The organism is Xenorhabdus kozodoii, from assembly GCF_002632875.1.
In the GTDB taxonomy this organism is placed as follows: domain Bacteria; phylum Pseudomonadota; class Gammaproteobacteria; order Enterobacterales; family Enterobacteriaceae; genus Xenorhabdus; species Xenorhabdus kozodoii.
In genome coordinates this window covers 1-56,407 of the sequence record NZ_NJCX01000010.1, presented here as the reverse complement: position 1 = coordinate 56,407, position 56,407 = coordinate 1, and the positions used below count along the sequence as shown (strand labels likewise).

Sequence of the window (56,407 nt, the reverse complement as noted above, 5' to 3'; positions counted from 1 at the left end):
TGGCTTTTTGGGTAATGTACGCGAAAAGTGAAATACCCAGACCGGCACGATATAGTGCCTGTTTTAGTGAGATAGGTTTATGACTCATGGTATGCCCCCTGACGTAATGCGAAGATCAAGGAGAACATATCAGCCAGCCGCTGAGTGCCGGATGCAATTAGGAATGTAAATTTTGGGCGAGTTTGGTTAGACTGTGTATAAGCCATAGCATTAGCTCCAATAATGTTGTGGTTAGACGCCTCGATAGTGTTACCGCACTTCGGGGCGTCGCTGTTTTTGTTCCTTGAATGACTCAAGGTGTCAGCCACTATGTTATTTTTAAGTGTCAGCCACGTCAATCCTTTTTCATGAAAATTTTTTGTGTATACTGTCAGCCACCAACTACTAATGGATACAGATATGGCAACGAAAGCAATAAATGCAAAGTCAAAAAAATTAGAAGCACGTGTACCGCATGAACTTGTTGACTCAATGGAAAAACTTAAAGAAGAGGGTGAAAGTACCGCACAATTCATAATTTCGGCTATGACAGGTGAAATTAAACGCCGCCAGCGGAAATCCAAAGCATCATCTGAGCAAGAATAATCAATTAACCCTCTTAAAGAGGGTTGTCTCTCAAATTGATGGCTGCTTAATCTTAAAGAACCTCTATATCTAGTACTTACCATTAATCCACTGATTCCCAAAAATTAAGCTGATTTTAGAGTGAGTTAGATCGCAACCAATTAAGGCAGTTAATTTTTCCATGATGTCATTCTTTAATTGGTACGTTTACGACTATATGGGTTATTTACGTTTTCTACTGTTGGCGGATTACGTACCCAATGCAGCAAATCACTGAGCAACCAAGCACAGGAATTGCGACCTAATGGCTTACGGGCAGGGAAACGGCCTTCATTTTCCAGTTTCCATGCTGACGTTCTGGAAATAGAGGTGATGTGATGGCGTTCCTTTTCACGTACAAGACGATCGTAAGGTTCGCCGTACTCGGAAAGGATATTGCGGCGTTCTTCAGGTGTAGGAATGCTGTATTGTATAGTCATGTTACCCTCACTGTTTAATTGTTTTTGTGAGGGTATTTTACTTAAAATAAATCATTACAAAAGAAAGCAATATTTGTTACGTATATACCACAATGATCACACTCATCATTAAACTCATTAATTCCCATTATTGAGCTATTTTTAATACAACGACATTCTCATAATTACCCGACAATACATCCAGTCGCTCACACCACATGTTTAAGGCGTCTAGCTTCTCTGGTAGGTATTGGCTCTTATTATATATCGCCATGACGCCCGGTAAAATATGGCCTAAAAGCTGATCTACAATATGTGGAGCTACTTTCATATCATTTAATTTTGTGGAAAAAGTTCGCCTTAAGTCATGCAAAGACCATTTTTCCACATGACCTAATTTTTTCCATATCTTTGTTCCATACTCTGATACTGTTTCAGTGCTTTTAAACGCACCTAATAGGTAATCATTTTTATGGTTTTGATAAATAATATTTTCTAAGAATAGTTTCATACATTCAGGTATCGGGCGAATAATTCTTTCACCTGTCTTGCTATTTTCCTTTGGAACAGCCCACAGCATGGAATCTAAATTCCATTCTGAACATTTAGATAATCTGATCTCTCGTGTTCGACAACCAAATACAACCAAAATTTTCAATAAATTATTATAATAAGGTAGGTAAATATCTTCATTGATGGATTTCCATAATTGACCAAGTTCATTATCTTCTAAATACCGCTGGCCTTTATTCTGTTTTTTTCCTATATCTTGAATTGTTAAATCATCTAATACATGGCTAATTGCATACCTTCTTACCCGGCAAAATTTCAGGGCTTGCTTGCACAATTGAAGCATGCCACCAGAAGCCACCGGAGCTTCTTTTTTCATTTTATCAAAGCATTGCAGCCAATATATTATTTCGCAGTCAGATAATGCCATTTCCCCAATGTGGGGATAAATATGCTTTCCTAATTGACGAATGAGGCTATCAATATTTACTCGGTTTTCTCTGCCATAGTGTTCTATCCAATATTCGATAGCGTCTTTTACAGTAACTGGTTTTAATGATTCCTGCATCGTTAAATTAAATTGCAGCTTTGGATCTTTACCAGAGGCCAACCAGTTACGGCATTTGTCCCGTGTTTCACGAGCTTGTTTGAGGGGCATATCAGGATAGCGTCCAATAGTAAGGCGATTTAGCTTCTTGCCATCAAGTCGGTAGGTAAAGACCCAACTAATACCACCAGCTTTAGATGCTTTTGCACTCAATCCAGCACCATCGGCAAAAAATTCAATCTTGTTCCTTTCCTTTCCGTGTAGGGTTTTAAGTTTTTTGTCACTGAGCTTGTTTAGTTCGGCAGCCATGATCACCCAATATATTTATACAAATGTTTATACGTAGTGTGTTGCAATAGTAGGAAAACGTCAATAAGCACTGGAACAATATACAGTTGATTGGATTGTTAATTATTTGATTTTTATATAAAAAAATAAACATCGACAAACACCGAAATATGAAACTAATATATATTAGGTGTATTCATTTCTGTTTTCATTTTGGTTAAGTTATGAAGATCCGCAGTATACCTGTTAGTATCAGTAAACGCATTTTCATATTGATTCCAAAATAAAAGCAGTGATAATTAACATTGATTCAATTGCTTATTAAATAGGCTTACTAACTATGGAAATTCGAGTATTTCGGCAAGATGACTTTGAAGCCGTTATCACACTCTGGGAACGTTGTGATTTGATCAACACGGGTGATGATCCAGAAATAGATATTGAGCGTAAACTCACCCATGACGCTGATTTATTTCTGGTTGCTGAAGTTGCAGGAGAAGTGGTTGGTACAGTTATGGGCGGTTATGATGGGCATCGTGGCCATGCCTATTATCTGGGCGTTCACCCTGAATTTAGAGGCAGGGGAATAGCCAATGCATTAATCTCTCGCCTTGAAAAAAAATTATTAGCCAGAGGTTGTCCTAATATTTTGATCATCGTTCCAGAAGAGAATGATGCAACAATCTGTATGTGTGAAAAGATGGAGTATGATTATTCGGAGCAGGAAAGTGTGATGTTTAGTAAGCGATTGATTATTGATTAAATATACCATATGAAATGGCTAAATAGAATTGTGCTATTTAGCCAGGATTTTTCCCAGTTATTACTTTTTTGATAAAGTATAAATGGAGTGAACCCATTTTCTGATATAGGGATTTTTTATCACAAGGAGGTTTTTTGGCATTGCGGGTTTTTTATTGTTAATGTAAAGCATTACTTTAATATTTCCATTCTTATCTTTAGATAGATAATAATGCTCAGGTATAGAGGATGTCGTCTTTCCTTTTAATACGATCAAATTAGAGGGTTGATGGTAATCAACATAATCATAATATTGATAAGAAATGTTCATCATGTTTCTCCTGATTGATATTATCTGACTAAATTTTAAAATAAGTACTTTCAGGTAAATAACAAATAATGGCTTAAAAATTATAATGTTATTTAATCATACAATTTATTTTATAAATAGATATGCAATACTTAATAAATGAAATCTTCTAAACGTGATTTTTATGTTTCTGTTGATGAATGGTTTGTTTATTCACAATGGAATGATTTTCTCAGAGTGTGGTCTGATAGAGAGCAAGTGACAATTTCAGAGAGCCAAGGGTAAGAAAACAGTGATGGATAAATTTTGTGTATTTAATTTCGGTTTTAAACAGAAGAGAGTGATGGCAGCCAGCAGTCTGGTAGGGTGCTCACTTTTATTGACGGCCTGTGCTGGAACATTAAGAGCGTCATGGCCTGCTTTATCGCCTTTTAATTGGTTTGGCAGTTCCTTGAACGTTTCTGAGCAGGGAATAGGCAAAATCAATAACCGGACGGATATGACTCAATCTGCGATCGACAAGGGATTGGAAGGTAAATATCGCCTGCGTAGTGGTATGGAAATGCAAGATGGCAAGTTAGTGAGCATCGTCCAAGGGATGGAAGATGGTCAGGTGAAACTGGAATTTCATGGTCTGGTCAACGGTAAAATTAATCGTATTGATGTATTGGATGACGAGGTGAAAACCGTTTGGGGGACAAAAATAGGCACACCTTTTTCCGCTCTTTATAACCAGGCTTTTGGGAAATGTCAGCGCTCTCAAAATGTGACTGTGCAACCTGTAGTCGTTTGCGCAGCGCCACAAAGCCTGCATGTCAGCTATGTTTTTACCGGAGATTGGAATGGTCCTGAAGGATTAATGCCTTCTGATGATGTTTTAAAGGATTGGAAAGTTTCGCGTATTATTTGGAAATCATGATATACCAATCCAACTTCAAGTTGCCGTTTGCAAGCCAATGAGAGTGCTTATATTTCCCCGCTACGCGGGGAGATATAAGACGCATCTTGAAAGACGACGGGTATAGAACCCTTAAAAAATTTTTATAGCAAGTCAATAATCTTTTAATCCGCCTGCCTGATGAATACAGGGTGCCAGCGTTCAAACCGCTTTAGGTCGTTAAAAAGTGGTTGGCACCTGTATTTTGATATTTTCAGCACCTTATCGCTTTTCATCATTTCTCATAAAAATTCGGTATATAAAACAGAGGCTAGTAAACTACCCTGTTATAAAGATTCTGGATACAGTAGAGAAATTGTTGTCAAATAGCGTGATGAGTAAGGTGTTAGATGAAAATAGTGGCAATAAAAAATAAATTATTAAGCGGTGTGATTAGCCTGTTGTTTTTTGCTTGTCTCAATGCTTATAGCGCTGGCGCCTTGGCTGTTGAGTTGTTGAATAGTTCTTACGATATTGGACGAGAACTGTTCTTGAGCCTGAATCCGAAATTTGAAAAACAATGGAATGAACAGAACCCGCAGGATAAATTGACCATCAAACAGTCCCATGCTGGCTCATCGAAACAGGCGTTGGCTATTTTGCATGGATTGCGTGCGGATGTTGTTACTTATAACCAGGTCACGGATATTCAGATCTTGCACGACCGTGGCAATCTTATTCCCGCCGACTGGCAGCAGCGTTTGCCGAATAACAGCTCTCCATACTATTCCACAATGGCTTTTCTGGTACGCAAAGGCAATCCCAAACATATCCAGAGTTGGGAAGATTTGGTACGAAGTGATGTGCAGTTGGTTTTCCCAAACCCCAAAACATCAGGTAACGGACGTTATACCTATTTGGCTGCATGGGGCGCTTTTCAGCAAAAAAATCCGCAGGCTCGCGAACTGATGTTGCGCTTTTTACAGAATGTAGCGGTGTTTGATACCGGAGGTCGTGGGGCAACCACTTCCTTTATTGAGCGGGGAATAGGGGATGTGCTGATTAGCTTCGAATCTGAGGTCAATAACATTCGCAAACAGTACGGTGAAGATAATTATCAGGTTATTGTGCCTCCGGTGAATATTTTGGCTGAATTCCCTGTGACCTGGGTGGATAAAAATGTTGAGAAAAACGGTACTGAGACGGTGGCCAAAGCGTATTTAAATTATCTGTATAGTCCGGCAGCCCAGCAAATCATGGCCAGTTTTAATTATCGGGTGATTGATCAAGATGTGATGAAAGCGCAGCAATCCCGTTTTCCTGCAACCAAACTATTTCGCCTCGAAGAACAATTCGGTAGTTGGTCACAAGTGATGAAAACTCACTTCAACACGGGCGGCACGCTTGAGCAGTTATTGAAAGAAGGGCGTCAATAATGTGGATATCCAGCAAACGTGTCTTGCCCGGATTTGGGCTGAGTTTAGGTTGTAGCCTGTTTTATGTCTGCCTTATTTTGTTGTTGCCATTAAGCGCCTTGGTAGTACAACTTTCCAGTATGACATGGGAACAATATTGGCAAGTTATCATCAATCCGCAGGTTGTTGCGGCTTATAAAGTGACATTGTTGGCCGCCGCCGTTGCCAGTTTGTTCAATATGGTTTTTGGCATGTTAATGGCATGGATATTAACGCGCTATCAATTCCCCGGACGCAGTTTACTGGATGGTCTGATGGATTTGCCGTTTGCCTTACCGACAGCCGTCGCCGGTTTAACGCTGGCAACCCTCTTTTCTGCAACGGGGTGGTATGGTGCCTGGCTTGGCAATTTCGATATCAAAGTCGTGAATACCGGGCTGGGCATTGCGGTCGCAATGGCATTTACCAGCCTGCCGTTTGTTGTTCGCACTGTTCAGCCTGTCCTTGAAGAGTTAGGCCCTGAATATGAGGAGGCGGCACAGACATTGGGAGCAAGCCGTTGGCAAACTTTTCAACGAGTGATCTTACCCGAGGTTTCGCCGGCACTCATTGCCGGAACAGTGCTCTCTTTTACGCGTAGTTTGGGGGAATTTGGTGCCGTGATTTTCATTGCGGGCAATATTGCCTGGCAAACCGAAGTCGCCTCCTTAATGATCTTTGTTCGCCTGCAAGAGTTTGATTATCCGGCTGCCAGTGCGATTGCTTCGGTTATCCTCGCGGCATCGTTATTATTGTTGTTTAGCGTCAATATATTGCAAAACCGTTTCGGCAAACGGATAGGGGGACATTGATGACGGAATTATCCACATACACAGTGGCACAACGTCCCGCTATAAATTGGGGAAAATGGTTACTGATTGGTACGGGTGTATTTTTTTCCGCTCTATTGTTGGTCATACCGATAGCATGGATTTTCCTGACTGCCTTTTCTCAAGGTATCGATAGGGTTGCCCAAAACCTTTTCGATCCCGATATGCTGCATGCTATCTGGTTGACAGTAATGATTGCACTTATCACTGTCCCCCTTAATTTAGTTTTTGGTGTGATGACGGCATGGCTAGTGACACGTTTCCAATTTCCCGGCAGACAATTATTGCTGACATTAATTGATATTCCGTTTGCGATTTCGCCAGTGGTGGCGGGGTTACTTTATCTGCTGTTTTATGGGGCCAATGGTTGGTTAGGAAGTTGGTTGGGGAATGATGATATCCAATTGATGTTTTCATGGCCTGGCATGGTATTGGTGACGGTATTTGTAACATGCCCGTTTGTTGTCCGTGAACTGGTGCCGGTGATGTTGAGCCAGGGCAATCAGGAAGATGAAGCCGCCGTATTGTTGGGTGCATCTGGCTGGAAGATGTTCTGGCATGTGACGTTGCCAAATATTCGTTGGGCATTGTTATATGGTGTTGTTTTGACCAATGCGCGGGCGATTGGGGAGTTTGGTGCTGTCTCTGTGGTATCGGGGGCAATTCGCGGCGAAACCTATACGCTGCCTTTGCAGGTTGAGCTGTTATATCAAGATTACAACACGGTTGGCGCATTTACGGCCGCGGCCTTATTGGCGGTGATGGCGATTATGACTCTGATTGTCAAAAGTGCATTGCAATGGCGTTTAAGCCGCCAGCAAGGGTAGGTTAGGAGCGGGATATGAGTATTGAAATCAGTAAAATCAGTAAATCTTTTGGTCGATCTCAGATACTGAATGAAATTTCATTGGATATTGAATCTGGTGAGATGGTCGCCCTGCTTGGCCCATCGGGTTCTGGTAAGACAACATTGTTGAGGATCATCGCGGGGCTTGAGCAGCAGAGTGCAGGCCAATTGAAATTCCACGGGCAGGATGTCAGCCGGCTACATGCAAAAGATCGGCGTGTTGGCTTTGTATTCCAGCACTATGCCTTATTTCGTCATATGACGGTATTTGATAATGTGGCTTTTGGCCTGACGGTGCTTCCTCGTCGCCAGCGTCCCGGTGCTGGGGCATTACGTGATAAGGTCATGGCATTACTGGAGATGGTGCAACTTTCCCATTTAGCAGAGCGTTATCCATCGCAGCTTTCTGGTGGGCAAAAACAGCGAGTGGCATTAGCAAGGGCATTGGCCGTTGAGCCACAGATCCTCTTGTTGGATGAGCCTTTTGGTGCATTAGATGCTCAGGTTCGCATGGAATTACGTCGTTGGTTGCGTCAGCTACATGAAGAATTGAAGTTCACCAGTGTCTTTGTCACCCATGATCAGGAAGAGGCAATGGAAGTGGCTGACAGGGTGGTACTTATGAATCAAGGACGCATTGAACAGGTCGGCACTCCGCAGCAAGTATGGCATGAGCCGGAAAGTCGATTTGTCCTTGAGTTCATGGGGGAAATAAACAAACTGGATGGGGAAATTAAAGGCTCTCAACTCTGGATTGGCGGGAAAATTTTTCCATTGAATATCACACCGCTGCATCAAGGAAACGTGGATGTTTTTTTCCGACCTTGGGATATGGTGCTCAGTACCAGACAAACATCGGCTTGCCCTTTGCCCGTGCAAATCGTGGAAGTTAGCCCGCGTGGTCATTTTTTCCTGTTATCTGTTCAGCCGCTAGGGTGGGGGGAAGAGTACTTGTCAGTGATTTGGCAAGATGATTCGTCTGTACCGATGAGGGGAAGTCACTATTTTATTGGTGGCACAGGCGCTCGTTTGTATGCGGGGGATTTGCCATTAAAAGTTTTGCGACTTGCTGAATCTGCCTAATTTAATTCATCTTTATATAAAATCCTTGTCTCCTCTGTTATGTCAGGGGCGGGGATTTTTTGCTTAATGTCTTGCTACAGTTTCCTTAATATGATTATTTGATTGTTCACTTTTATACGAATTGGGTTGGGTAATGCTGTGGCAATCTTGGCAGAATTTATAGGTAATACACCACTGGTAAAATTACAACGAATGACAAAAAGCGTTGATGCGGAAATTTGGGTAAAGCTGGAAGGCAATAACCCTGCGGGTTCCGTGAAAGACAGGGCCGCGCTTTCGATGATCCAGCAAGCTGAATTGCGTGGGGAAATTGCCCCCGGCGATGTTCTGATTGAAGCAACGAGTGGCAATACCGGTATTGCACTGGCGATGATCGCGGCAGTAAAAGGATATCGTTTAAAATTGTTGATGCCTGAAAATATGAGCCTTGAGAGACAAGCATCAATGCGGGCTTACGGTGCTGAATTAATTTTGGTCAGTAAGGCGTTAGGAATCGAAGGGGCGCGGGATTTGGCGAAAGAAATGGAGAAAAATGGAGAAGGAAAAGTTCTGGACCAATTTAATAATACGGATAACCCACTGGCCCATTTCAATACGACTGGCCCGGAAATTTGGCGGCAAACCCAAGGACGGATCACGCACTTTGTTTCCAGTATGGGAACAACCGGCACGATTACGGGTGTCGGCCGCTATCTGAAATCTCAGTCAGACAAGGTAAACATCACGGGATTGCAACCTGCGGAAAATAGCCACATTCCGGGTATTCGTCGTTGGTCCCCGGCCTATATGCCTCAAATTTATCAGAAAGAGTTGGTGGATCAGATCCTGGATATCACTCAAATGGAAGCGGAAAATACCATGCGTTTGTTGGCGCAAAAGGAGGGCATTTTCTGTGGTGTCAGTTCTGGTGGGGCAGTTTCTGGGGCATTACGCATCGCAGCCGAAAATCCTGGTGCAGTTATTGTCGCGATTATTTGTGATCGTGGTGACAGATATTTATCTACTGGGGTATTTAATTAACCTTTCTTTCACCTTTTTTGCTTGCGTCGCCATAATTTTAAGCGGTAGCTTTGGCTTATCCATAAAAAATCGCCCTGTTTTATCAGATAGTTTACTGGCTAGCCTGATAAAGCAGTGGCGATTCCCAAGCAGTACATCAATTAAAATAAATCGGCTAACAGAAAAAGAGGGAAATATCCCCCCAATGACTTTATCTGTTACTTTTTGATTCGCATGATGACTGATTCACCTACGACGACTGATCCGCTTACTTTCGTTAATTCTTTAATTTCGTCCATGTTAGAAATTACGACAGGCGTTAAAGTTGATTTAGCCCTTTCTTCCAGAAATGCGAGATCAAACTCTAAAACCAAATCGCCTTTTTGTACTCGTTGACCTTCTTCGGCAATGCGTTTAAAGCCTTCACCTTTTAGTTCAACAGTATCAATACCAAAATGAACGAATAGCTCAATGCCACTATCAGATTCGATAGAAAAAGCATGGTTAGTTTCGAAGATCTTACCAATGGTGCCATCAACAGGAGCGACAATTTTGTTGCCAGTTGGTTTGATGGCGATACCATCACCAACGATTTTTTCGGCGAAAACAACATCTGGAACATCCTCGATATTGACTATCTCACCTGACAATGGGGCGATAATTTCAATACTGCCGCTGTTCTTTTTATCGTCTGAAACCAGAGATTTTAATTTATCAAGCAGACCCATGAATCTTCTCCTAATTGTTTAATGGGACCGTATTCTGGCTAATTTTTAGCAGAGTGTTTTTTCTCTGGTAAAGGTGTCAACCAAATCCATCAATTCCTTTGCTGTTGGCTGAGTTAAGGCTTGCTCTGCCAGTGCTTTTGCATCATCGTAATGAGTATTACGGATGATCTTCTTAATGCGTGGAATTGATATTGCACTCATGCTGAATTCATCCAACCCCATGCCCAAGAGCAATAACGTGGCGCGCTCATCACCGGCAAGCTCTCCACACATGCCAGTCCACTTACCTTCTGCGTGTGAGGCATCAATAACCTGTTTGATTAAGCTCAACACTGCTGGTGACATTGGGTTGTAGAGATGAGAAATCAGCTCATTACCACGGTCTACCGCAAGAGTATACTGAGTTAGATCGTTTGTCCCAATACTAAAAAAGTCAACTTCTTTTGCAAGATGATGAGCAATGGTTGCAGCAGCAGGCGTTTCTACCATGATGCCAACTTCAATCGATTCATCAAATGCCTTGTTTTCATTGCGTAACTGCGCTTTGAGTAACGTAAGCTCAGCTTTTAATTCCCGTATTTCTTCAACTGAAATAATCATTGGGAACATAATGCGAAGTTTACCAAATGCAGAAGCCCTGAGGATAGCACGTAATTGAGAATGTAAGATCTCTTTACGATCAAGGCAAATACGGATCGCGCGCCAGCCAAGGAATGGGTTCTCTTCTTTTGGCAGATTCATGTAAGGCAGGTCTTTATCTCCCCCAATGTCCATGGTACGGACAATGACAGCTTGGTTGCCAACGGCTTCTGCAACGGCTTTATAGGCCTCGAATTGTTCGTTTTCCGTTGGCAGGGAATCGCGATCCATAAACAGGAACTCAGTCCGGTATAAACCGATACCTTCGGCACCATTGCGTTCAGCGCCTTGGATGTCACGCACCGTACCGATATTGGCGCAAACTTCAACTTGGTGACCATCTAATGTGATGGCGGGTAAGTCTTTCAGCTTCGCCAGTTCCGCTTTTTCTGTCAGATACTCGCTTTTCGCTGCTTTCAGTTTCTCGATTTCGGTATCAGATGGGTCGACATAAATGTGGTTATTGACTCCATCCAGAATCAGAAAACTGCCATTTTGAATTTGTTTGGTCGCGTTGGTTGTACCCACAATCGCTGGCAATTCCAGAGAGCGAGCCATAATGGAGGTGTGAGACGTTCGGCCACCAAGATCAGTGATGAACCCCAGCACCTTATCCAAATTGAGTTGTGCGGTTTCTGAGGGGGTCAGGTCATTGGCAACTAGGATGGCTTCTTCATTAATGGAACCTAAGTCGATAATTGGCATATCGAGAATATTTTTCAGTAAGCGCTTACCAATATCACGGACATCGGCGGCTCGCTCTCTCAAATATTCATCATCCAGTTCTTCTAATGCTTTAGCTTGATCTTCAATAACGGAATGAACGGCTGCATCTGCTGCTAACAGATTTTTTTTAATCAGCGTGATAATTTCCTGCTCTAGCTCTTCATCTTCCAGCAACATAATATGGCCTTCGAAAATTTCGGCCTTTTCTGCACCCAGATTTTTTTCGGCTGTTTCTCTAATGGTTTCTAACTGTGCGGACGCTTTGTCACGGCCTTGCTTAAAGCGGGAAATTTCTTGTTCGACAAGTTCAGGAGTAATTTTTTTATGATTGATAATGATGGGATCTTCTTTCAGTAGTAACGCCTTACCGAAAGCAATTCCTGGTGATACTAAGATGCCTGAAATCATATTATATGACCTTACTGCGGGTGATTATCTTTCATTAAGCCTTCAAGGGGAGAGCCTAAATATCCCCAGATTCTATCGCCCTGGGGATGAGCTGAATGAAATAGATTGGCTTGATTGAACGGACGATTATTCCAATTCACCCATCAATTTCACTAAATGTTCAACAGCCCGTTGCTCGTCTTCGCCTTCAGCAGAAATTGTTACTACTGTACCTTGAGTTAATCCCAGCGTTTGTAATTTGAACAGGCTTTTTGCGCTGGCTGATTTGTCCCCAGACGTTAAGGTAATGTCGGCAGCAAAGCCTTTTGCTTCTTTGACAAATTGTGCCGCAGGGCGAGTGTGAAGACCGTTTGGCGCAGTAATAGTCACTTCTTGCTGGAACATAGTATTTCCTCAATAACTTAAATATTCGTCGATAAGCTAAGAGAATTCTAAAGTTAGTGCATGCCCTTGATCTTTCAAGTTGCTGCTTTGCTGGCTAGCTCATGTACCTTGGTCACCTAGACTGGCTATGCGCTCGGAGGACACGTTTCTTGCTTTCACGCTGCAACTCGAAATCCATTGGGTATCGTTGAATTCGCTTTAGCTTGTACAACCATTAAAATGATAATGAAATAAAGCGTATTCCCTCGCTTTTTCAAGTTATTGCTCTGTTAATTTTAACTTGAAATTTGGTGGGACTATAATAATCATTATCAAAAAATTAACATATCTGATGCGCTCAATTGTTGATTTGGTGTTAATACACGCTATCCAAATAAATGGGCTAGTTGAATAACCTTTTGCCTGCCTGTTGGGCGATTAATTTCGTGCATCAAAATAATTACTGGTTAAATACTAAAGCTACTTGAATAAATCATCTAGGAAAGTTTTAAACTTTGATCTGATGCACAAAAAAGCACCCTGGAGGTGCTTTTTTGTCAAGGTAATGAAAAATTCTATTGATTGTTTTTTAGTCGCTAACTAAATCAGCAAACAGTGCGGTACTGAGGTAACGTTCCGCTGAAGAAGGCAAGACCACCACAATATTTTTGTCTTTATATGCCTCTTCTTGCGCTATTTTGATGGCCGCTGCGACAGCAGCACCTGAAGAAATACCGGAAAGAATGCCTTCTTTTTCAGTAACTTCACGGGCTATTTGCATCGCTTCTTCATTGCTGATTTTAAATACGCGGTCAACTAATGTTAAATCTAAGTTATCAGGAATGAAACCAGCCCCAATTCCCTGGATTTTATGTGGGCCTGGTTTTAGTTCTTCACCCGCCAATTTTTGACTGATAACAGGTGAACCTTCTGGCTCTACCGCAACGATAGTCACTTGTTTGCCTTGCGTATTTTTTAAGTAACGGGCAACACCCGTGATTGTGCCGCCAGTCCCTACACCGGCAACAAAAACATCGACATTACCGTCAGTGTCTTCCCAAATTTCAGGGCCAGTGGTTTTTTCATGAATTTCTGGGTTAGCGGGATTGCTGAATTGTTGCAGGAGGATATAACGGTCAGGATTGCTGTCACGGATTTCGTTAGCTTTATCAATGGCGCCTTTCATGCCTTTTGCGCCTTCGGTCAGTACCAGATTGGCGCCCAGTGCTTTTAGCAGCTTACGTCGTTCAAGGCTCATGGTTTCAGGCATAGTTAACGTCAGCTTGTAACCACGGGCGGCTGCAACATAGGCAAGTGCAATCCCTGTATTGCCACTGGTCGGTTCGATAAGTTCTTTATCTTTGGTCAGAATGCCACGTTTTTCGGCATCCCAAATCATATTGGCGCCAATGCGGCATTTTACACTGAAGCTAGGGTTACGGGATTCTATTTTCGCCAGAATGCGGCCATTGGCGAAATTTTTTAAGCGTACCAGCGGAGTGTGACCAATAGTCAACGAATTATCTTCATAAATTTTGCTCATTGTTCGATTGCCCCTAACATACTGTAAATACTAGTTAACCATACGCTAACATCATATTTATGGAAATAAGGATTCAGTCTATTCTTATTATATAAAAGAATATTTGATAGTCATTTTATGTTCTTTGGATTATTTAAGATGGGCGGATTTTTTAAATAAAATCCCAGCCATCTTTATGATCTGTCTGGGATTTTATGGTTATGGGTGGTTGTAAGCAGAAAGCTAAATTATTTCGATGATTTACGAGCCAACATGTTGGACACGGTCGCGATCAACCCACATGGCCGTGGCGCCACAAATAGCAACGGGCATAATGAACAAGTTCACGACAGGGATCATCGTCAGAACGCTGACTGCTGCGCCGAATTGCAGGTTATCTATTTTATTCTGGCGCAATGTATTGCGCATAGTGGCAAAACTGATCTTATGGTTATCAAACGGATAATCACAATATTGGATCGTCAGCATCCAGGCACTAAAAATAAACCAAAGGACAGGAGCGATGGTTTGGCCTATTCCTGGAATGAAGTAAAGTAACAATAGGACAAGCGCACGTGGGATGTAGTAAAGAATTTTCACTATTTCACGCTTCAGAATGCGGGGAGTGTCTTTGAGTAAGTCGATAACGCCAGTATCGGGTGTTGGGATGCCGGTTAAGTCTGCTTCCAGTTTTTCCGCCAGCAGGCCATTAAATGGTGAAGCGATAAAATTAGCAAGCGTGCTAAAAAAATAGCTAAAAACCAATAGGATAGAAATAACCGCAAGTGGCCAAATTAAATAACTTAACCATTGCATCCAGCCGGGTATTTTATCAAGGGTCCACTGTATCCAGCCATCCAGTTTATGGTACAGCCACCAAAATGAGCCACCTAGCAATAAAATATTAGCCAATAAAGGTAATAGAACGAATCTCTTAATGCCAGGACGGGTGATCAGTTGCCAACCTTGGGCAATATAGTGAAATCCATTAGAATGTTTTGGCAACTTTGTCGAATTCGCCATATTTTCTTATTCTCTCTTCGATGATTGAGACGGTATGATATAGGCAGGATTTTCTACTGACTAGTCGTTTTGTGGGTAAAAAACATCCGAAAAAACAGAGGAATTCTCTCATTATGGTAAGAAAAGTGTGTAGAGACTTGCACTTGTCCTATTTGACAAATACTCTTATCTAAAGAATATTCCGCCGTGGTGGCAATTAATTTAAACAACAGAGATAGCAATGATGCAGGATTTGCGTCTGATATTAATCGTTGTTGGTGCGATAGCCATAATAGCTCTGCTATTACATGGGTTGTGGACCAGCCGTAAAGAGCGCTCATCACTCTTTCGTGATCGCCCCGTTAAACGTCATAAACAGGGGCGTCAGGAAGAGTTACGGGATGATGATGGCGATGAACTGTTTGATAATGCGTCAAAATCGCATGTTCGGGAGTCGGTGCAACCGTACACTGAACATCGTGCAGAGCCTGTTATCGAACATCGTGCGTCTGAATCGTCAGCCGTCATGCCTGATGATGGTACAGATCCTTTACTTGCAAGGCATCAATCTGATGTATCCGCAGCTAAAGTGAAAGGTGTCGATGATCAACAGGTAGAACCACAACTTGGATTGTTTGATCCGATTGAAGCGACTGAATCGAAAGAAACAGGAGGAGCAGAGTCAGGTCATGAAGAGGTTGTGGAAGGGCAAGCGGAAAATGAAGCACTGTCTAAATCTGAACACGCTAAAAAAGAGACGGTGTTGGTATTACATGTTGCCGCCCATCATGGGCAAGAACTGAATGGTGAGCTACTGCTCCAAAGCGTCTTACAGGCAGGCTTCCGGTTTGGTGAAATGAATATTTTTCATCGTCACCTGAACCCATCGGGTAGCGGTGCTGTGTTGTTCAGTTTAGCTAACATGGTAAAACCTGGCTCATTTGACCCAGACCGAATGACAGACTTTACTACCCCCGGTATTTCCATATTTATGCTTGTGCCTTCATATGGCGATGCCAATCAAAATTTTAAACTGATGTTGCAGGCAGCACAGCGCATCGCTGCTGATGTAGGCGGTGTCGTTCTGGATGGTGAACGCAAGATGCTGACACCACAGATGATCGAACACTATAAAGCGCGTATCCGTGATACACTCAACGTCGGTGAATAACTCCTCTTTTTTAGTATCAAGCCCCCGCTAGTCGGGGGTTTTTCATCTCTGGTAAGAAATCATGGAAAATATTTTTCAAAAAATCAATGAATTAAAAGCCACATTACGTCATCACGAATATTTGTACCATGTTCTGGATGCGCCAGAGATCCCTGATGCAGAATATGATCGTCTGATGCGAGAATTAAAAGCACTGGAAGAACAGCATCCCGAACTGGTGACTGCGGATTCTCCTACCCAGCGTGTGGGAGCAGCGCCATTAACGGCATTTGAACAGGTACGTCATGAGATCCCCATGTTGTCTCTGGATAACGTATTTGATGAAGAGAGCTATCTGGCATTTGACAAGCGCGTTCGTGATCGTCTGAAAGACAGCCAGGATTTGGTGTTTTGCTGTGAATTAAAACTTGATGGTTTGGCGGTCAGTTTGTTGTACGAAAACGGGGAATTGGTGCAGGCTGCCACCCGTGGCGATGGGACAACAGGGGAGAATATTACCGCTAACGTTCGCACTATCCACGCGATTCCTTTGCGCCTGAAAGGAGACAATATTCCCGCTCGCGTTGAAATCCGCGGTGAAGTTTTTATGAAGCAAGCCGGGTTTGAAAAATTCAACGAAGAGGCGCGTCGCACAGGCAATAAAATATTCGCGAATCCCCGCAATGCGGCGGCGGGATCATTACGCCAGCTCGACCCTCGTATCACTGCGAAACGTCCACTGACTTTCTATTGCTATGGGGTGGGTGTTCTGGAAGGTGGAGAGTTACCCGCAAGTCACTATGGACGTCTGATGCAATTCAAGCAATGGGGGCTGCCTGTCAATGACAACGTGAAGTTATGTCAGGGAACCCGGCAGGTGGTGGATTTTTACCATGACATTGAGCAGAGACGGCCGGCACTGGGTTTTGATATTGATGGGATTGTCGTCAAGGTCGATTCCCTCGAATTACAACAGCGACTGGGCTTTGTTGCCAGAGCGCCACGTTGGGCGACAGCCTTCAAATTTCCGGCCCAAGAACAGATGACTATCGTCCGCGATGTTGAGTTTCAGGTAGGGCGTACCGGTGCCATTACGCCGGTTGCTCGTTTGGAGCCGGTATTGGTGGCGGGAGTGACGGTCAGTAATGCCACTTTGCACAATGCCGATGAAATTGAGCGTCTGGGGCTGCGCATTGGGGATTCGGTGGTTATTCGCCGTGCTGGAGATGTTATTCCACAAGTGGTGGGCGTTGTTCATGAAAACAGGCCAGCAGAAACTCAGGAAGTGATTTTTCCCGCACATTGTCCGGTTTGTGGCTCAGATATAGAGCGTGTTGAAGGTGAAGCCGTTGCCCGTTGTACCGGAGGCTTGTTCTGCCCAGCACAGCGTAAAGAAGCATTGAAGCATTTTGTTTCCCGCCGTGCTATGGATGTTGATGGTATGGGCGAAAAAATTATTGAACAACTTGTGGACAAAGAGTACGTCAAAACGCCGGCCGATCTTTTCCGGTTGACTGCCGGTAAATTAACCGGCCTTGAGCGGATGGGACCTAAGTCTGCGCAAAATGTCATCAATGCTCTGGAAAAAGCAAAGAAAACCACCTTAGCTCGCTTTATTTATTCTTTGGGCATTCGTGAAGTTGGCGAAGCAACCGCCGCTAACCTGGTTTCCCATTTTGGCTCGTTAGAAAAATTGCGGGCAGCAGACATTGAAGCGCTGGTTGCAGTGCAGGATGTGGGGAGCGTTGTTGCCCGCCATGTTGTGAATTTCTTTCATGAATCGCATAACCAGATGGTGATTGATGATCTGGTTAACAATATGGGTATCCATTGGGAATCGGCTGAAAGCCTGAGTTTGGGGGAGGGCGACAGTCCATTTACAGGCAAGACAGTGGTATTGACGGGTTCATTAAGCCGTTTATCCAGAGATGAAGCCAAAGACAAGTTGACGGCTTTAGGTGCCAAAGTGACTGGAAGCGTATCTAAGAAAACAGATTTGGTTATCGCGGGTGAAGCAGCGGGTTCCAAGTTAGCTAAAGCCAATGAATTGGGAATTCCTGTTATTGACGAAGAGGAGATGCTCCGTTTATTGGAGGAATAATCCGCCTCCCGCCTAAGGCGGTAATGGTGAAAGTGTGATCAGGCTAGCTAAATAGAGTTTGTCATCCACCAAATAATAAATTTATGTGATAGTAATCAAATTTTACTGTTATACGTTACATAAAATACAGCAATAAATTTGCACAGAATCGTGTTTGGAGCTTTTCTTTATGTCTCATATTTTTCATTTTTTCCTCGCATTGGTCGTGATTGGCGGCCTGGCGGTATTGGCAAGTAATAACCGAAAGGATATTAAGATTCGCTATATTATTCAGTTAATTATAATCGAACTCTTTCTGGCATGGTTCTTCCTGAACTCTAACGTGGGTTTGGGGATAGTTAAAGGATTTGACGATTTATTTGTCCATCTACTGTCTTATGCAGCAAAAGGCACCAGCTTTGTTTTTGGTGGCATGATAGAAGCAAACCTGGCATTTTTCTTCCTGAATGTATTGTGTCCTATTATCTTTATCTCTGCCCTGATTGGTATTTTGCAACACATCAAAGTGCTGCCGATTATTATTCGTGCGATAGGTACGGTACTGTCTAAAATTAACGGAATGGGTAAACTGGAATCATTCAATGCGGTCAGTTCATTGATTTTAGGGCAATCAGAGAACTTTATTGCTTATAAAAATGTATTAGACAAAATGTCTGAACGCCGGATGTATACAATGGCGGCCACGGCAATGTCTACAGTATCGATGTCTATCGTCGGTGCTTACATGACGATGCTGGATGCAAAATATGTGGTCGCGGCACTGATCCTCAATATGTTCAGCACCTTTATCATCTTATCCCTCATCAATCCTTATTCTGTTGAGAGTGAAGAAGATATCCAGATGAGCAATCTCCACGAGGGGCAAAGTTTTTTTGAAATGCTGGGTGAATATATTCTGGCGGGTTTCAAAGTTGCTTTGATTGTCACTGCAATGCTGATCGGTTTTATTGCCTTAATTGCCGGCGTTAACGCAATTTTCCATCTGATATTTGGTATCACTTTCCAGGAATGCTTGGGGTATGTGTTCTACCCGTTTGCATGGATCATTGGTATTCCAAGTGATGAAGCGCTGAAAGTGGGTAGTATTATGGCGACCAAGATGGTTTCCAACGAATTTGTGGCGATGCAGAGTTTGCAAGAAGTGGCTACCCAACTGAGCGAGCGTTCGAAAGGTATCCTGTCCGTGTTTTTGGTTTCTTTCGCTAATTTTTCATCTATTGGTATTGTTGCGGGTGCCATTAAGGGATTGAATGAAAAACAGGGTAATACGGTTGCGCGTTTTGGCTTGAAATTACTGTTTGGTTCAACATTGGTGAGTTTCCTGTCCGCGGCAATTGCCGGGCTGATTTTGAGCTTCTAATCTATTTGATAAGATTTATAAGAATAATCGAAAGTGGCATCCTGACAGGTGCCACTTTTTTTGTATTCCTATCTTGTATCCATAATGAAGCAATGGGGTTGATATAATGACCAAAGAAGATTTGTTGCAAATAGCCAATACAACGATGCCTTTTGGTAAATATAAAGGGCGAGTCCTGATTGATTTACCGGAAGAATATTTACTTTGGTTTGCCCGCAAAGGGGAGTTTCCACAGGGAAAGCTGGGGGAGTTGATGGAAATGACGCTTGCAATGAAAATTGAAGGGGTGGACTCATTGGTAAAACCGTTGAAAAGATCCTGATAGACACCCAATCTACCCTATAAAAAATATAGTTAACGGGGACTTAGCTGTACATTGCCATTAACAGAATGATTGCTACGGACATATGAGAAAAATCCCTGAAAACTTGCGTCTTCAGGGATTCAGAATTTTGGTGGAGCTAAGCGGGATCGAACCGCTGACCTCTTGCATGCCATGCAAGCGCTCTCCCAGCTGAGCTATAGCCCCACAAATATGGTTCAGGTTTTTAATGAACAAATACGGATTACCCTTATCGGTAAGTATTTGGTGGAGCTAAGCGGGATCGAACCGCTGACCTCTTGCATGCCATGCAAGCGCTCTCCCAGCTGAGCTATAGCCCCAAATCAAAATCCTGTGGAACGGGGCGAATCATATGAAACCCAGAGGATCCTGTCAATGAATTCATTAATATTCTCTGTGCAAGCGCTGAAAAAGCCATCAATGACCCATTTGAAGGACAAAAATAAAGGCACCGCAATGAATGGGGTGCCTTTATCATTCACATTATTCACGCCACGTTATTGACACAACATCGGTAAATGGCGGTTTATTGCGCTTCACGCTGGGCAATATAAGCCAGAGCCTTATCGATGCGGGATAATGAACGTGCTTGGTTAATCGCGTAGAGGGTTGCATCAACACTTGGAGACTGCCCCACACCTGTGACGGCAACACGCAATGGCATACCGACTTTACCCATACCGACTTCCAGTTCGTCTGCGGTGGCCTGAATCGCATGATGAATATTTTCAGGTGTCCATTCCGTCATCGCGGCCAGTTTCGCACGGACAACTTCCAATGGCTGACGGGCAACAGGACGCAGATGTTTTTTCGCCGCATCCGCATCAAATTCAGCAAATTCTTCATAGAAATAACGGCAAGATCCCGCCATCTCTTTCAGGGTCTTGCAGCGCTCACCCAGTAGTTTGATCAAATCCACCAGTTCTGGGCCAGTGCGGGTATCAATACCTTGCTGCTCAATATGCCATGCTAAATGCACGGCAACTTTTTCTGCTGGCAGGGTATTGATGTAATGATGGTTCAGCCATTGCAGTTTTTCCGTATTGAATGCGCTGGCAGATTTGCTGATGGCATCAAGGCTAAACAGTTCAGTCATTTCTGCAACACTGAAAATTTCCTGATCGCCATGTGACCAGCCCAGACGAACCAGATAGTTCAACAGCGCTTCTGGCAGATAACCGTCATCACGGTATTGCATCACACTGACGGCACCGTGGCGCTTGGACAGCTTTTTACCATCGTCGCCAAGGATCATAGAAACATGGGCATATTCTGGCACTGGTGCACCGAGCGCTTTCAGGATATTGATCTGACGTGGGGTATTGTTGATATGGTCTTCACCACGAATAACATGGGTGATTTCCATATCCCAATCATCAATGACCACACAGAAGTTATAAGTAGGTGAACCGTCGGTACGACGAATGATCAAATCGTCCAGTTCTTGGTTACTAAATTCAATCGGGCCACGGATGCTGTCATTAAAGACGACGGAACCTTCTTGTGGATTGCGGAAACGTACAACATGTGGCTCATCGTGACTGTGTTGGCATTCGCTATCACGGCATCGCCCGTCATAACGTGGTTTTTCGCCATTTGCCATTTGAGTTTCACGCAGTTGTTCCAAACGCTCTTTAGAACAGTAGCAGCGGTAGGCTGTACCTTGCCCCAACATTTCATCAATAACTTGGTTGTAACGGTCGAAACGTTTGGTCTGATAATAAGGGCCTTCATCCCAATTCAGATTTAACCAGTTCATCCCGTCCATAATTGCGTCGATGGCTTCTTGGGTGGAGCGCTCCAGATCGGTATCTTCAATGCGAAGAACAAACTCACCTTTATTGTGGCGACTGTATAACCAGGAATAAAGCGCAGTACGCGCACCACCAACGTGAAGATAGCCAGTAGGACTTGGTGCAAAACGGGTTTTAATTTTACTCATCAGGAATTGCCTTAATTACGTTTCTCTTTGTTAGGAAGAGCGTGTTGGATGATTAAAGTCACAATAGTGGGGGTTATTTTATCACTGCACTTCAATTCCTCAATGGCGTTAATAGTCGGTCATTGAGAAAAGCGAAAATAGGTTGCCTAAATGATACCTTGGCGTGATTATAATTGTTTCATTCTGTTTAATTTTACGACGAACGATTGTTTTAGTAATAAAAAGCGTTGACTCACCTCGAACTATCCCTATAATGCGACTCCATCACGACGGGGCGATTAGCTCAGTTGGTAGAGCATCTCCCTTACAAGGAGGGGGTCATCAGTTCGAATCTGGTATCGCCCACCATATCTCTCGTAGTGATAAACAACGTTAGTGATAAACGTAGTGATAAAAATGATTTTATGATTGGGCGATTAGCTCAGTTGGTAGAGCATCTCCCTTACAAGGAGGGGGTCATCAGTTCGAATCTGGTATCGCCCACCAATCATAAGTCAGTGGTATTGATGTCGTTAATAGTCATCATGAAGTGGGCGATTAGCTCAGTTGGTAGAGCATCTCCCTTACAAGGAGGGGGTCATCAGTTCGAATCTGGTATCGCCCACCACTTCATCATGTTTTTTCGTCTCTAGTATCACATTGATATTGAAAATGGGTCGTTAGCTCAGTCGGTAGAGCAGTTGACTTTTAATCAATTGGTCGCAGGTTCGAATCCTGCACGACCCACCATTCAAATATCAAAAGCAAAATTATCTAATTGGGTCGTTAGCTCAGTCGGTAGAGCAGTTGACTTTTAATCAATTGGTCGCAGGTTCGAATCCTGCACGACCCACCATTTAGATATCAAAAGCAGAATTACCTCGTTGGGTCGTTAGCTCAGTCGGTAGAGCAGTTGACTTTTAATCAATTGGTCGCAGGTTCGAATCCTGCACGACCCACCATTTAGATATGAATGCTGAAGTGGGCGATTAGCTCAGTTGGTAGAGCATCTCCCTTACAAGGAGGGGGTCATCAGTTCGAATCTGGTATCGCCCACCACTTTACTTCATCTTGGTGTTATTTCTCTCTCCTCAAACCATAACCCTTGAATTTTTCCAGAACCTGCTGCATTTCTGCCCGCGAAAGTACTGGGACTGTCTCCATAATTGGAAGCACTTTTAAATAAAGTTGTGCCAATATCTCAATCTCATTGGCCAACCATAGCGCTTTTTCCAGGTTAGCTTCCATTGCAATCATGCCATGATGCTGCATCAATAATGCCTTACTGTATGTGATCCCTTTTTTTACATTATCAGCCAATTCAGTCGTCCCAAAAGTGGCATAAGGAATGCAAGGAACATGATCCGTTCCCGTAACGGCAACCATATAGTGGATGGCGGGTATGGCATGATTGAGGATAGAGACTGCCGTTGCATTAACGGCGTGGTTATGTACAACGGCATTGAGATCAGAACGTGCCTGGTAGCAAGAGAGATGAAAATGCCACTCGCTTGAAGGCACTTTATCGGCTGCATATTCCCCTTGATAACTGACAAATACGATTTGATCAGGGGTGAGCTTTTCATAGGCTATGCCACTGGGCGTAATCAGAAAACCGTCTTGATAGCGGGCACTGATATTGCCTGATGTTCCCTGATTCAATCCAAGTGCGTTCATTTTAAGGCAAGTTTCGATAATCTCTTGGGCGATTTGCTCTCTATTCATCATTTTTACCTGGCATTGATAATGACGGTTGCCTCCACAGATCGGGGAAAAGCGCCTGCAATCCTGCTGCACTGGCCTCGCAAATGCCACGTTCAGTAATCAATCCGGTGATAAGTTCAGCCGGTGTGACATCAAAAGCATAATTTCCACAAGATGTCCCTTGTGGTGCCGTGTTGACCCAATTGCGTACCCCTTCAGGGGTGATGCCATATACGTGGGATTGTTCTTCGCCTGAACGTTGTTCAATGGGAATTTCGTTTACACCATCCCAGATTGTAAAATCCAGTGTCGGGGATGGCAGGGCAACATAAAAAGGCACCTGATTAGCTTTGGCTGCCAATGCTTTAAGGTAAGTGCCGATTTTATTGCAGACATCACCTCGTGCGGTGGTTCTATCTGTTCCGACAATACAAAGATCGACCTTGCCATGTTGCATCAAATGCCCGCCGGCATTGTCAGCAATTAACGTGTGTGGTACGCCATGTGAGCCTAATTCGAAAGCCGTTAATCCTCCTTGATTACGTGGGCGGGTTTCATCAACCCAGATGTGAACCTTGATCCCCGCATCATGTGCCCTATAAATTGGTGCCAGCGCGGTTCCCCAATCTACCGTCGCAAGCCAGCCGGCATTGCAGTGAGTCAAAATATTGACCGCTTCGCCTGCTGGTTTGGTTTCTGCGATATTCTGGATGATCTTGAGTCCGTGCTCACCAATTTTGCGACAGAGTTCCACATCTTCATCTGCAATTTCATTGGCGATACGATAAGCAGTGGCTTCACGCAGTGAATGTGCGATATTTTCGAGTGCACGGAATGTTCGCTCCAAAGCCCACTTTAAATTGATCGCCGTGGGGCGGGTTTTAACCAAAATAGCGTAAGCCTGCCGCAGATGTTCATCACTACTTTCCTGACGCATTGCCAAGGCCATACCATATGCGGCGACGGCACCAATCAACGGCGCTCCCCGTACCCACATCTCTTTGATGGCTGTTGCTGCATCTTGCATAGTGCGTAGTTGAATCATCTGCACTTCAAAAGGGAGCTTAGTTTGGTCGAAAATTTCGACAGTATAACCATCGTCAGCAAGCCAAACAGAACGATAATGTGTGCCATCAATTTTCATATCAGCCTCTTAACACTGTGCAATATAGCGCCTGATGAGCGAAAAGGTGGGATAATTTTCTCGATTGACTGTCAATTCCCGTGCCAATTTCAGCGCCCGTTTTTCACAGGTGGCACGCTGGTTTTTATCTTCAATATGTTTGAAATCGGCCACGCCAGAAAATCCAATAATACGGCGATTGATCTCCAGACCAGCATAGGCGAGCGTATCTTTAAATAAGGTAGACAGAAAATCGTCCTGTACGGTTTTTAAGAAGGAGGTATCGAATGTCCCCTGTTGATAAAGCACGGCAGGATAGGCATCCCCAATCTCTTTTTCATTCCATAATTGACGAAAATGGCGTTCGAACACCGACCAGGTTGTTTCTATTTGCCCTAACAGCCATGTTTGGTAGTCAGCACATTGCGCCTTATTTTCCCGTAGGGCTGGTTGGGCGAAGTAAGCCATCAATAAATTACCCATGTAGTTACCGATATCAAACGCCATTGGCCCCATAAAACTGAATTCTGGGTCAATGACTTTGGTGGAATTTGGCGTCACCATGATTGAACCGGAATGGAGATCACCATGCAGCAAGGCTTGTGCTTGTGTCATAAATTGGTACTTATATTGCATGGCGGCTTGGATGAGTGCCCGATCTTGCCAAATGGAGTCGATTTCATCGTCAAGCTGGGGGCGAGTCCAGTTGTTTCTTTCTGCGTTGAAGTAGGGTTCAGTAAAAATTAGATCTTCTGTGAGCTTGCAAAGTTCATGATTATTGGCAAAGCGAGCAGTAAGATCTTTTTTATCTTTACCAGCCATGCCAATGTCGGAAGTATGGAACAGCGTATTTGCAAGGAAAATACCCATATCTTCGGCAAGCTGGGGAAATTTTTCTCCGGCAATGAGACGCTTACGTAAGATGATATGCTGGGGTAAATACTCCATGACAAAAAGAGACATTTTCTCATCATAAAAATAAACATCAGGCACATATTCTTTGGCGACTTTTTTTTCTTCGATCAAGGCATGATATTCAAAATGCGAACGAGTAAGCGAAAGCGGCCATGACTCACCCGCTGCCCGCACATAAGGCAGGGCTTGTTTTACAACCCGCGTTTTTTCTTTTCCTGAGACAATAAAAACTAAGTTGAGATTTCCATCACCCACTTCTTGAACTTGCCAGGTTTCAGGAGAACCGTCCGGTAAAATGGCCGGTGGTAAATTGTGAGCAAGATAGTGTGATAAAGAGCTGCAAGTTTGTGGGATATACCCTGTAGGGAAATGAGCAGACATTATTTTTCATCCTGATAATTTCATGAAGGAAAGTTCATAAACTGCACAGCGATAACTCATTCTGCTGTAATGGAATTTACACCGGTCAACTATAGATATACAAAAGTAAGGTGTCTGTGATGGGACTAACGAATTGCTATCGAGTAAAGGCGTAAGAAGGGCATTGGCAACCATTGCTGCATTAATCTTAAGCATAAGAAATGCGGGCAATGGCGATATATTGGCAGGCTTAGCATTACCTGTTTTTATTTAACTGATATTGATCGAATCGATAATCGAATATACCAATCCAACTTCAAGTTACAGTTTGCAAACCAATGAGAGTGTTTATATCTCCCCGCTACGCGGGGAGATATAAGGCGCCTCTGGAAAAGCGACTGGTATATCAGCTATGTTTGAGGTTTTGGTAGAGGAGGGAGGCCATAAGCCGCTCTGGCACGATCACAACTTTCATTATAGTCACTCGTTTCCCAGGCTTGGGGAAATTCTCTGCAAGGAGAGGGCCTTTTATCATAGATAGAGCAGGAAACCGATTGACCAATTTCTCCGCATAAATTGATACATCGGGGATGGGGTTCATTGGTGCCTTTCATACAGCACATGAAATTATTCAATTTTTCGGTCATAGCTACGGGAACTGTACCGCCACCATCTTCAGTTTCAGCCCAATAAAATGAAACACGAAAATAGGCACAGCAAGCACCGCAGCTAATACAGGGATTATCTTGTAACTGAGATTGAGAGTTGATTATTTGATTCATACCAGATGTCACTATCTGATGTTTAAGATCGATACTTAGGTAAAATAACCTTATCCTCAAAAGACCCTATTTCCAATAGAAAGCAGGCCTCTTTAAAAAGAGATTATGTGACTAAGTTATCTCTATTTTCAAGATAAATTTATCTCGTTGAAATGTAATTGAAGTGATTTAATAAGTCGCACCTTATTAAAACCTTAGTTGTCAGGGTGTTTCCCGACCTATGGAATAAGTGGGGCTATAGGGTTATTTTTTGAGTCAATAGAGTATTTCAGTAGGTTACATACTTTCCTGAAAGTTGTAGTTATAAAACCACAACTTTAAGTTTATTAAGGGTGTTTTTACTTTTTAAGCAAGGAAAATATGGCTGGGTAAACTTTATCTAAATCAATATCATTGACATCTTTAGGATCATATAATGTGATGCATTGATCTTCTGTAGCCAATGGTGCCCAGTTTGCCGGTCTTGTAACACCGTAAAAAGCAACGCATTTTTTTTGTAACGCGGCGGCTAAATGACAAATACCACCATCGCCGACAATAATCAGCGTCATACTGTTCAATAAAGTTAAAAAAGAACCCAATGAATCAGATACAATAACTTCACTATTTTTTCCTATACGCGCACTTAAATCCTCAGCTAAAGAAATGTCCTGCTTATATGAAGAAATAAAAAACTTGGCATCTGGGTAATTTTCTATAATTTTATTTGCCATCAAAGTAAGACGTTCATTATTAATGAGGCTGTATTTCCTATTGTTAGATACAGAAAATAAAATCATGGGTGATTGTTGTTCAATAGTCTGCAAGGTTTTATTAAATTTAATATAAGGGAAAAGTTCAGGTGATAATTTATTCTCACCCGGTGAGAATGTACGTAATACTTTTAATGCCTGATGGTAACCATTAACCTGTTCTTGCTTCACAGGGGAGTTGATTAACCTTGAATGCCACTGTTGCTCGTTAACCACCGCATAGCGTTCTTTCGCACCTAATAGCCATAGGAATAGATTATTGAGTTTCATCGGTGTCGGTTTGGCTGATATAGCAATATCAAATTTTTTTCGACGAAATGCCAATGCAGTTTTAATAATAGAGAGGTATTTATTTCCTTTAGGAATGATGTGGACATTGATTTCAGGGCACAAATAATGAGCAAGTTCAGCATTGCCAGGATCGATAAACAGGCTAATTTCTGCATTGGGATATGTTTTATGTAAAAACTTGATTAATGGCTGGGTACAAATCAGATCACCGAATCCATTTCGACGTAATATCGCTATTTTCATATTGGTATTATTAAAATAAAGAGCTTTATCGTTTTAAATTGATTTAATTATAACCAAAAATAGGAAGTAATGGCATTGAGTTTTTTTATCTAAATTTCACCGAATCTGGAAAAATGACTTCATAAGGCAATACATAAAAATGGGCGTTTTTGTTGGCGGCGCTGGTCTGAATGTGTCAACAGAGGAAAAAGGGAAAAAAGTAATATCTAAGGCAAGTGTTCGTCTTGCAAAACAAGGACATTGTGATAACTGATTTTCTCTGAAAGTCGAAACAGTCCTTTGTGAAATTCATCACATTTTCTGCACTTGCTGATCAATAACCAGTAACACTTAGCGTTAGCTTAGTGCTTAAATATGAGAAATATTTAACAATGAGAATGTGATGAAAAAGTCAGTTTGTTTGTTGTTGTCATTAATGGCATTGGCAGGGTGTGGCGAAAAAGAACAAAAGACACCTGAGCAAATATATTCGGATCGGGTTATAAAATCTTTGTCTCAAGTTATTATAATGGATAAAGATAAAGGGATTGAGAAAGTATGTTTGGTGACATTTGATATTGATGCCAATGCAAATACCTCAAACATCCTGTCAGAAGGGCGGGATGAAGCATTTTGCGGTAAGGTCGAAGCGATGATTGATATAAGTGATACACCTCGCCCTCCGAGCTCATTGATGGTTAATGGAACAGCTCATATTAAAATGGAAATAAAGAAATCCGATTTAGACGTTATTGAATATTAGAAAATGGACTCTTATGAATCTACGATTAACTTTATTGAGAAGTACTACGAATTTTTTTGCAATTGAGGATAAAAAGTCGCCTGTTTACGCAGAAAAACAAAGGGCTAATTAAATAGCCCAAATAACATTGTTTTATATCAGTAAATTAGGCTATTACACTATCTTGTGCACTGTCCGACAGTTTTTTCCAGGTTGCCAAAACCAAAACCTGATCGGGTGGAGCCAGCTCGCCCGCTTTAATCGCTTTATGGACGCTTTCTTCAACGCGCTGATGGAGCTGTTCAATCGTCTTTGCTCCTTCTTGCTCTAATTCAGCAACAGCTAATGTCAGATGCCCGCGGAGGTATCCTCCAGCAAATAATTCGTCATCACTGGCATGTTCAACCATATTATCAATGTGCGCCAGAATACGCGTTTCAAACTCTGCGAGCATTATTTTTTCCTCAAAATCAATATCAATTAGCAAAGGGATCTTCCGGATAAGGAAAATGTTCTGCTTTTAGTGGTGGCGTATTGTAAAACGATTGCAGACCTTGAATAAAGCATGCTGCGCGGGTAGGTATCCCATTTCCCAGGTATTGCATGACTTGTGTATGCACTTTCCGCTGAAAAGCAAGGCGATCCGGCTCAAAATCGCCGTTAAGGTTGTCACAACTCACATTAAAAGGAAATCCCGCGGCGACACAGAATAACCATTCCAGTGACTGCGGTTTAATCTCCACTTTTTCAAACGCTTCCTGCGTGTGGACATCGCGCCCATCGGGGCAATACCAGTAACCAAAATCGATCAGTTTGCGACGTTTTTCACCCGCAATACACCAATGAGAAATTTCATGTAATCCACTAGAATAGAATCCGTGAGCAAACACGATACGGTTATAGCTCACTTCATCATCTGCCGGCAGATAAATTGGCTCATCATCACCTTTTATCAAACGGGTGTTATAGTCATCGCTAAAGCAATTATCAAAAATTTCAATCAGTTGTTGATAATGATGTGCAGTCATGTATTAATGCTGGTTCCTAAATCAAAAATAAAATGCCAACCAAGAACGGAGAGTCTCTCCATGGTGATCATAAAGAAGTTTGATGCTCATCAAAAAGGAAATGGTTACCAGCAGCGGACGAATGAGTTTCTTCCCTTTGCTCAGTACCAAACTCGCCCCTAATCGCGCACCAATCATTTGTCCTATTAGCATCACAACGCCCACCAGCCATAAGATCTGTCCACCAAGAATAAAGAATCCCAACGCTCCAATGTTAGATGCAAAATTCAATACCTTGGCGTGAGCTGTCGCTTTGGCCAAATTGTAGCCACAAAGCATGACATAAGAGAGGGCGAAAAAAGATCCCGTTCCTGGTCCAAACATACCATCGTAAAAGCCGATGCCACACCCGGCAAGGCAACCAAATGCAATTGGGCCAAGAAGATGCCGCCGATCTTCCGCGCCAATATTTGGTACTAATAGAAAATAAAGGCCGATCATGATCACCAGCACTGGCAATAAATAACGCAGAAAATCCGGTGACATAAATTGAACCAGCAAGGCCCCTAACACAGCGCCAATTATCGTCATGACAATAGCAAAACGTTGGGAACGTAAATCCACGACACCACGGCGGATAAAATAGAGGCTGGCAGAGAACGAACTACCTACAGCCTGTAATTTATTGGTTGCCAGTGTCTGGACAGGGGAAACGCCTACCGATAGCAACGCAGGAATGGTTAATAATCCACCGCCTCCTGCAATAGAATCGATAAAACCTGCAACTATCGCAACCAAAAAGAGGATACCGTAAATTTCCGGTCCTAATAATGACCATTCCATTATGCATTTCACCAGAAAACTGCTTGCCCATTATCATGATGCCTTTCAGCACCAACCAAGATTGGTATCAGGAGTTTCTTCCCGAACTAGTCATGTGAAAGTGGAGGTGTCACATCGGCACACTGTGCCCGCTGACGTAGCAAGTGATCCATCAACACAATCGCCATCATGGCTTCTGCGATAGGCACTGCACGAATACCGACACAAGGGTCGTGTCGACCACGAGTGATCATATCCACTTCTTCTCCCTGACGATTGAGGGTTCTGCCTGGCACCGTAATGCTGGATGTCGGTTTCAAGGCGATATGCGCAACAATCGGCTGGCTACTGCTAATTCCACCTAAAATGCCGCCAGCATGATTACTGGTAAATCCTTGCGTTGTCATTTCATCACGGTTTTCGCTGCCACGTAAGTTGATAACCCCGAAACCATCACCAATTTCCACCCCTTTTACTGCATTAATGCTCATCAAAGCATGGGCAATATCGGCGTCCAATCGGTCAAAAACGGGCTCTCCCAATCCCGCGGGGACGTTTTCGGCAACGATACTAATTTTCGCACCGATGGAATCACCCTCTTTTTTCAGGGTTCGGAGTAATTCATCAAGCAGGGCTAATTTACTCTCATCGGGGCAGAAAAAAGGATTCTGTTCAACAAGATCCCAGTCTTTCAATTCACAATGAATATCACCCATTTGAGTCAGGCAGGCACGGATAAGAATGCCGTGTTTTTCGAATAGATATTTTTTCGCTATTACCCCTGCGGCAACGCGCATGGCGGTTTCACGGGCAGATGAACGCCCACCACCACGGTAATCACGCAGTCCATATTTCTGTTCATAGGTATAGTCAGCATGGCCTGGGCGGAAAACATCTTTAATCGCACTGTAATCTTGTGAACGCTGATCGGTGTTTTCAATCATCAGACCAATGCTGGTGCCTGTTGTTACGCCGTTAAAAACACCAGAAAGGATGCGAACTTGATCGGGTTCTCGGCGCTGTGTCGTATAACGGGATGTCCCCGGACGACGCCTGTCTAGGTCGACTTGCAAATCAGCTTCTGTAATAGCAATGCCTGGTGGAACACCATCAACAACGCATCCCAGTGCGATCCCGTGAGATTCACCAAATGTGGTGACACGAAAAAACTGCCCAATACTATTTCCTGCCATTCCTACCCTGCCATCATATTTATGCGTTAAAAATGAGATCGAATAACAATAACTCACTCAATGGTTAAAACCTATCTTATTTGAGCAATTTTATTTGCCTATAGAGCCTTTATCTCTCAAACCATAACTCAATTGGCGACGCCATGGTTTGATATTTATTGGATATATACGCATTAAACTTCAAGTTGCAATTTACAACACTATATGAAACCTGATTTCTCCCCGCGAAGCGGGGAGAAATCACACGCATCTTGAAGTTAGATTGGTATAATTTAATACTATGCCTGTTTTAGCCATTGAGTGTCATGAAAAATGATTAATCTTTGAACTGATGAAAATATTCGTGATGCTCAACAAGCTGCTGGCGAGTCAGTACGAAAACTCCATCACCATAATCATGTTCGAATGTCAGCCATTTGAATGGGACTTCAGGGTATTGCTCAATCAGGTGTACCATACTGTTACCGACTTCACATACCAGTATTCCATCTTCTGCAAGGAAATCCGGGGCAGTTGCCAGAATACGACGAACTAAATCCAACCCGTCAATACCGGCAGCCATGGCTAATTCAGGTTCATGATCGTATTCCTGAGGAAAATCACTCATATCTTCTTCATCGACATAAGGAGGATTAGTGACAATGATGTCGTATTTCACCGGTGGTATATCATGAAATAGATCTGAACGAATCGGGATGACACGGTGAGAAAGTTTATGATTCTCTATATTGATTTCTGCAACTTCCAAAGCATCCGGGGAAATATCAACAGCATCAACTTCGGCCTCTGGGAAGGCATGGGCACAGGCAATTGCAATACAACCGCTGCCTGTACAAAGATCCAAAATTGCCGATGGCTGATGAGAGATCAGTCCTTCAAAGTGGTTTTCAATCACATCTCTAATCAGTGAACGAGGAATCAACACTCGCTCATCGACATAAAATTCATGACCACAGAACCAGGCCCGATTTATCAAATAAGCAACAGGAACACGTTCATTAATACGACGCAAGACAAGTTCCACGATGTGTTGACGCTCTGTTGATGTCAGGCGTGAAGCCATCATTGAATCAGGGACATCCATAGGCAAACGCAATGAGGGGAGAACTAATTGCAAAGCCTCGTCCCACGGATTACATGCAGTATGTCCACAATAGATACCCGATTCGCTAAAACGGCTGGTAGACCAACGCAACATATCTAAAATGGTACGCAGCTCTGTAACCGCCTCATCGACTAAAATCTTATCCAAAAAACACCTCCGAATAATAAAAATATATCAACCGCGCTAGTTTGCCACGATCCCGGACACAAATCAGCATGCTGGATAGATGAATTGTGTTAATACAACCGTCGTAATTGCGCTGTAATTAGCTGTTAACCGCAATAAAAGCATGAATATCGAAATTAACAGCCACAGGTTCATGACCACCAATTTCTGTTACTTTTCTCATAAATTCATTGGCGTATAACTTTCCCCCCTCCTGCTCAATATAATGGGTGACATAACTGGTAGATAAGAAAAAGAGCGCTATTTCTTCTGACGAAAGGAAAATAATGTTGGCAAACACTTCGCGCTGTGGATCAGACAAATGAGGGCATTCGCACATTAGCTCCAGAGTATCATCATATTGAGTGAGTCGTGGATCGCGATATTTAGCCCAGCGAGTGACCAGCTCTTTTTCGATGTAATCGCGCAATGGGCCATAGACCAGAGGGAAATCATATTTATAGGCACAAAAGAGTCCCCCAGGTTTCAGCCAACTTTTCAGGTTCATCAACACGGCCTTACGATCCATCCAGTAAAAAGAGGTGGCACTTGTGATCAGGTCACATGGGCGTGACACGGAGAAAGTTTCTGCCGGTGAGATGCTGAAGGTGATATCGGGATAGTTATGACGTGCCCGCTCGATCAGTGCATCACCCAGATCAACCCCCTCAACATGGGCGAAATATTTTTTCAAATGAATAGTAGACACACCATTACCACAACCAATATCGAGTGCTGTTTCCTTCGTTGCTGTACGGGCAGCGAGTGAACGGTACAGTTTTTCAGGATAGGTGATTTTGTCTCTGACAACCTCATAAGCCTTTGCGTTTTTATTGAATTGTTTCATGGTGTTACCTCCAGAAAGCTGTCTTGGTAATTACCCTTGTGAACAAAATTAATATCGCTGCCACAATTGCAGATGAAGTGGTAGGAAAGTGGAAACTCTCTGGGAAAAGCATCTGATTACAGAGCAATCACGGCTGTAGTATTTTAAGGGCAAAAAGTGCATATCGAAGGGGATCAGCCGCCCTGCACAGGCAGGGTGGCTTATTTAGGTTAGTTGCTTGTTATTTATCTCTTTTCACCCATAGGTAATAGCTGATTGTCAATAACGCAACCCATGCAACCCCAACATACAATGCAATGCGAGTATTGGGGAAATAGCCTAATACCGCAATAACAAATCCCATAAATGCAATCGTCAAAGTGGGTGCGACAGGCCAGAAGGGAACCGGGAATTTAAGCTGTTTGGCCTCTTCTGCGGGCATTTTCCGGCGCATGATATATTGTGACAGCAAAATCATCAGCCATACCCAGACGGTCGCAAATGTTGCAATAGAAGCGATGATGACGAAAATCTTTTCCGGCAGTAAATAATTCAGGAGAACACCTATCAACAAGATCCCTGACATCGCCAGCACCGTCACCCACGGAACCCCGTTTTTAGTCAATTGGGTAAAAGAGGCGGGTGCCTGTTTTTCCTGTGCCATGCCGTACATCATGCGTCCAGCGCCAAAAATATCACTGTTGATCGCGGAAATTGCAGCGGTGATCACGACAACATTCAAAATATTGGCTGCGGACTCAATGCCCAAGCTGGAGAATATCTGGACAAATGGGCTGCCATTTTGCCCCACTTGATTCCACGGATAAATACACATCAAAACAAACAGGGTCAGGACATAAAACAGTAAGATACGGAACGGAACGGCATTGATTGCGCGTGGAATGGATTTTTCTGGATTTTTAGCTTCACTGGCAGTGATGCCGATAACTTCAATGCCGCCAAAAGCGAACATCACGACGGTAAGCGAAGCAATGACCCCCGCTATGCCGTTTGGCATAAATCCACCATGCTCCCACAAGTTCGATAGACCCACGACATGTCCGGCTTCCTGACCAAACCCATACATCATGATAAAAAAACCGCCGATAATCATGGCGATAATTGCAGCCACCTTGATGATGGACAACCAAAACTCCATTTCACCAAAGACCTTGACGTTACACAGGTTGATTGCCCCGATAAAAAAGACAATGCTAAGCACCCAAATCCACTGGTCAACATGGGGAAACCAGAGCTTCATGTAGATGCCAAATGCGGTGACGTCAGCAAGACAGACAACCAGCATTTCGAAGACGTAAGTCCAGCCAGTCAGAAAACCCGCTAATGGTCCCAAGTAATGAGTGGCATAATAAGAGAAAGAGCCGGGGGCAGAGCGATGTACCGCCATCTCCCCCAATGCCCGCATCACCATGAAAACAGCGGCGCCACCAATGGCATAAGCCAGCAATACCGCAGGCCCCGCAGCGTTAATAGCGCCTGCTGAGCCATAAAAAAGACCGGTGCCAATTGCTGAACCCAGCGCCATAAATCGAATGTGGCGAACGCTTAGCCCTCGCTTGAGTTGTGAAATGTTCTGCATAATTTAGATTTATCCTTGTGGCTTTTATTATTAGATTGGAAAAGATAAATATGACGATAAGGCCGGATCTTATCCGGCCTCAGACAGTGTGTCTGTGCTTATTTTTCTAAGATATTGCCAGCAGGCAATAAAGCAGAAAGTTGCTGCCCGGCTAACAACTGGATTGCGGCATCAATATCCGGCGCAAAAAAACGATCTTTATCATAATGTGTCACTTTATCGCGGAGAATATGGCGGGCTTTTTCCAATATCGGGCTGCTTTTCAAGCCATGACGGAAATCAATGCCCTGACAGGCCGTCAACCACTCAATCGCCAAGATCCCACGCACGTTATCGGCCATCTCCCATAGGCGACGGCCTGCGGCGGGTGCCATCGAAACGTGATCTTCCTGATTAGCCGATGTTGGCAGGCTATCGACACTGGAAGGATGCGCTAACGCTTTATTCTCACTCGCCAGCGCCGCCGCGGTTACCTGTGCAATCATGAAACCAGAGTTAACACCGCTGTTTTCAACCAAGAATGGCGGCAACTGGGACATATTACTATCCATCAGCAAGGCAATGCGGCGTTCTGACAACGAACCGATTTCTGCCAACGCAATCGCCAGATTATCCGATGCCATCGCGACAGGTTCCGCGTGGAAATTGCCCCCCGAAATGACTTCATCTTCTTCCGTAAATACCAGTGGGTTATCAGAGACGGCATTGGCTTCAACCATAATGACATCAGCGGCATGGCGGATTTGGGTTAAACACGCCCCCATCACTTGTGGCTGGCAGCGCAATGAATAAGGATCCTGAACTTTCGGGCAGTTTTTGTGGGATGCCGAAATCTCACTTTGTTCTGCCAATACCAGACGGTAGAGGACGGCCACATCAATTTGGCCTTTCTGACCACGTGCTTCATGGATACGGGCATCAAATGGCTTACGGGAGCCGAGAACCGCTTCAACGGATAAGGCGCCACAAATAATCGCAGAGGCGAGTAAATCTTCGGCGGCAAACAATCCCTTCAAGGCAAAAGCCGTAGAAACCTGCGTACCATTGAGCAGTGCCAATCCTTCTTTTGCTACCAGACAAATCGGCGTTAGTCCCGCCTTTTCCAGAGCCTCTTTTGCCGGTAACCATTCCCCACGATAACGGGCTTTACCTTCTCCCAATAATAACAAGCTCATATGTGCCAGTGGGGCTAAGTCGCCGGAGGCACCGACTGAACCTTTGCTTGGAATACAGGGGTAAACTTCAGCATTGACCAAAGCCACCAACCCCTGAATGACTTCCAGACGAATGCCAGAATAACCACGGGCAAGGCTATTGATTTTCAACACCATAATCAATCGGACAATGTCATCCGGCAGCGGTTCTCCCACTCCCGCAGCATGTGATAACACGATAGAACGCTGCAACTCTTCCAGATCCTGCGCGGCAATACGGGTATTCGCCAGCAAGCCAAAACCGGTATTGATACCATAAGCGGTTTTATTTTCACTGATAATGCGATTCACACAAGCCACACTGCTCTCAATGGCAGGAACGCATTGCTCGTCCAGGCGAATGTGGACAGGGTGCTGATAAACATGGCGTAGCGCTTCGAGCGTCATTTTTCCTGGCTGGATGGTGATATTTTTCATTTTAACAACGCTCCTTATTTCACATTAACCATTGGCAGGTTTAATCCCTGCTCTTTCGCACACTGGATAGCCAGTTCATAGCCTGCATCTGCATGACGCATCACCCCGGTTGCGGGATCATTGTGTAATACGCGGGCAATGCGTTCAGCCGCTTCATCCGTGCCATCACAAACAATAACCATGCCGGAATGTTGGGAAAAACCCATCCCAACGCCACCCCCATGATGCAGGGAAACCCATGTCGCGCCACCCGCCGTATTCAGTAAGGCATTCAGCAATGGCCAGTCAGAAACAGCATCAGAACCATCTTGCATGGCTTCAGTTTCACGGTTGGGGCTGGCGACGGAGCCGGAATCCAAATGGTCACGGCCAATGACGACTGGCGCGGAAAGTTCCCCATGGCGAACCATTTCATTGAATGCCAACCCTAATTTGGCGCGATCGCCTAACCCCACCCAGCAAATACGGGCAGGCAAACCCTGGAAACGGATGCGTTCTCTCGCCATATCCAACCAGCGGTGTAAATTGGCGTCATTCGGTAATAACTCTTTGACTTTGGCATCGGTTTTATAAATATCTTCAGGATCACCGGAGAGTGCCGCCCAGCGGAAAGGTCCGATGCCACGACAGAACAGGGGACGAATATAAGCAGGCACAAATCCGGGGAAATCAAAGGCGTGTTCGACACCCGTCTCTTTCGCCATTTGGCGGATATTATTGCCATAATCGAAGGTAGGGATGCCCTGTTTCTGGAACGCCAGCATGGCTTCAACATGTACCGCCATTGAAGCTTTTGCCGCCTGGATCACCACTTCGGGTTCGCTTTCGGCACGGCGACAATACGCTTCCCATGTCCAACCGGCTGGCAAATAACCATGTAATGGATCATGGGCGCTGGTTTGGTCTGTCACCATATCAGGACGCGCGCCACGGCGCACTAATTCAGGTAAAACCTCCGCAGCATTGCCACACAATGCGACCGAAATGGCTTTGCCTTCCTGGGTATAACGTTCAATGCGCGCCAAAGCATCATCCAGGTCAACCGCCTGTTCATCGACATATTGGGTGCGCAGACGAAAATCAATGCGGCTTTGTTGGCACTCGATGGTTAATGAAGCAGCCCCGGCCAATGTTGCAGCCAGTGGCTGAGCACCGCCCATGCCCCCCAGACCCGCAGTCAATATCCAACGTCCAGCCAAGTTGCCGTTGTAGTGTTGGCGGCCTGCCTCCACAAACGTTTCGTAAGTTCCCTGAACAATGCCCTGGCTTCCGATGTAAATCCAACTACCGGCGGTCATCTGGCCATACATTGCCAGCCCTTTGGCATCCAGTTCGTTAAAATGTTCCCACGTCGCCCAGTGTGGGACTAAATTCGAGTTGGCAATTAATACACGCGGGGCATTTTCATGTGTTTTAAATACGCCCACCGGCTTACCTGATTGCACCAGCAGGGTTTCGTCATTTTCCAGAACCTTTAGGGTTTCAACGATTTTTTCATAGCATTCCCAGTTTCTGGCGGCACGACCAATGCCACCATAAACAACCAATTCGCAGGGATTTTCCGCCACATCGGGATCAAGATTATTCATGAGCATACGAAGGGGTGCTTCAGTCAACCAACTTTTTGCTGTGAGTTGTGTCCCTCTGGGAGAGCGAATGGTTACGTTGCGGAATTTATTATTTTGCGTCGTCACGGATTTTTCCTATTTCATTGTTGTGAATTTTGTTAACTGTATAGTTGTATATACATGTATGTTCAATAGGCAAAAATGTGACAAAGGTAAGGTCGATAACGCGGAAAACAATGTTGTTTATGATAAAAATCAATAAGATGAGCTTTATTTATTCCGTAATAAATAGCAAAATGTTTTTGCTGGTTTTGTGTTTAATATCACATTTATTTTACATTGTTGTCACAATGACAAATAAAAAACCTCTTCCACTCAAACAAGAAAAAGAGGTTTTTGCCGTTTAACTTTTTGCAACTTAGCAGGAAGACTACGAGCTAAAACGCCCCTTCAATTTATATCGATGTCCAGGAAACAATAACCTGGCACTGGAAACAATAAATGCTTTCGACCAGGTTCGGCGGCTAATTAACAAACAAGGCGTATTGGCTTCAATTTGTAACAATCGACAAGAGAGGGCATCTCCCGCCACGGCTTCAACGACATGTTCCCCTTCTGTCAATGGCGCGACTTGGGATAAGTAATCATGGGCGGTTTTCTGGCGGAAATCTTGCCGCAAATAGTCTGGTGCCGCCTGAACATTGACAAAGCGATCTTCAATTTGCACCGGTACATCATTTTCATAATGTACGATGATGGAATGGTAGAGAGGCGCATCGACTGCAATATTGAATTCCGCCGCCTGCGGCATATTGGCATTCACTTCAGCCAGTTTCAGCACCTTGCAATGATGCCGGTTAGCGCGGGAAGCAATTTCATCGGCAATACTGTGAATTTCAAATAATGCAGATTGTCCTTTCGGCTCAGAAACAAACGATCCCACACCTTGCAAACGGAATAGAAAACCTTCCGCCGTTAACTCCCTCAATGCCCGATTAGCCGTCATGCGACTACAGCTAAATTGTTTGACCAATTCCGCTTCCGAAGGAACCCGATCATGCGGTTTCCATTCCCCTGTATAGATCTTTTCAATGATCACTTGCTTGACTTTTGCATACAAAGGCACCGGCCTGGTATCTGTGTCTGGTAAATCGTCTGCCACTATTCCTTCCTTCTCACTGTTTACTTTCCCCGGTCAACCTATCTATTCCACCAGTGCACCAACTGCCATGCCAGGCGCGCAGCCACTTTCCCTCCCATTCCCTGGATATCATACAAAGGATTAAGCTCAACCAAATCTACGGCTTGCAGTTTTTTGCTCTGACAAACGAGTTGAACCAAGGGTAATAACCGCTCCAACGGAACCCCCAGTGCCGCGGGAGCCGAAACGGCGGGCATTTGCCAAATGGGTAGCACGTCTAAATCGATAGTCATATAAATGACATCAACCTGATGAATGATATCTCGTAATTGCTGCTGTACCTTATCCAGCATAGACTCAACACAGTGAGTGTCCCAAATGATTGTGACATTAAGATGATTCGCTTCATCCAGCAAGGCTTGGGTATTGGATGCTAAGCTGGCGCCAACACAACTGTAATTAAATAGGCGCTGTTGTTGTTGGCAGTCATGTGCAAGTTGCCGAAATGGGGTGCCTGATGTAGGCTGCGGCGAGTTTCGCAGATCCAAATGGGCATCAAAATTGATGATACCGACACGCTGATCAGGAAACGCTCGGTAAATTCCCATCCCATGGGCAAATGCCGTTTCATGTCCACCCCCAAAAATCAGCGTCTTCATATTATGCTGCTGGCATTCATAAACTGCGTCACTGAGTGCCTGTTGCGCTTCACTCAGTTCACCGGCATTGGCGCGAATATTTCCCAAATCCACCAACCTATCATGGCCTTCATAACTCGCCAGATTGGCCAACGATTGGCGCAAATATTCAGCGCCCAACTTCGCGCCGGGACGTCCCTGGTTAAGTTTAACGCCTTCATCACATTCAAAACCCAATAGCGCAATGTGATGCGGAAATTCTGCCGGTGAAAAACGGGCTGGCTGTTTGATTGTCTGGAATAGACGTAAGGCATTACTGGCTTCGGCAAGATCATTACGCCCTTGCCAAATATTTTTTGATGTTGGATGCCATAAGTTCATATTTTTCCCTTACCACCATTAATTAAGGCCATGTAAGTCATCACAATGGGTCATTTCGCCATGATAGACACGATAAACCAGCGGGTTATGTCCCAGCTCATAGAAGATATCAACCGGATTTTGGGCATCCCAAACGACAAAGTCTGCCATAAAGCCTGCTGCTAATTGACCATGGCTATCCGACCGTCCCAGTGCCTGAGCGGCATGCAGGGTTACTCCCTGCCATGCCTCTTCCGGCGTCAAACCCAATTGTACGCAAGCCATATTCATCATCAGGCGTAGGGAAGCAAAAGGACTCGTGCCGGGATTAAAATCTGTCGAAATCGCCATTGGGACACCATATTGGCGCAATAATGCAATAGGTGGACGTTTTGTTTCCCTCAGAAAATAAAATGCCCCCGGCAGCAACACCGCCACTGTCCCACTACGTTTGATCGCTTCAATGCCTTTTTCATCTAAATGCTCAATATGATCAACGGATAAACCTTGATATTCAGCAACCAGTTCACTTCCGCCCAAATTGGAAAGTTGCTCAACATGGCCTTTTACGGGGATATTTAAACGCTTTGCTGTTTCAAACAGGCGCTGGGTCTGCGTCAGATTGAAACCGACCGTTTCACAAAATACATCGACAGCTTCGAATAACTGTTTTTGCCAGAGAGCGGGCAGGATGGCGTCACAAACCAAATCGATATAGGCATCAGGATCATGTTTATACTCAGGTGGGACGGCATGGGCAGAAAGTAATGTCGGGCTAATTTCGATGGGATTTTTCTGTGCCAATGCCCGCACGACATTTAACTGTTTCTCTTCATTTACCAGATCCAGGCCATAACCTGATTTCATCTCAATCGTTGTCACCCCTTCGGCCATCAAGGCATTGAGGCGTTTTTGGGATACAATTTCCAGTTGTTGGGCTGAACTATTGCGGGTGGCATTGACTGTGGCGTTAATACCGCCACCTTGGGCGCTAATTTCTTCATAAGAAACCCCATTCAGGCGCTGCTCCCACTCAGAGGCTCGATTGCCACCAAAAACTAAGTGAGTGTGGCAATCAATCAAGCCAGGGGTGATCAACCGTTGCCCTGCATCAATGACCTTGCATTGGTTAGCGGGCACGCTACCTGCCGGTAAAATCGCCAAGATTTTTTCATCCCGCACAATAAGATCATGCTGCTCCAACATACCGTAATGGCTTTTGCCTGCCGTATTTTTAATGGCAGGGTTCATGGTGGCCAGTTTGGCATTGCGCCATATGACATCAGTGTCTCTCAGTTCAATCGACATTGTACTATCCTGTAATTTTTCTTGTTTGTATCAGACCTCATGTTGTATATACATTTATTTTATAACCCAACATAATTGTCAAATCATTTTGTGAACAATTTGTTACTTAAAATGATAGCTGTCAGGAAAAATCACCAAAAATCGGGTACACTTGCCAAAAGTTGTGAATAAATGAACGTGTAATGAAGAAAAAATACCAATTAAACCCAGAAGACATCAATCTATTCAGGACATCGGTTACAGGGACCCGTTGCATCACGCAAGATACGGTTTCCCATTCCGTGAAAAGAAAAAAAATTCATCAGGTTGCACCTGAACGTTTGATACAAGAACAAGCTGATGCCAGTTACTATTTTTCTGATGAGTTCCAGCCAAATTTGGATATGGAAGGCCCGACCCGTTACATTCGGGAAGGTGCCAGCCATTATGAATTAAAGAAATTGCGGCGTGGCGATTATTCCCCTGAACTTTTTCTGGATTTACATGGGCTAACCCAATTACAGGCCAAACAAGAAATTGGGGCATTAATCGCCGCCTGTCGTCGCGAGGATGTCTATTGTGCCTGCATTATGCATGGTCACGGTAAACATATTCTCAAACAACAAGCCCCGCTATGGCTTGCCCAGCATCCTGATATCATTGCCTTCCATCAGGCTCCCAAAGCGTGGGGAGGCAGCGCTGCGTTACTCATTTTGGTTGAGATGGATGGGCTTACGCAGCGCTAATTTCGTCTTTATCGTTAACTATATTGCTTAATAAATAAGGTGTCTGGTTAGGATTTCGCCGCCACTTGTGCTGGAGAGGTTTGCCATAACAGACACCCTTTTTCTGTTTGGTGATCCAACTCGACGCAAACAATGCTGGATGTAGCAAACATTGGGGGAGTGTGCCCAGGGCAAAGTTCAGAAACCAAATAGCCGACCAGCGGTAAATGGGAAACCACCAATACAGATTGATGCCCCTGTGTCGATAAGGCATGTAAATAGCTGGCAACCAGCGCTACATCACCCGATGGTGTTAATTCAGCCAATATTTCTTCATGATCAGGAAGCGCCAGATTATCTCGCACCGCCTTTAACGTTTGTTCCGCACGCAGATAAGGGCTGACTAAAATACAATCAACATCCGGCGATTGTTGCGCAAGCCAACGAGCCATTTCCTGTGATTCCTGGCACCCTTGCGGTGTAAGCTCCCGTGCTACATCACTGATTGCATTCAAAGCCGCATCACCATGACGCATAATAAAAACGTACATAATCCACCGTTTAGTTAATTAATTGCGAATCTGTCCCAAGATAACCCACTCATTCGCTTATTGAGATAATTTATTGGTTATAAATAAAAATTCAATATTGTAGAGCACTCCCTGACTCCTTGCGCCGCGGGGAGTCAGGGATCTTCATAAATATCAGTGCCTTACTATGATGAAAAGGTATTGGCATTAATCAGTAAGCTCAAGTGTTATTACCAAGCGAATATTTGATGATTGACGAAGGGTTAAAAACGTTTCGGTTAGCGTTAGTCTGCATTCTGTCCTAAAACAAGAGCCGATAAAATGACTAAAAAATTTATATATCTATACCAATCCAACTTCAAGTTGCAGTTTGCAAGCCAATGAGAGTGTTTATATCTCCCCGCGCAGCGGGGGGATATAAGACGCATCTTGAAAGACGACGGGTATAATATATTCAAATTATGGGTGAAATTTCTTTTTCTGTTCAGCCATCTGTACTAAATGCTCACAAGGAGCAAATCTTTCTCCATATTGGGCGTCCAGACGACGTAAAATTTCTACCACTTTCTCGCTGCCGAGCTGATCAATATAACGGAATGGCCCTCCCAGAAAGGGGGGGAACCCAATACCAAATACGGCACCAATATCACCATCACGGGGATTTCTGATAATCCCTTCATCCAAACAGCGCACGGCTTCATTCAGCATGAGCATCACACAACGCTGGGCAATATCAGCCGGCAACATTTTTATCGCTGGCTTGATCTTTAATAAGGAATAAATCGAGGTATCCACTTCTTTTTTGGCTTTTTTGCCAAAAGGCCAAAATGAGCCTTTTTTGTTCGCATACAAATAGAAACCACGACCATTTTTCTTGCCCTTTCGGTCATCCTTCAAAATGACATCCAGAAACTCTGGCGCCGCAAATCGACGGCCTAATTCTTCTACCAAAACAGGGATAATTTTAGTCCCCACATCGATGCCAACTTCATCCAGCAGATTGATTGGGCCAATAGGAAAACCGAAATTCATTAAGGCATTATCAATATGTTCAATCGGCTCACCGTCCACTAAACAATAACCCGCCTCATTAATGTAAGGTGTCAGAATGCGGTTCACATAGAACCCGGCTTTATCCCCCACAACAATGGCGGTTTTTCCCTGTTTTTTGGCCAACGCCACGGCAGTTGCAATCGTTTTTTCACTCGTTCCTTTATGGGGAATAACTTCCACCAGCGGCATTTTGTCTACAGGGCTAAAATAGTGCAGGCCAATCACCTGTTCTGGCCGAGCTGCAATTTCAGCGATCTTGTGAATTGGCAAGGAAGAGGTATTAGACGCAAAGAGAGTTTCAGGTTTCGTATTCTCTTCAATTTCTGCAACCATTTTGCGTTTCAAGACCAAGTCTTCAAATACCGCTTCAACGACAATATCAACTTGCTTAAATCCACTGTAATCCGTGGTTCCTGTCAACAGGGACATCTGACGGGAACGCTCACTTGATTTCAGGCGACGCTGTTTTACCCGCTTAGAAAGGCGATCCCAGGTATATTTTAATGTCTGGTTGATGCCTTTTTCGTTAATATCTTTAATGCGAACAGGCAAGTTTCCTCGGATCACGGTGACATTGGCAATACCGCCGCCCATCAAACCGCCTCCCAAAATCCCCACCTGTTTGATTTCAGCGGGTTGTTCCGAAGAGCCGGTTTCATTTTTTAACGCAGTGGAAGCAAAAAACAGGCTGCGCAACGCTTCTGATTCCTGCGTCATCGCCAGTTCACCAAATGCCCTGGCTTCCCGCTGAAAACCGCTCTCTGAACCTTTTTCCAAACCAGCACGGATCACATTAATGATTTTCTCTGGAGCGGGATAATGACCACGCGTTTTTTCTCGCGTTTTTTTATGAACCAGATGGAATAACAACGGCCTGCCTAATGCACTTGCCAGCATACGCTGTGACCATGCCAATGGCTTGCGCTTCATAATCCCTTTTTTAACGTATTGCACAGCAACATCCAGCAAAATATCTAAGGGAACCGCTTCATCCACAACACCTAACCGTTGTGCCTGTTTTGGCTTGAGCTGGCGGCCAGTCAATATGATATCCAGCGCTGCGCTGATCCCAATCAAACGCGGTAATCGCTGCGTTCCACCTGAACCGGGTAATAATCCAAGCTGAACTTCTGGCAAGCCAAGACGTGTTTTTTCATCCAAAGAACATATGCGTGCATGACAAGCCAATGCCAACTCCAGCCCACCGCCTAAGCACGCACCGTGGATCGCTGCCACAACAGGTAAAGGATAATTAGCAATCTGCGCAAACAGTTTTTGACCTTTTTCAGCCAATTCGGTTGCCTCTTCCTGAGATTGACAATGAGCTATCATGCTAATATCAGCACCCGCAATGAAGGTATCTGGCTTACCGGAGATAATCACCAACCCTTTCAAACCTGAAACTTGTTGCGCTTGTTCAAACATGAGCAGGAACTGTTCAACAAATTCTGCTTTCAGTGTGTTAACTTTCTCTCCCGGTACATCAATGGTGATAATTCCCACCTTGTCGTCCCCGACAGAAAAACTAAATACTGATTGCATTGCTGCTGACATAACCGTTTCTTTTTCAGCCTGAGTCATTATTCTACCTCCAATACCATTGCTGCACCCAAACCACCAGCGGCACAAGCTGTCGTTAACCCAAGCCCACCACCACGGCGACGCAATTCGTTCAATGTCTGGGTAACCATTCTGGCTCCTGTCGCCGCGAAGGGATGACCATAAGCAATTGATCCACCCAATACATTGAACTTATCCATATCCACTTCACCCATTGCCTGCGCCAGCCCTAGCTTTTCACGGGCAAATTTCTCACTGGCAAACATTTTCAAATTCGTTAGCGTTTGGGCTGCAAACGCTTCATGCATGTCGATAAGCGCAAGATCATTCAGCGTGATGCCCGCCCGATCCAGTGCCAGCGGTGTTGCATAGGATGGCCCTAGCAACATGTCCTGCCAAACATCAATGGCAGAAAACGCATAGCTCCGTAAATAGCCTAATGGCGTCATACCGAGTGCTTTGGCAACGGATTCACGCATTAACAGCACGGCCGCGGCACCATCTGTCAGTGGTGTGCTGTTTGCCGCTGTCACTGTGCCATGTTGACGATCGAAGGCCGGGCGCAATTTGGCATAAGACTCTAAGGTTGAATTTTTTCTGATATTGTTGTCTTCTGCCAACGTCTTACTGTATGGCGGGAAATAGGCCGATATGATTTCCGCTTGCAACAGCCCTTGTTCCCAGGCCCTGGCGGCCAATACATGAGAACGGTGGGCTAATGCATCCTGATCTTCGCGGCTGATATGATACGTTTTTGCCATCTGCTCTGCGGTATCCCCCATCCTCAATCCGGTGGAATATTCAGCAACGGCAGGAGATACAGGCAATAAATCACGTAATTTCAATCGGCTAAGTAGCTTTAATCGTTGGGAAAGGTTTTTGGCTTTGTTCATGTCAACTAAAGTGCGAGCCAATGTCTTCGTCACTCCGATAGGCAAAACAGATGAGGAATCCGCTCCCCCGGCGATCCCGATATTGACAGTTCCTGCCATAATACTTTCAGCCACGTTTGCAATTGCCTGAAAACTCGTCGCACAGGCGCGGGAAACACTATAGGCGTCAGTATTCACGCTTAAACCTGCACCTAAGACAATTTCCCTTGCAATATTGGGGGCTTCCGGCATTTGAACAACTTGTCCAAAAACCAATTGGTCGATCTTCTCAGGCGACAAACCGCTCCTAATGACCAGCTCGCTTACGACAGCCTTTCCCAAGTCAATAGCCGGAATACCGTGGTAGAACGTTGCCTGTTTCGCAAAAGGAATGCGTAATCCGCTGACAATAGCGACACGTTCCTTCTGCGGTATGACTTTTGTTGAAGAACGACCCATAGCAACTCCTAATCATTATTATTAACTAAATCAATTGATTGATTAAAAATTAAAAATATTTACTCACCTCATAAGAGGTCAGACCTGCTGAGCATTGTTAACGCAATGTTGGGAAATAGCAAACAGGAATAAACTAAAAATGAGAGCAAACTCAACTTTAAACTATTTATAATTTATACAACTTAAACGAAGAATATGCGACAGGAGTGCAAAGAAGAGGCAATGATTTACAATCTATTATCAGCGGTTTTCTCACTGTTTGACATGACAAGACCGTAAGAAAACCGTTGTTTAGCGTAAATTAACGCAAGCCTAACTGAAAGATGAGGGCTTCTGCTTGACAACTAAAAGTGAAATCTACCGATAATTGCACTTCGCCATTAATCGCTTCGATGCTATGGCGTATGATACACGGATCAGACTCCACAGCTTTTGCTTTTTTAATCAATTGATTAAGCATCATTTCAGCCTCTTGTTCATTCACAAAAACATACCGGCAAGAAGCCGTGCAGTCTTCATTATCAATCACAGTTCCCACATCAACACAGCAGCAAGCCGCCGTTTCTTCGGCATTACAACGGTTAATCGCACCAGACATTGAGTTTCTCCAGCTATAAAAACTTACTGATAATTCTATGTCCTACTGGTTACCGATAACCAGCATTCGCGCTGTTTGACGCCATTTATCTCACTATTTATTGATCTGACCCCATCAACAAAAATCCGTTTACACTTCATTAACCGAAGTAGGCGATTTTTTGTTAAGTAAGTCCCAATTTAAGAATCATTTTGGTCATATTTAGAAAACATTATTGCAACATATTCTATCATCATGCCTATACTTCTCTACTCCGGGCACTGGTCTGATTTGTCATTGCGACAAACCGACTCTACAATTCCGCGCTCTCAGCTACTTGAGTGGCATGTTAATAATAAATAAACAATGAGGTTTTGGTTATGAACCAGAAAACCCTATTTACACGTTCAGCATTAGCAGTGGCGGTTGCAATTCTTTCATCCAATGCGGGTGCTGCCGGTTTTCAATTGAGTGAATACTCATCATCAGGACTAGGCCGTGCATTTTCTGGGGCAGGCGCTGTTGCAGATAATGCTTCCGTAGGAAGCCGTAACCCTGCGGCCATGACCTTATTTAATTCCCCATCGTTTTCCGGTGGCTTGGTGTATGTCAACCCGAAAGTTGATATTACCGGGGCATCACCTATCACCAAAAATAGCACTGATGCAAAAAACATCGCACCACATGCCTTGATCCCAAACCTGCATTTTATCACGCCAATCAATGACCAGTGGTATGTAGGCGCATCGGCTACGAGCAACTTTGGCTTAGCCACCGAATTCAGTAATAACTATGCTGCTGGCCTGATTGGCGGCAAGACATCGCTCAAGACAGTGAACTTCAATCTCAGCGGTGCTTACAAATTTAATGAGCAATTCAGCTTTGGTTTGGGTGTCAATGCGGTTTATGCCGATGCTGAAATCGTCCGTCATATGGGTGAGGCAGGTCCTCTGATATCTAAATATACAGGTCTCAATATTCCGGCCTCCACTGAAGCGGCCAAATTGGAAGGTAAGGATTGGGGCTACGGCTGGAATGCAGGATTCCTGTATCAGTATGATGACAATAACCGCTATAGCCTGACCTATCGCTCTAAGGTCAAAGTGAAGTTCAAAAATGGGGATTACAGCAATGAGTTACCCAAAGTACCCAAGGTGCTTCCTGACGGCCTTGAGGGCAATACCATTAAAGGCACGCTGGATCTGAACTTACCTGATATGTGGGAACTTTCAGGCTATAACCGCGTTGCACCACAATGGGCAATTCATTACAGCTTCCTGTACACAGGCTGGAGCGAATTCAAAGAGTTACGTGGTAAAAGCAAAGATTCCGGCGATACCTTATTCCAAAAACACGAAGGTTTCCGCGATGCTTACCGTATCTCGCTAGGTACAACTTACTACTATGACGATAACTGGACATTCCGTGGCGGTATCGCCTTTGATGAAAGCCCAGTACCTGCCAAAAATCGTTCTATTTCCATTCCGGATCAAGATCGTTTCTGGTTTAGCTTAGGAACCACTTACGCATTCAATAAAGATGCTTCCGTGGACATCGGTGTTTCCTATATGCGTGGTAAAAAAGTACATGTTAGTGAAAAACTGCCAGAGAATATCCAGAAAGTAGGTTTCACTGCACCCTATGAGTTCGATTCCAAAGGAACAGCATGGTTGTACGGTGTAAACTTTAACTATACGTTCTAACCGCACACGGTCATTTAGAAAAAGGATAGCAGACGCTATCCTTTTTTGATTATCGGTCACTCATTAATCTATAGAGTCCAATTCATCTTGGATGCTTGCCGCATTCGGATTTTGTTCTGGTTCTAACTTGCCACCATTGGCCATAAAATCGTGGCGTTGGAAGTATGCGTCACGCACCATCAAATAAGGATCTGAAGAGTTCTTTAACAGACTGTCAGAGTCCAGCAAGCGAGCACGGGTCTCTATGCCTTCGAACACCCACTTGCCTACTGACATCCAACCAGTCAGATAGCTCAACACAGGATAAGTCATATCCGCAATGTTGCCGCCCTCATCACGCAAGGTAAAACTCCCGTAACCAGGCAGAACAACATAGGGGCCATAGCCCACATCATAGTGCCCCAACGTGCTACCAAAACGCATCGGATCGTCTTTTACCAGGTTAGGATTCGCCATTGACGCAACATCAATTAATCCACCCATTCCCAATAGGGTATTCAAAAAGAAACGGTTAAAGTGTTTTGCACCTTCATGAACATCGCCACGCAAAAAACTGTTAACCATGCTGGCTGGCTCTTCAAGGTTACTCATAAAATTGCGAATGCCGTTTCGCGCGGGCGTCGGCACATAATTACGCCAGGCTACAGCAACAGGGCGCATAACATAAGGGTCGAGAACATCATAATTAAAGTTGAACATAGTACGGTTAAACCCTTCCAGCGGATCAGAACGCCCCTGTTCCATCGTATTCGATGAACTGGCGCATCCCACAAGTAAGCCGGCTGTAAGAGCAACCACGCTCAGACGATACTTCATATTGTTCTCCATATAATTTTTTTAAGCATCAACTACCACACTGCATACCAACTAATGTACCCAATATGTAAAATATACTGCCAATCTTTCATTAATGGTAATCAAAAAGAGTGGTGATTATATAGGCAAACAGTTCGTTATGCCTTATCTCTAACAAGAAAAACAGGTATACTGTGTTCCGTTGTCCCCTTAGTTAAATGGATATAACGAGCCCCTCCTAAGGGCTAGTTGCAGGTTCGATTCCTGCAGGGGACGCCAAATGAACATCTCTCGCGGTCTACTCAAGTAAATAAATCTCACTAAAATCAATATATTCACTGCCTATCTCATCTTTTGAAGTTTAGTGGTGTCTTTCTAAATCTCTACAATTTGTTGTATAGTTTTTTGTATAGGAATTCCCTCTACAATTTTTCTATACAATATTCGGTGATTTATGAAGCTGACAGATATGACTATCAAGCGAGCCAAACCAAAGGAAAAGGCCTATACATTGGCCGATGGTAACGGGCTATCTTTGTTAATTGATACTAATGGCTCTAAGGGTTGGCGATACCGTTATCAATTTGCAGGTAAAACCAAAATGATTTCATTAGGTATCTATCCGGTAGTCACACTCAACGAAGCCAGAACCAAACGCGATGAAGCAAGAAAGTTAGTTGCTAATGGGCTTAACCCCAGTGAAGTAAGAAAAACTGAAAAGATATCCGCAGCAAACCTGATAAAAAACACCTTCGAAAACATAACCCATGAATGGTACGAGAAACGTGTAGACAGGTGGTCAGCTCCTTATGCCAAAGAAATGATGGAAACATTTGAAAAAGATGTTTTCCCGTACATAGGCAATAGGCCTATTGCTGAGATTAAGCCAATGGAACTTATGGCTGTTTTATCACGAATGAACGATCGAGGAGCGACAGAAAAACTCAGAAAGGTACGTCAACGCTGTGGCGAAGTATGGCGATATGCAATAGTAACGGGGAGAGCTGAATATAATCCCGCCCCTGATTTAGTGTCTGCCTTTGCTCCACATAAAAAAGAACATTATTCATTTTTAACTGTTGATGAAATCCCCAAGTTCTATAAATCCTTAAATGCCTATACAGGCAGTTTCATCGTAAAAATGGGAATGCGATTACAAATGATAATTGGTGCCCGTCCCGGTGAATTGCGTAAAGCCGAATGGTCAGAGGTTGATTTTAATAAAGCTCAATGGGAAATACCTGCTACAAAAATGAAAATGCGCCGTCCTCATATTGTTCCATTATCAAGTCAAGCTATTGATATATTAGAACAAATTAAACCAATCACAGGGCAAGGAAAGTATATTTTTCAGGGCAGAAATGATGCAAATAAGCCTATGAGTGAAATGGCATTAAATTTATTAATTAGGCGAGTTGGCTACACTGGGCAGGCGACAAGTCACGGATTCCGCCACACTATGAGCACTATTTTGCATGAACAAGGTTATCCGTCTGAATGGATTGAAACTCAGCTTGCCCATGTTGATAAGAACAGTATTCGAGGAACTTACAACCACGCCCAATATCTGGATGGTCGCAGGGAAATGCTGCAATGGTATGCCGACTACATGGAAACACTCGAACGGGGCGAAAATGTGGTACATGGCACATTTGGGAAGCGTGCTTAACTGGATGAATAGACAGCGGTAATTGTCTTTAGTAGACTATCGCAGACGTTAAAGAATAAAGCTATGTCTAGGCTGATCACCGAAAACCCGTACACCTCTACGGATTGGCATAGCTCCTAATATTAGAGGGCATGAGGTGACGTATGGATGTTAAATCGATTGATTTTGATTTAATCAATTATCATGCAAGGAAAACTCTTCGGTTTTACTGGGATATAAGGTTGTGCATGTTAGCTTCTCGCACAGTAAGCAGCGATTCCATTGAGGATAAAATGGAATCGGCAAAAAAATGTGAGAAGATTTTAGAAAAGTTTGCATTTGATATGAAAATTAATGAGTCACATAAGATTATTAATGATTTCATATCCACAATATCTATTAATAGAGCACTTGAATTGCTTGGCATAGAATATAACTCCAATGTGGACTTTTACGAGTATAGTCTTTCTTTTTTATCCAATATACAATCTAAAAAAAGAAATTTTGATAGCTACGGATTTAAGCAAATTAATGATATAAGATTATTATGTACAATAGTGAGTCGTTTCGCTGCATACTTGGCAGGATTTGATTTAACCAGCTATTTTGAAAGAAAAATAACTTTTTTAGAAGAATATAAAGAAAAGCTGAATGAGGTATTAGAGTTAAATACACATTGGATTTTATCCTCAAATACTAATGAGGATTATCATAATATTATCAATGGAGACAGTAACTTAAACCCTATTGTAATAGATTCAAAAATAAACACACTTAAGAATGAACTAATAACTAAAAGAGATGATGAAACAAAAAGAGAAAGAGTTCTTCTTTCTGAAATTGCAAAATCTCTATTGACCCATAAAAAAAATAACATTACAAGAGTGTTAACTCTAATATCCGCATCACCCATTTTAAATAATTATATTGACCCAAGAACAATATCTAGGATTGTAAAAAAAACAAAGGAGAGCAAGGAAAAAGAAGACAATTCTTTAATTCATTACAACGAAATTATAAGTGAGAATAAAAATAAAATAAAAGAGTTAGAAATATCACAGCGTTACTCTACACTCGCTTATAAGAGAGGAAGGCAATATGTAAACCCGCTTTCTAGCAGAAGAAACTTATTGATACATAAATTTAAGTATGAGTTGGAAAACCTATAAAGGACAAAAATAGGGAGAAAATAACTCATTTTTGTCATGACTCTATACCTTCTTATGGGACTAGTTATTAACATGACATATTAATGAATATATTCAAATTAATGTGTCATTCCTTGTTCAAGCAAATTAGCATAGCATTCCCTGAAATCAAACAACGTCCATTACAACATCTTAAGGACTAGATAACAGGGGGATATATGCCAACAATCACAACGCTCAGAGCAAACCTTATCCGTTTACCCGAAGTTCAGCGCAGAACTGGATACGGTAAGGCGTGGATCTACAAACTCATTGCAGACAATAAATTTCCAAAGCAAGTCAAAATCGGCACTCGCTCAGTTGCTTTTATTGAATCAGAAATTGATGACTGGATATCACAACGTATTGCTGAATCACGCAGCGAGGTAATGTAATGACAAAATTTATATTACCGACCGACGAACAGCGTAAATATATTCTTTCTGCTTATGGTGAAAATGAAAGGCGAATAAGAGAAAGAGAACGAGAAAAAATGTCCGGTATTTCTCGCAGCCATTGTCATAAATTGGAAGGATTGGGTTTATTTCCTCCACGCTGTCATTTTGGGCGTAATTCCTGTGCATGGCTATTAAGTGATATTTTATGGTGGGTACGCAATCCGCCAACAGTAGAGAACGTTAATAACCCGTATAGCCGAAAATCAAATTAATTAAGACAGGGTAAAACTATGACATCTAAAAATATGGCCTTAAATGGTCAGGGATTTGCTTATGCTGAAAATAGCCAAGAACCTATTTTGGCTCAGCACAAAGAGAAACGAAAAAAGAATTATGCCGAAATGATCCCGTTAACAGCGGGAGCTATTAATGGAAAGGCGGCGATGGTTACTGATGCTAGAAACCTGCATAAGTTTCTTGGCAATAAGGAACTGTTCGCTAGCTGGATAAAACAGCGCATTGAACAATACGGTTTTATTGAAAATGAGGACTACGAGACTTATTTGGAAAATTCCAAAAAAGGTCGTCCGAGAACTGAATACCGTATTAGCTCTGATATGGCGAAAGAGCTTTCTATGGTGGAGCGCACCGAAGAAGGTAAAGAGGCTCGCCAGTACTTTATCGATTGTGAAAAACGTCTGCGCCGTATTGCACCAGAGGAACACAAAGCCGCTCTGCTTAACTGGCGTAAAAATCGTGTCGCTGCCTGTGAAGATCATAAAAGCATGGCTGATGCGATGAGAGGATATATTGAGCGCACCGGAGACAATCAAAAGGGCTTTGCCTATAGCAATGAATCCCGGTTCATCAATAAATTGGTGCTGGGTACAGACCCTATCAGATGGGCTAAAAATAAGGGCATTAAATCTAAAGAAGTCAGAGACAATATGACTGTAGATCAGTTACAGCTACTGGCTTATCTGGAATCGCGTAACTGCGCCTTTCTTGATTTAGATACACCGCCAGAGACACGGAAAGCCCAATTAACGGAACTGGCTCAGCGTTGGTTAGCGCAGCGCATGGAATCAAAGCAATGATACACGGAAGCCATTCTATCGATTTAAGCGAAAGTATTATTTCTGGCGACTCCTTGAGGTTAAGGAGTCCTGTTGTCGTAGTCCTCACTTTGGGAGGCTCCCCGAAATTATCGGGGTGGTTACTTAACCCATTGAAATATAGTCAAGCTGCAAATATGCAGTCTGCTCATAATTTGAGCGCCAGTAATGCTGACTCACAGAATTTGCGCGTATCATTTAGCTACGCGGTTAATTTGCGATCCTCATTGAGTGGAGCGCAAAAAGAAAAGGATAGCACGGCGAATGCTACCCTTTGGCGTAAATCAGATTTGCTTTACGGAGAATTACAAGAGCTTAAGAACCTCATATCTTTAAGAGGTTTGGTTAGTTATCACTCAGATAACCATGTGAATAATGTTCACTCGGTTAGTTATTGCTCAGATGATGCTTTGGCTTTGCGCTTCACTGGCTTAAGTTTTTTCTCACAGGCATCAATGACCCATGATGAAAAATTAACATTGGGATTATTTGCTTTTTCAATCTCAACGCTTGCATTTATTCCATCAATCAGTTCATGGGGAAAACGGATATTCTTTTTATCTGATTTATTGTTTTTGTTACCTGTAGCCACGATTTCCAACCTCTGTCACATTATTTATGTATACACACCTTACTATAAAAAATTAACAAATAAAAGTGTTGACATGTGCGCACACCTTAAAATAAAGTGTGCGTACACCTTGAGAGAGGTAAAGTCAGAAAAAAGAACGCCCCCGAATGGTATTACCAGTACCAAACGAGGGCTAACCAAAAACGTAAAGGAGTCTTACGCTATGGATACACCACAGCATAACCAAACTCGCCTAAAATTTACATTCCTAATTGCATCCGGCACTCAACGGCTGGTGGATATTCACCCTGTACGTCTCATTACTGTTCTGGCGGATAGTGAAGGTGAAGCCCGTCTACTGGTCGGCATTCCCTCTCTGGTATTTGTTTCCCGTCAGGCATGGGATATCGATACTCCTTTCGATTGTAGTGATATGTCCACTGTTCAAGGAGCTTACCATGCGTAACCCTGAACCCCATGACTATTACACCCATAAGAACGGGGAAACCGTTCAGGTGTTGTCGGTCGCCTTTAACCGCGTGACGTTTGTCCGTGGGGGTTATACCTACCCGTGCATCATGCCATTAAGCCGTTTCACTCAAGAATACACCTACGCAGGGAGAGCCTGATCATGTCTGATATTTATAACCATTTGGTACGCAACAACTTTAGCGCTATGAGCATCGAAGAACTCAAAGATCTGCGCAAAAACTCCGAAGGGGCATTGAGTGGCGTAATGGCGGCGATGTCTGTAATGGGGGAGTTGGCTTTCTGGTCAACGGATAATGAAAACTATGCAGATTGTCAGGCTAGGGATGACTTACGCCGCATCGGTGAAGCCCTGATGTATCTGCCAAGGATAGCCGAAGCCCTGAATGACACTGAGCAGACCGCACAGTTTGAAATCCATCACCGCGAGGGATTCCCGAAATGGTAAGCCATATTGATATTCGTTCGGTGAAAGCAGCGGCGCAAGGGCATTGGCAAGGTTTACTGGCTGCCTGCGGTGTGGACGTTCCGGCAAAGGGCAAGCATGGTGCTTGCCCCGTCTGTGGCGGTACTGATCGCTTTCACTTCATAGACGATCACGGGGATGGTAACTGGCATTGTCGCCAGTGTGATGAGCCGAATCATGGTGATGGACTGGATTTGCTGGTAAGAGCCAAGGGGATCACCATTATTGAGGCCGCTAAAGTCGTTGCTGATACA

59 protein-coding genes and 10 tRNA genes (1 of these 69 cut by a window edge) are annotated in these 56,407 nt (G+C 43.7%); 33 read left to right on the top strand and 36 right to left on the bottom strand.

Annotated elements, in window-relative coordinates:
• Positions 1–88, bottom strand: partial view of a hypothetical protein gene (locus Xkoz_RS08510; RefSeq protein ID WP_099141751.1) — the 5' end (the start) only. Its footprint begins 320 nt before the window's first position; the window shows 88 of its 408 coding nt (coding positions 1–88); it begins with the start codon at positions 86–88; its stop codon lies off the left edge, out of view.
• Positions 78–206: a hypothetical protein gene (locus tag Xkoz_RS24045; protein ID WP_279627398.1), complete on the bottom strand. Its 129-nt coding sequence runs from the start codon at positions 204–206 to the stop codon at positions 78–80. Before Xkoz_RS24045 ends, Xkoz_RS08510 begins: the two co-directional genes overlap by 11 nt.
• Positions 207–399: 193 nt before the next feature.
• On the opposite strand from Xkoz_RS24045, the gene Xkoz_RS20815 reads away from it, so the two are divergent.
• Complete coding sequence (locus Xkoz_RS20815; RefSeq protein WP_038205529.1) at positions 400–585, top strand: YlcI/YnfO family protein; 186 nt, start codon at positions 400–402, stop codon at positions 583–585.
• A 173-nt stretch (positions 586–758) separates the two neighbouring features.
• Here the strand turns inward: Xkoz_RS20815 and Xkoz_RS08500 are convergent, their stop codons facing one another.
• Both Xkoz_RS08500 and Xkoz_RS08495 read right to left on the bottom strand, forming a co-directional pair.
• Entirely contained in the window at positions 759–1,043 is a 285-nt protein-coding gene (locus tag Xkoz_RS08500) for a helix-turn-helix transcriptional regulator (RefSeq protein WP_099141750.1), read from the bottom strand.
• Between the two features lie 127 nt (positions 1,044–1,170).
• Positions 1,171–2,388 (bottom strand): tyrosine-type recombinase/integrase, encoded by a 1,218-nt coding sequence (locus Xkoz_RS08495; protein ID WP_099141749.1) that lies wholly within the window; start codon positions 2,386–2,388, stop codon positions 1,171–1,173.
• Positions 2,389–2,707: 319 nt separating this feature from the next.
• Between Xkoz_RS08495 and Xkoz_RS08490 the strand changes: the two genes are divergently transcribed.
• Positions 2,708–3,130: a GNAT family acetyltransferase gene (locus Xkoz_RS08490; protein WP_099141748.1), complete on the top strand. Its 423-nt coding sequence runs from the start codon at positions 2,708–2,710 to the stop codon at positions 3,128–3,130.
• A 60-nt stretch (positions 3,131–3,190) separates the two neighbouring features.
• Here the strand turns inward: Xkoz_RS08490 and Xkoz_RS08485 are convergent, their stop codons facing one another.
• Complete coding sequence (locus Xkoz_RS08485) at positions 3,191–3,442, bottom strand: hypothetical protein (protein ID WP_141554403.1); 252 nt, start codon at positions 3,440–3,442, stop codon at positions 3,191–3,193.
• A gap of 319 nt (positions 3,443–3,761) precedes the next feature.
• On the opposite strand from Xkoz_RS08485, the gene Xkoz_RS08480 reads away from it, so the two are divergent.
• The 6 genes from Xkoz_RS08480 to cysM all read left to right on the top strand — a co-directional run bounded on the left by Xkoz_RS08480 (position 3,762) and on the right by cysM (position 9,529).
• Positions 3,762–4,337, top strand: a complete 576-nt coding sequence (locus Xkoz_RS08480; RefSeq protein WP_422646045.1) for an RpoE-regulated lipoprotein — start codon at positions 3,762–3,764, stop codon at positions 4,335–4,337.
• Positions 4,338–4,705: 368 nt separating this feature from the next.
• Complete coding sequence (locus Xkoz_RS08475; protein ID WP_099141745.1) at positions 4,706–5,731, top strand: sulfate ABC transporter substrate-binding protein; 1,026 nt, start codon at positions 4,706–4,708, stop codon at positions 5,729–5,731.
• Positions 5,728–6,561 carry a sulfate/thiosulfate ABC transporter permease CysT gene (gene cysT, locus Xkoz_RS08470; protein ID WP_208615234.1) on the top strand — a complete coding sequence of 278 codons (834 nt, stop codon included), beginning with the start codon at positions 5,728–5,730 and terminating at the stop codon, positions 6,559–6,561. Before Xkoz_RS08475 ends, cysT begins: the two co-directional genes overlap by 4 nt.
• Positions 6,561–7,406, top strand: a complete 846-nt coding sequence (cysW, locus tag Xkoz_RS08465) for a sulfate/thiosulfate ABC transporter permease CysW (protein WP_099141743.1) — start codon at positions 6,561–6,563, stop codon at positions 7,404–7,406. The genes cysT and cysW overlap by 1 nt, the downstream gene beginning before the upstream one ends.
• A 14-nt stretch (positions 7,407–7,420) precedes the next feature.
• A complete protein-coding gene (gene cysA / locus Xkoz_RS08460; RefSeq protein WP_099141742.1) occupies positions 7,421–8,509 on the top strand; it encodes a sulfate/thiosulfate ABC transporter ATP-binding protein CysA in 1,089 nt (362 codons plus the stop codon).
• A 138-nt stretch (positions 8,510–8,647) separates the two neighbouring features.
• On the top strand, positions 8,648–9,529 hold the full coding sequence (cysM, locus tag Xkoz_RS08455; protein ID WP_099141741.1) for a cysteine synthase CysM: 882 nt from the start codon (positions 8,648–8,650) through the stop codon (positions 9,527–9,529).
• 197 nt (positions 9,530–9,726) lie between these two features.
• Here the strand turns inward: cysM and crr are convergent, their stop codons facing one another.
• The 5 genes from crr to cysZ all read right to left on the bottom strand — a co-directional run bounded on the left by crr (position 9,727) and on the right by cysZ (position 14,917).
• The gene (crr, locus tag Xkoz_RS08450; protein ID WP_086110013.1) at positions 9,727–10,236 is read right to left on the bottom strand and encodes a PTS glucose transporter subunit IIA; all 510 of its coding nucleotides are present in this window, start codon (positions 10,234–10,236) and stop codon (positions 9,727–9,729) included.
• A gap of 45 nt (positions 10,237–10,281) precedes the next feature.
• Positions 10,282–12,009 (bottom strand): phosphoenolpyruvate-protein phosphotransferase PtsI, encoded by a 1,728-nt coding sequence (gene ptsI / locus Xkoz_RS08445; RefSeq protein WP_099141740.1) that lies wholly within the window; start codon positions 12,007–12,009, stop codon positions 10,282–10,284.
• 126 nt (positions 12,010–12,135) lie between these two features.
• The gene (ptsH, locus tag Xkoz_RS08440) at positions 12,136–12,393 is read right to left on the bottom strand and encodes a phosphocarrier protein Hpr (protein WP_099141739.1); all 258 of its coding nucleotides are present in this window, start codon (positions 12,391–12,393) and stop codon (positions 12,136–12,138) included.
• 568 nt (positions 12,394–12,961) lie between these two features.
• Entirely contained in the window at positions 12,962–13,915 is a 954-nt protein-coding gene (cysK, locus tag Xkoz_RS08435) for a cysteine synthase A (protein ID WP_099141738.1), read from the bottom strand.
• A 240-nt stretch (positions 13,916–14,155) separates the two neighbouring features.
• Positions 14,156–14,917, bottom strand: coding sequence for a sulfate transporter CysZ (gene cysZ / locus Xkoz_RS08430; protein WP_099141737.1), 762 nt, complete (start codon positions 14,915–14,917; stop codon positions 14,156–14,158).
• Between the two features lie 220 nt (positions 14,918–15,137).
• On the opposite strand from cysZ, the gene zipA reads away from it, so the two are divergent.
• The 4 genes from zipA to Xkoz_RS08410 all read left to right on the top strand — a co-directional run bounded on the left by zipA (position 15,138) and on the right by Xkoz_RS08410 (position 19,829).
• Complete coding sequence (gene zipA / locus Xkoz_RS08425) at positions 15,138–16,067, top strand: cell division protein ZipA (RefSeq protein WP_099141736.1); 930 nt, start codon at positions 15,138–15,140, stop codon at positions 16,065–16,067.
• A 61-nt stretch (positions 16,068–16,128) separates the two neighbouring features.
• On the top strand, positions 16,129–18,147 hold the full coding sequence (gene ligA, locus Xkoz_RS08420) for an NAD-dependent DNA ligase LigA (RefSeq protein WP_099141735.1): 2,019 nt from the start codon (positions 16,129–16,131) through the stop codon (positions 18,145–18,147).
• Positions 18,148–18,316: 169 nt separating this feature from the next.
• Positions 18,317–19,507, top strand: a complete 1,191-nt coding sequence (locus tag Xkoz_RS08415; protein ID WP_099141734.1) for a NupC/NupG family nucleoside CNT transporter — start codon at positions 18,317–18,319, stop codon at positions 19,505–19,507.
• A gap of 106 nt (positions 19,508–19,613) precedes the next feature.
• Positions 19,614–19,829: a DUF3820 family protein gene (locus Xkoz_RS08410; RefSeq protein ID WP_099141733.1), complete on the top strand. Its 216-nt coding sequence runs from the start codon at positions 19,614–19,616 to the stop codon at positions 19,827–19,829.
• 131 nt (positions 19,830–19,960) lie between these two features.
• On the opposite strand, the gene Xkoz_RS08405 is transcribed toward Xkoz_RS08410, so the two are convergent.
• Positions 19,961–20,036, bottom strand: a tRNA-Ala gene (locus Xkoz_RS08405).
• Between the two features lie 58 nt (positions 20,037–20,094).
• Positions 20,095–20,170, bottom strand: a tRNA-Ala gene (locus tag Xkoz_RS08400).
• A gap of 55 nt (positions 20,171–20,225) precedes the next feature.
• Here Xkoz_RS08400 and Xkoz_RS24040 point away from each other — a divergent pair.
• On the top strand, positions 20,226–20,354 hold the full coding sequence (locus tag Xkoz_RS24040) for a hypothetical protein (RefSeq protein WP_279627397.1): 129 nt from the start codon (positions 20,226–20,228) through the stop codon (positions 20,352–20,354).
• A 22-nt stretch (positions 20,355–20,376) separates the two neighbouring features.
• On the opposite strand, the gene gltX is transcribed toward Xkoz_RS24040, so the two are convergent.
• A complete protein-coding gene (gene gltX / locus Xkoz_RS08395) occupies positions 20,377–21,792 on the bottom strand; it encodes a glutamate--tRNA ligase (RefSeq protein ID WP_099141732.1) in 1,416 nt (471 codons plus the stop codon).
• 272 nt (positions 21,793–22,064) lie between these two features.
• On the opposite strand from gltX, the gene Xkoz_RS08390 reads away from it, so the two are divergent.
• From Xkoz_RS08390 to Xkoz_RS08360, 7 genes are all read left to right on the top strand, one after another.
• A tRNA-Val gene (locus Xkoz_RS08390) sits at positions 22,065–22,140 on the top strand.
• A 62-nt stretch (positions 22,141–22,202) separates the two neighbouring features.
• Positions 22,203–22,278 (top strand) — tRNA-Val (locus tag Xkoz_RS08385).
• 45 nt (positions 22,279–22,323) lie between these two features.
• Positions 22,324–22,399, top strand: a tRNA-Val gene (locus Xkoz_RS08380).
• 46 nt (positions 22,400–22,445) lie between these two features.
• Positions 22,446–22,521 (top strand) — tRNA-Lys (locus Xkoz_RS08375).
• Positions 22,522–22,551: 30 nt separating this feature from the next.
• Positions 22,552–22,627 (top strand) — tRNA-Lys (locus Xkoz_RS08370).
• Positions 22,628–22,657: 30 nt separating this feature from the next.
• Positions 22,658–22,733 (top strand) — tRNA-Lys (locus tag Xkoz_RS08365).
• A gap of 21 nt (positions 22,734–22,754) precedes the next feature.
• A tRNA-Val gene (locus Xkoz_RS08360) sits at positions 22,755–22,830 on the top strand.
• A gap of 18 nt (positions 22,831–22,848) precedes the next feature.
• Here the strand turns inward: Xkoz_RS08360 and Xkoz_RS08355 are convergent.
• From Xkoz_RS08355 to Xkoz_RS08335, 5 genes are all read right to left on the bottom strand, one after another.
• On the bottom strand, positions 22,849–23,496 hold the full coding sequence (locus tag Xkoz_RS08355) for an L-fuculose-phosphate aldolase (RefSeq protein WP_099141731.1): 648 nt from the start codon (positions 23,494–23,496) through the stop codon (positions 22,849–22,851).
• Complete coding sequence (mtnA, locus tag Xkoz_RS08350; protein WP_099141730.1) at positions 23,489–24,619, bottom strand: S-methyl-5-thioribose-1-phosphate isomerase; 1,131 nt, start codon at positions 24,617–24,619, stop codon at positions 23,489–23,491. The genes Xkoz_RS08355 and mtnA overlap by 8 nt, the downstream gene beginning before the upstream one ends.
• 9 nt (positions 24,620–24,628) lie before the next feature.
• Entirely contained in the window at positions 24,629–25,894 is a 1,266-nt protein-coding gene (mtnK, locus tag Xkoz_RS08345) for an S-methyl-5-thioribose kinase (RefSeq protein WP_099141729.1), read from the bottom strand.
• Positions 25,895–26,283: 389 nt separating this feature from the next.
• Positions 26,284–26,655 carry a YkgJ family cysteine cluster protein gene (locus Xkoz_RS08340; RefSeq protein WP_099141728.1) on the bottom strand — a complete coding sequence of 124 codons (372 nt, stop codon included), beginning with the start codon at positions 26,653–26,655 and terminating at the stop codon, positions 26,284–26,286.
• Between the two features lie 338 nt (positions 26,656–26,993).
• Positions 26,994–27,941 carry a glycosyltransferase family 9 protein gene (locus Xkoz_RS08335; RefSeq protein ID WP_099141727.1) on the bottom strand — a complete coding sequence of 316 codons (948 nt, stop codon included), beginning with the start codon at positions 27,939–27,941 and terminating at the stop codon, positions 26,994–26,996.
• A 382-nt stretch (positions 27,942–28,323) separates the two neighbouring features.
• Between Xkoz_RS08335 and Xkoz_RS08330 the strand changes: the two genes are divergently transcribed.
• On the top strand, positions 28,324–28,683 hold the full coding sequence (locus tag Xkoz_RS08330; RefSeq protein WP_099141726.1) for a hypothetical protein: 360 nt from the start codon (positions 28,324–28,326) through the stop codon (positions 28,681–28,683).
• A gap of 145 nt (positions 28,684–28,828) precedes the next feature.
• Here Xkoz_RS08330 and Xkoz_RS08325 read toward each other — a convergent pair whose 3' ends face one another.
• The 12 genes from Xkoz_RS08325 to hutI form a co-directional block, all read right to left on the bottom strand.
• Positions 28,829–29,116, bottom strand: coding sequence for a YfcL family protein (locus tag Xkoz_RS08325; RefSeq protein WP_099141725.1), 288 nt, complete (start codon positions 29,114–29,116; stop codon positions 28,829–28,831).
• Positions 29,117–29,138: 22 nt separating this feature from the next.
• Complete coding sequence (locus Xkoz_RS08320) at positions 29,139–29,690, bottom strand: elongation factor P hydroxylase (protein WP_099141724.1); 552 nt, start codon at positions 29,688–29,690, stop codon at positions 29,139–29,141.
• A 21-nt stretch (positions 29,691–29,711) separates the two neighbouring features.
• A complete protein-coding gene (locus tag Xkoz_RS08315; protein WP_099141723.1) occupies positions 29,712–30,512 on the bottom strand; it encodes a sulfite exporter TauE/SafE family protein in 801 nt (266 codons plus the stop codon).
• Positions 30,513–30,598: 86 nt separating this feature from the next.
• A complete protein-coding gene (gene aroC / locus Xkoz_RS08310; RefSeq protein WP_099141722.1) occupies positions 30,599–31,684 on the bottom strand; it encodes a chorismate synthase in 1,086 nt (361 codons plus the stop codon).
• A gap of 316 nt (positions 31,685–32,000) precedes the next feature.
• Positions 32,001–32,936, bottom strand: a complete 936-nt coding sequence (gene prmB / locus Xkoz_RS08305; protein WP_099141721.1) for a 50S ribosomal protein L3 N(5)-glutamine methyltransferase — start codon at positions 32,934–32,936, stop codon at positions 32,001–32,003.
• Between the two features lie 118 nt (positions 32,937–33,054).
• Positions 33,055–33,801: a class I SAM-dependent methyltransferase gene (locus tag Xkoz_RS08300; RefSeq protein WP_099141720.1), complete on the bottom strand. Its 747-nt coding sequence runs from the start codon at positions 33,799–33,801 to the stop codon at positions 33,055–33,057.
• 220 nt (positions 33,802–34,021) lie between these two features.
• Positions 34,022–35,380 carry an amino acid permease gene (locus Xkoz_RS08295; RefSeq protein WP_099141719.1) on the bottom strand — a complete coding sequence of 453 codons (1,359 nt, stop codon included), beginning with the start codon at positions 35,378–35,380 and terminating at the stop codon, positions 34,022–34,024.
• A 98-nt stretch (positions 35,381–35,478) separates the two neighbouring features.
• Complete coding sequence (gene hutH / locus Xkoz_RS08290; protein ID WP_099141718.1) at positions 35,479–37,011, bottom strand: histidine ammonia-lyase; 1,533 nt, start codon at positions 37,009–37,011, stop codon at positions 35,479–35,481.
• A 14-nt stretch (positions 37,012–37,025) separates the two neighbouring features.
• Positions 37,026–38,705, bottom strand: a complete 1,680-nt coding sequence (hutU, locus tag Xkoz_RS08285; RefSeq protein WP_099141717.1) for a urocanate hydratase — start codon at positions 38,703–38,705, stop codon at positions 37,026–37,028.
• A 304-nt stretch (positions 38,706–39,009) separates the two neighbouring features.
• Positions 39,010–39,741 (bottom strand): histidine utilization repressor, encoded by a 732-nt coding sequence (gene hutC, locus Xkoz_RS08280; protein WP_099141716.1) that lies wholly within the window; start codon positions 39,739–39,741, stop codon positions 39,010–39,012.
• Between the two features lie 38 nt (positions 39,742–39,779).
• Positions 39,780–40,739: a formimidoylglutamase gene (gene hutG, locus Xkoz_RS08275; protein WP_099141715.1), complete on the bottom strand. Its 960-nt coding sequence runs from the start codon at positions 40,737–40,739 to the stop codon at positions 39,780–39,782.
• Positions 40,740–40,757: 18 nt separating this feature from the next.
• The gene (gene hutI / locus Xkoz_RS08270) at positions 40,758–42,026 is read right to left on the bottom strand and encodes an imidazolonepropionase (protein WP_099141714.1); all 1,269 of its coding nucleotides are present in this window, start codon (positions 42,024–42,026) and stop codon (positions 40,758–40,760) included.
• A 182-nt stretch (positions 42,027–42,208) separates the two neighbouring features.
• Here hutI and smrB point away from each other — a divergent pair, with 182 nt between their 5' ends.
• The gene (smrB, locus tag Xkoz_RS08265; protein WP_099141713.1) at positions 42,209–42,751 is read left to right on the top strand and encodes an endonuclease SmrB; all 543 of its coding nucleotides are present in this window, start codon (positions 42,209–42,211) and stop codon (positions 42,749–42,751) included.
• Between the two features lie 47 nt (positions 42,752–42,798).
• On the opposite strand, the gene sixA is transcribed toward smrB, so the two are convergent.
• The 4 genes from sixA to Xkoz_RS08245 form a co-directional block, all read right to left on the bottom strand.
• Positions 42,799–43,281, bottom strand: a complete 483-nt coding sequence (gene sixA / locus Xkoz_RS08260) for a phosphohistidine phosphatase SixA (RefSeq protein WP_099141712.1) — start codon at positions 43,279–43,281, stop codon at positions 42,799–42,801.
• 438 nt (positions 43,282–43,719) lie between these two features.
• Positions 43,720–45,894 carry a fatty acid oxidation complex subunit alpha FadJ gene (gene fadJ / locus Xkoz_RS08255; protein ID WP_099141711.1) on the bottom strand — a complete coding sequence of 725 codons (2,175 nt, stop codon included), beginning with the start codon at positions 45,892–45,894 and terminating at the stop codon, positions 43,720–43,722.
• Positions 45,894–47,204, bottom strand: a complete 1,311-nt coding sequence (fadI, locus tag Xkoz_RS08250) for an acetyl-CoA C-acyltransferase FadI (RefSeq protein WP_099141710.1) — start codon at positions 47,202–47,204, stop codon at positions 45,894–45,896. Before fadI ends, fadJ begins: the two co-directional genes overlap by 1 nt.
• A 301-nt stretch (positions 47,205–47,505) precedes the next feature.
• On the bottom strand, positions 47,506–47,802 hold the full coding sequence (locus tag Xkoz_RS08245) for a YfcZ/YiiS family protein (RefSeq protein WP_099141709.1): 297 nt from the start codon (positions 47,800–47,802) through the stop codon (positions 47,506–47,508).
• A gap of 359 nt (positions 47,803–48,161) precedes the next feature.
• Here Xkoz_RS08245 and fadL point away from each other — a divergent pair, with 359 nt between their 5' ends.
• On the top strand, positions 48,162–49,484 hold the full coding sequence (gene fadL / locus Xkoz_RS08240; RefSeq protein WP_099141708.1) for a long-chain fatty acid transporter FadL: 1,323 nt from the start codon (positions 48,162–48,164) through the stop codon (positions 49,482–49,484).
• A 63-nt stretch (positions 49,485–49,547) separates the two neighbouring features.
• Here the strand turns inward: fadL and mlaA are convergent, their stop codons facing one another.
• A complete protein-coding gene (gene mlaA / locus Xkoz_RS08235; RefSeq protein ID WP_099141707.1) occupies positions 49,548–50,300 on the bottom strand; it encodes a phospholipid-binding lipoprotein MlaA in 753 nt (250 codons plus the stop codon).
• 183 nt (positions 50,301–50,483) lie between these two features.
• On the opposite strand from mlaA, the gene Xkoz_RS08230 reads away from it, so the two are divergent.
• The 6 genes from Xkoz_RS08230 (at position 50,484) to Xkoz_RS08205 (ending at position 54,609) form a co-directional block, all read left to right on the top strand.
• Positions 50,484–50,558 (top strand) — tRNA-Arg (locus Xkoz_RS08230).
• A gap of 175 nt (positions 50,559–50,733) precedes the next feature.
• Positions 50,734–51,948, top strand: a complete 1,215-nt coding sequence (locus Xkoz_RS08225; RefSeq protein WP_099141706.1) for a tyrosine-type recombinase/integrase — start codon at positions 50,734–50,736, stop codon at positions 51,946–51,948.
• Positions 51,949–52,091: 143 nt separating this feature from the next.
• On the top strand, positions 52,092–53,096 hold the full coding sequence (locus Xkoz_RS08220; RefSeq protein ID WP_099141705.1) for a hypothetical protein: 1,005 nt from the start codon (positions 52,092–52,094) through the stop codon (positions 53,094–53,096).
• A 197-nt stretch (positions 53,097–53,293) separates the two neighbouring features.
• Positions 53,294–53,509, top strand: a complete 216-nt coding sequence (locus Xkoz_RS08215; RefSeq protein WP_099141704.1) for a helix-turn-helix transcriptional regulator — start codon at positions 53,294–53,296, stop codon at positions 53,507–53,509.
• The gene (locus tag Xkoz_RS08210) at positions 53,509–53,784 is read left to right on the top strand and encodes an AlpA family phage regulatory protein (protein ID WP_099141703.1); all 276 of its coding nucleotides are present in this window, start codon (positions 53,509–53,511) and stop codon (positions 53,782–53,784) included. Before Xkoz_RS08215 ends, Xkoz_RS08210 begins: the two co-directional genes overlap by 1 nt.
• An 18-nt stretch (positions 53,785–53,802) precedes the next feature.
• Entirely contained in the window at positions 53,803–54,609 is an 807-nt protein-coding gene (locus Xkoz_RS08205) for an antA/AntB antirepressor family protein (RefSeq protein WP_099141702.1), read from the top strand.
• Between the two features lie 409 nt (positions 54,610–55,018).
• Here Xkoz_RS08205 and Xkoz_RS08200 read toward each other — a convergent pair whose 3' ends face one another.
• The gene (locus Xkoz_RS08200) at positions 55,019–55,219 is read right to left on the bottom strand and encodes a YlcI/YnfO family protein (RefSeq protein WP_099141825.1); all 201 of its coding nucleotides are present in this window, start codon (positions 55,217–55,219) and stop codon (positions 55,019–55,021) included.
• Positions 55,220–55,421: 202 nt separating this feature from the next.
• Between Xkoz_RS08200 and Xkoz_RS08195 the strand changes: the two genes are divergently transcribed.
• The 4 genes from Xkoz_RS08195 to Xkoz_RS08180 all read left to right on the top strand — a co-directional run.
• Entirely contained in the window at positions 55,422–55,664 is a 243-nt protein-coding gene (locus Xkoz_RS08195; protein WP_099141701.1) for a hypothetical protein, read from the top strand.
• On the top strand, positions 55,657–55,827 hold the full coding sequence (locus Xkoz_RS08190; RefSeq protein WP_099141700.1) for a DUF4222 domain-containing protein: 171 nt from the start codon (positions 55,657–55,659) through the stop codon (positions 55,825–55,827). Before Xkoz_RS08195 ends, Xkoz_RS08190 begins: the two co-directional genes overlap by 8 nt.
• 2 nt (positions 55,828–55,829) lie before the next feature.
• Positions 55,830–56,135, top strand: a complete 306-nt coding sequence (locus Xkoz_RS08185) for a hypothetical protein (RefSeq protein WP_099141699.1) — start codon at positions 55,830–55,832, stop codon at positions 56,133–56,135.
• Positions 56,129–56,407, top strand: a 279-nt coding sequence (locus Xkoz_RS08180; RefSeq protein ID WP_279627396.1) for a primase-helicase zinc-binding domain-containing protein, incomplete at its 3' end; no start/stop codon positions are given. The genes Xkoz_RS08185 and Xkoz_RS08180, both read left to right, overlap by 7 nt.

Bases quoted from the DNA above. Each gene is read 5' to 3' on its own strand.
- Xkoz_RS24045 (WP_279627398.1), bottom strand. From the start codon at position 206: ATGGCTTATACACAGTCTAACCAAACTCGCCCAAAATTTACATTCCTA.
- Xkoz_RS20815 (WP_038205529.1), top strand. From the start codon at position 400: ATGGCAACGAAAGCAATAAATGCAAAGTCAAAAAAATTAGAAGCACGT.
- Xkoz_RS08500 (WP_099141750.1), bottom strand. From the start codon at position 1,043: ATGACTATACAATACAGCATTCCTACACCTGAAGAACGCCGCAATATC.
- Xkoz_RS08495 (WP_099141749.1), bottom strand. From the start codon at position 2,388: ATGGCTGCCGAACTAAACAAGCTCAGTGACAAAAAACTTAAAACCCTA.
- Xkoz_RS08490 (WP_099141748.1), top strand. From the start codon at position 2,708: ATGGAAATTCGAGTATTTCGGCAAGATGACTTTGAAGCCGTTATCACA.
- Xkoz_RS08485 (WP_141554403.1), bottom strand. From the start codon at position 3,442: ATGATGAACATTTCTTATCAATATTATGATTATGTTGATTACCATCAA.
- Xkoz_RS08480 (WP_422646045.1), top strand. From the start codon at position 3,762: ATGGCAGCCAGCAGTCTGGTAGGGTGCTCACTTTTATTGACGGCCTGT.
- Xkoz_RS08475 (WP_099141745.1), top strand. From the start codon at position 4,706: ATGAAAATAGTGGCAATAAAAAATAAATTATTAAGCGGTGTGATTAGC.
- cysW (WP_099141743.1), top strand. From the start codon at position 6,561: ATGACGGAATTATCCACATACACAGTGGCACAACGTCCCGCTATAAAT.
- cysA (WP_099141742.1), top strand. From the start codon at position 7,421: ATGAGTATTGAAATCAGTAAAATCAGTAAATCTTTTGGTCGATCTCAG.
- crr (WP_086110013.1), bottom strand. From the start codon at position 10,236: ATGGGTCTGCTTGATAAATTAAAATCTCTGGTTTCAGACGATAAAAAG.
- ptsI (WP_099141740.1), bottom strand. From the start codon at position 12,009: ATGATTTCAGGCATCTTAGTATCACCAGGAATTGCTTTCGGTAAGGCG.
- ptsH (WP_099141739.1), bottom strand. From the start codon at position 12,393: ATGTTCCAGCAAGAAGTGACTATTACTGCGCCAAACGGTCTTCACACT.
- cysK (WP_099141738.1), bottom strand. From the start codon at position 13,915: ATGAGCAAAATTTATGAAGATAATTCGTTGACTATTGGTCACACTCCG.
- cysZ (WP_099141737.1), bottom strand. From the start codon at position 14,917: ATGGCGAATTCGACAAAGTTGCCAAAACATTCTAATGGATTTCACTAT.
- zipA (WP_099141736.1), top strand. From the start codon at position 15,138: ATGATGCAGGATTTGCGTCTGATATTAATCGTTGTTGGTGCGATAGCC.
- ligA (WP_099141735.1), top strand. From the start codon at position 16,129: ATGGAAAATATTTTTCAAAAAATCAATGAATTAAAAGCCACATTACGT.
- Xkoz_RS08415 (WP_099141734.1), top strand. From the start codon at position 18,317: ATGTCTCATATTTTTCATTTTTTCCTCGCATTGGTCGTGATTGGCGGC.
- Xkoz_RS08410 (WP_099141733.1), top strand. From the start codon at position 19,614: ATGACCAAAGAAGATTTGTTGCAAATAGCCAATACAACGATGCCTTTT.
- Xkoz_RS24040 (WP_279627397.1), top strand. From the start codon at position 20,226: ATGAATTCATTAATATTCTCTGTGCAAGCGCTGAAAAAGCCATCAATG.
- gltX (WP_099141732.1), bottom strand. From the start codon at position 21,792: ATGAGTAAAATTAAAACCCGTTTTGCACCAAGTCCTACTGGCTATCTT.
- Xkoz_RS08355 (WP_099141731.1), bottom strand. From the start codon at position 23,496: ATGAATAGAGAGCAAATCGCCCAAGAGATTATCGAAACTTGCCTTAAA.
- mtnA (WP_099141730.1), bottom strand. From the start codon at position 24,619: ATGAAAATTGATGGCACACATTATCGTTCTGTTTGGCTTGCTGACGAT.
- mtnK (WP_099141729.1), bottom strand. From the start codon at position 25,894: ATGTCTGCTCATTTCCCTACAGGGTATATCCCACAAACTTGCAGCTCT.
- Xkoz_RS08340 (WP_099141728.1), bottom strand. From the start codon at position 26,655: ATGAATCAAATAATCAACTCTCAATCTCAGTTACAAGATAATCCCTGT.
- Xkoz_RS08335 (WP_099141727.1), bottom strand. From the start codon at position 27,941: ATGAAAATAGCGATATTACGTCGAAATGGATTCGGTGATCTGATTTGT.
- Xkoz_RS08330 (WP_099141726.1), top strand. From the start codon at position 28,324: ATGAAAAAGTCAGTTTGTTTGTTGTTGTCATTAATGGCATTGGCAGGG.
- Xkoz_RS08325 (WP_099141725.1), bottom strand. From the start codon at position 29,116: ATGCTCGCAGAGTTTGAAACGCGTATTCTGGCGCACATTGATAATATG.
- Xkoz_RS08320 (WP_099141724.1), bottom strand. From the start codon at position 29,690: ATGACTGCACATCATTATCAACAACTGATTGAAATTTTTGATAATTGC.
- Xkoz_RS08315 (WP_099141723.1), bottom strand. From the start codon at position 30,512: ATGGAATGGTCATTATTAGGACCGGAAATTTACGGTATCCTCTTTTTG.
- aroC (WP_099141722.1), bottom strand. From the start codon at position 31,684: ATGGCAGGAAATAGTATTGGGCAGTTTTTTCGTGTCACCACATTTGGT.
- Xkoz_RS08300 (WP_099141720.1), bottom strand. From the start codon at position 33,801: ATGAAACAATTCAATAAAAACGCAAAGGCTTATGAGGTTGTCAGAGAC.
- Xkoz_RS08295 (WP_099141719.1), bottom strand. From the start codon at position 35,380: ATGCAGAACATTTCACAACTCAAGCGAGGGCTAAGCGTTCGCCACATT.
- hutH (WP_099141718.1), bottom strand. From the start codon at position 37,011: ATGAAAAATATCACCATCCAGCCAGGAAAAATGACGCTCGAAGCGCTA.
- hutG (WP_099141715.1), bottom strand. From the start codon at position 40,739: ATGAACTTATGGCATCCAACATCAAAAAATATTTGGCAAGGGCGTAAT.
- hutI (WP_099141714.1), bottom strand. From the start codon at position 42,026: ATGTCGATTGAACTGAGAGACACTGATGTCATATGGCGCAATGCCAAA.
- smrB (WP_099141713.1), top strand. From the start codon at position 42,209: ATGAAGAAAAAATACCAATTAAACCCAGAAGACATCAATCTATTCAGG.
- sixA (WP_099141712.1), bottom strand. From the start codon at position 43,281: ATGTACGTTTTTATTATGCGTCATGGTGATGCGGCTTTGAATGCAATC.
- fadJ (WP_099141711.1), bottom strand. From the start codon at position 45,894: ATGACTCAGGCTGAAAAAGAAACGGTTATGTCAGCAGCAATGCAATCA.
- fadI (WP_099141710.1), bottom strand. From the start codon at position 47,204: ATGGGTCGTTCTTCAACAAAAGTCATACCGCAGAAGGAACGTGTCGCT.
- Xkoz_RS08245 (WP_099141709.1), bottom strand. From the start codon at position 47,802: ATGTCTGGTGCGATTAACCGTTGTAATGCCGAAGAAACGGCGGCTTGC.
- fadL (WP_099141708.1), top strand. From the start codon at position 48,162: ATGAACCAGAAAACCCTATTTACACGTTCAGCATTAGCAGTGGCGGTT.
- mlaA (WP_099141707.1), bottom strand. From the start codon at position 50,300: ATGAAGTATCGTCTGAGCGTGGTTGCTCTTACAGCCGGCTTACTTGTG.
- Xkoz_RS08225 (WP_099141706.1), top strand. From the start codon at position 50,734: ATGAAGCTGACAGATATGACTATCAAGCGAGCCAAACCAAAGGAAAAG.
- Xkoz_RS08220 (WP_099141705.1), top strand. From the start codon at position 52,092: ATGGATGTTAAATCGATTGATTTTGATTTAATCAATTATCATGCAAGG.
- Xkoz_RS08215 (WP_099141704.1), top strand. From the start codon at position 53,294: ATGCCAACAATCACAACGCTCAGAGCAAACCTTATCCGTTTACCCGAA.
- Xkoz_RS08210 (WP_099141703.1), top strand. From the start codon at position 53,509: ATGACAAAATTTATATTACCGACCGACGAACAGCGTAAATATATTCTT.
- Xkoz_RS08205 (WP_099141702.1), top strand. From the start codon at position 53,803: ATGACATCTAAAAATATGGCCTTAAATGGTCAGGGATTTGCTTATGCT.
- Xkoz_RS08195 (WP_099141701.1), top strand. From the start codon at position 55,422: ATGGATACACCACAGCATAACCAAACTCGCCTAAAATTTACATTCCTA.
- Xkoz_RS08190 (WP_099141700.1), top strand. From the start codon at position 55,657: ATGCGTAACCCTGAACCCCATGACTATTACACCCATAAGAACGGGGAA.
- Xkoz_RS08185 (WP_099141699.1), top strand. From the start codon at position 55,830: ATGTCTGATATTTATAACCATTTGGTACGCAACAACTTTAGCGCTATG.